Origin of the sequence: Mycobacterium gastri (genome assembly GCF_002102175.1) — a bacterium.
Taxonomy (GTDB): Bacteria; Actinomycetota; Actinomycetes; order Mycobacteriales; family Mycobacteriaceae; genus Mycobacterium; species Mycobacterium gastri.
On sequence record NZ_LQOX01000118.1, the window covers coordinates 55286 to 112956 of the forward strand.

General features: G+C 67.4%; 51 protein-coding genes and 5 pseudogenes (2 of these 56 running past the window's edge). 17 read left to right on the forward strand and 39 right to left on the reverse strand.

The window, feature by feature from the left end; all coding sequences use genetic code 11:
- Both AWC07_RS16720 and AWC07_RS16725 read left to right on the forward strand, forming a co-directional pair.
- A pseudogene (locus AWC07_RS16720) lies at positions 1-786 on the forward strand (enolase C-terminal domain-like protein) (it extends 218 nt beyond the left edge of the window).
- A 10-nt stretch (positions 787-796) separates the two neighbouring features.
- Positions 797-1732 (forward strand): ketopantoate reductase family protein, encoded by a 936-nt coding sequence (locus tag AWC07_RS16725; RefSeq protein ID WP_036417972.1) that lies wholly within the window; start codon positions 797-799, stop codon positions 1730-1732.
- 21 nt (positions 1733-1753) lie between these two features.
- Here AWC07_RS16725 and AWC07_RS16730 read toward each other — a convergent pair whose 3' ends face one another.
- From AWC07_RS16730 to AWC07_RS16750, 5 genes are read right to left on the reverse strand one after another with little or no spacing between them, the layout of a single operon-like run.
- The gene (locus AWC07_RS16730) at positions 1754-2749 is read right to left on the reverse strand and encodes an Rv1681 family radical SAM protein (RefSeq protein ID WP_139829744.1); all 996 of its coding nucleotides are present in this window, start codon (positions 2747-2749) and stop codon (positions 1754-1756) included.
- Positions 2746-3570 carry an Rv1680 family SBP-like protein gene (locus AWC07_RS16735; RefSeq protein ID WP_036417976.1) on the reverse strand — a complete coding sequence of 275 codons (825 nt, stop codon included), beginning with the start codon at positions 3568-3570 and terminating at the stop codon, positions 2746-2748. Before AWC07_RS16735 ends, AWC07_RS16730 begins: the two co-directional genes overlap by 4 nt.
- 18 nt (positions 3571-3588) lie before the next feature.
- Positions 3589-4710, reverse strand: coding sequence for an Rv1679 family acyl-CoA dehydrogenase (fadE16, locus tag AWC07_RS16740; RefSeq protein WP_036417978.1), 1122 nt, complete (start codon positions 4708-4710; stop codon positions 3589-3591).
- Complete coding sequence (locus tag AWC07_RS16745; protein ID WP_085105160.1) at positions 4710-5618, reverse strand: Rv1678 family membrane protein; 909 nt, start codon at positions 5616-5618, stop codon at positions 4710-4712. The genes fadE16 and AWC07_RS16745 overlap by 1 nt, the downstream gene beginning before the upstream one ends.
- 11 nt (positions 5619-5629) lie before the next feature.
- Positions 5630-7057: an amino acid permease gene (locus tag AWC07_RS16750; protein WP_084293709.1), complete on the reverse strand. Its 1428-nt coding sequence runs from the start codon at positions 7055-7057 to the stop codon at positions 5630-5632.
- A gap of 366 nt (positions 7058-7423) precedes the next feature.
- Between AWC07_RS16750 and AWC07_RS30025 the strand changes: the two are divergent.
- A pseudogene (locus AWC07_RS30025) lies at positions 7424-7651 on the forward strand (PPE family protein); the annotation flags it as partial.
- Between the two features lie 281 nt (positions 7652-7932).
- Here AWC07_RS30025 and AWC07_RS16760 read toward each other — a convergent pair.
- Positions 7933-8676: a class I SAM-dependent methyltransferase gene (locus tag AWC07_RS16760; protein WP_085105151.1), complete on the reverse strand. Its 744-nt coding sequence runs from the start codon at positions 8674-8676 to the stop codon at positions 7933-7935.
- Positions 8677-8887: 211 nt separating this feature from the next.
- Entirely contained in the window at positions 8888-10030 is a 1143-nt protein-coding gene (locus tag AWC07_RS16765; RefSeq protein WP_036419319.1) for an LLM class flavin-dependent oxidoreductase, read from the reverse strand.
- A gap of 359 nt (positions 10031-10389) precedes the next feature.
- Between AWC07_RS16765 and AWC07_RS16770 the strand changes: the two genes are divergently transcribed.
- Complete coding sequence (locus tag AWC07_RS16770; RefSeq protein ID WP_051508257.1) at positions 10390-11217, forward strand: alpha/beta hydrolase; 828 nt, start codon at positions 10390-10392, stop codon at positions 11215-11217.
- Between the two features lie 10 nt (positions 11218-11227).
- Positions 11228-13441, forward strand: coding sequence for an acyltransferase family protein (locus AWC07_RS16775; RefSeq protein ID WP_085105152.1), 2214 nt, complete (start codon positions 11228-11230; stop codon positions 13439-13441).
- A gap of 263 nt (positions 13442-13704) precedes the next feature.
- On the opposite strand, the gene AWC07_RS16780 is transcribed toward AWC07_RS16775, so the two are convergent.
- Together AWC07_RS16780 and AWC07_RS16785 are read right to left on the reverse strand one after the other, a co-directional pair.
- Entirely contained in the window at positions 13705-14364 is a 660-nt protein-coding gene (locus AWC07_RS16780) for an Rv0518 family GDSL lipase (protein WP_425271255.1), read from the reverse strand.
- 92 nt (positions 14365-14456) lie between these two features.
- Positions 14457-15686, reverse strand: coding sequence for an acyltransferase family protein (locus AWC07_RS16785; RefSeq protein ID WP_036415998.1), 1230 nt, complete (start codon positions 15684-15686; stop codon positions 14457-14459).
- A gap of 438 nt (positions 15687-16124) precedes the next feature.
- Here AWC07_RS16785 and AWC07_RS16790 point away from each other — a divergent pair, with 438 nt between their 5' ends.
- Positions 16125-16574 (forward strand): STAS domain-containing protein, encoded by a 450-nt coding sequence (locus AWC07_RS16790; protein WP_036415994.1) that lies wholly within the window; start codon positions 16125-16127, stop codon positions 16572-16574.
- Here the strand turns inward: AWC07_RS16790 and AWC07_RS16795 are convergent.
- From AWC07_RS16795 to AWC07_RS16850, 12 genes and pseudogenes are all read right to left on the reverse strand, one after another.
- Positions 16571-16864: a hypothetical protein gene (locus tag AWC07_RS16795; RefSeq protein ID WP_036415992.1), complete on the reverse strand. Its 294-nt coding sequence runs from the start codon at positions 16862-16864 to the stop codon at positions 16571-16573. The genes AWC07_RS16790 and AWC07_RS16795 overlap by 4 nt on opposite strands.
- Entirely contained in the window at positions 16861-17400 is a 540-nt protein-coding gene (locus tag AWC07_RS16800; protein ID WP_036415990.1) for a hypothetical protein, read from the reverse strand. The genes AWC07_RS16795 and AWC07_RS16800 overlap by 4 nt, the downstream gene beginning before the upstream one ends.
- Before the next feature lie 11 nt (positions 17401-17411).
- A complete protein-coding gene (gene hemB / locus AWC07_RS16805) occupies positions 17412-18392 on the reverse strand; it encodes a porphobilinogen synthase (RefSeq protein WP_036415988.1) in 981 nt (326 codons plus the stop codon).
- The gene (locus AWC07_RS16810; protein ID WP_139829746.1) at positions 18392-20059 is read right to left on the reverse strand and encodes a bifunctional uroporphyrinogen-III C-methyltransferase/uroporphyrinogen-III synthase; all 1668 of its coding nucleotides are present in this window, start codon (positions 20057-20059) and stop codon (positions 18392-18394) included. Before AWC07_RS16810 ends, hemB begins: the two co-directional genes overlap by 1 nt.
- A 20-nt stretch (positions 20060-20079) precedes the next feature.
- Positions 20080-21033: a hydroxymethylbilane synthase gene (hemC, locus tag AWC07_RS16815; protein WP_036411019.1), complete on the reverse strand. Its 954-nt coding sequence runs from the start codon at positions 21031-21033 to the stop codon at positions 20080-20082.
- Between the two features lie 13 nt (positions 21034-21046).
- Positions 21047-22444 (reverse strand): glutamyl-tRNA reductase, encoded by a 1398-nt coding sequence (locus tag AWC07_RS16820; RefSeq protein ID WP_036411021.1) that lies wholly within the window; start codon positions 22442-22444, stop codon positions 21047-21049.
- A 57-nt stretch (positions 22445-22501) separates the two neighbouring features.
- Positions 22502-22839, reverse strand: a pseudogene (locus AWC07_RS16825) (glutaredoxin family protein).
- Positions 22840-23097: 258 nt separating this feature from the next.
- Positions 23098-25983, reverse strand: a pseudogene (locus tag AWC07_RS16830) (MMPL/RND family transporter); the annotation flags it as partial.
- Positions 25980-26423 carry an MmpS family transport accessory protein gene (locus tag AWC07_RS16835; RefSeq protein ID WP_244187614.1) on the reverse strand — a complete coding sequence of 148 codons (444 nt, stop codon included), beginning with the start codon at positions 26421-26423 and terminating at the stop codon, positions 25980-25982. The pseudogene AWC07_RS16830 and the gene AWC07_RS16835, both read right to left, overlap by 4 nt.
- Positions 26424-26666: 243 nt before the next feature.
- Positions 26667-28844, reverse strand: a complete 2178-nt coding sequence (locus AWC07_RS16840) for a xanthine dehydrogenase family protein molybdopterin-binding subunit (RefSeq protein ID WP_036398691.1) — start codon at positions 28842-28844, stop codon at positions 26667-26669.
- Positions 28841-29818: an FAD binding domain-containing protein gene (locus tag AWC07_RS16845; RefSeq protein WP_036411023.1), complete on the reverse strand. Its 978-nt coding sequence runs from the start codon at positions 29816-29818 to the stop codon at positions 28841-28843. Before AWC07_RS16845 ends, AWC07_RS16840 begins: the two co-directional genes overlap by 4 nt.
- A 3-nt stretch (positions 29819-29821) precedes the next feature.
- The gene (locus AWC07_RS16850; protein WP_167380093.1) at positions 29822-30412 is read right to left on the reverse strand and encodes a (2Fe-2S)-binding protein; all 591 of its coding nucleotides are present in this window, start codon (positions 30410-30412) and stop codon (positions 29822-29824) included.
- 180 nt (positions 30413-30592) lie between these two features.
- Here AWC07_RS16850 and AWC07_RS16860 point away from each other — a divergent pair, with 180 nt between their 5' ends.
- Genes AWC07_RS16860 through cmaA2 form a run of 3 tightly spaced genes read left to right on the forward strand, consistent with a single transcriptional unit; the run spans position 30593 to position 33004 of the window.
- Entirely contained in the window at positions 30593-31516 is a 924-nt protein-coding gene (locus AWC07_RS16860) for an HAD family hydrolase (protein WP_036411025.1), read from the forward strand.
- A 45-nt stretch (positions 31517-31561) separates the two neighbouring features.
- Positions 31562-32062, forward strand: a complete 501-nt coding sequence (locus AWC07_RS16865; RefSeq protein WP_036411027.1) for an FAS1-like dehydratase domain-containing protein — start codon at positions 31562-31564, stop codon at positions 32060-32062.
- A 33-nt stretch (positions 32063-32095) separates the two neighbouring features.
- Positions 32096-33004 (forward strand): cyclopropane mycolic acid synthase CmaA2, encoded by a 909-nt coding sequence (gene cmaA2 / locus AWC07_RS16870; protein WP_036411029.1) that lies wholly within the window; start codon positions 32096-32098, stop codon positions 33002-33004.
- A 97-nt stretch (positions 33005-33101) separates the two neighbouring features.
- Here the strand turns inward: cmaA2 and AWC07_RS16875 are convergent, their stop codons facing one another.
- The 9 genes from AWC07_RS16875 to AWC07_RS16915 form a co-directional block, all read right to left on the reverse strand.
- Positions 33102-34178: a lysophospholipid acyltransferase family protein gene (locus AWC07_RS16875; RefSeq protein WP_036411031.1), complete on the reverse strand. Its 1077-nt coding sequence runs from the start codon at positions 34176-34178 to the stop codon at positions 33102-33104.
- A 15-nt stretch (positions 34179-34193) separates the two neighbouring features.
- On the reverse strand, positions 34194-35330 hold the full coding sequence (locus AWC07_RS16880; RefSeq protein WP_085105154.1) for an SDR family oxidoreductase: 1137 nt from the start codon (positions 35328-35330) through the stop codon (positions 34194-34196).
- A gap of 78 nt (positions 35331-35408) precedes the next feature.
- A complete protein-coding gene (locus AWC07_RS16885) occupies positions 35409-35510 on the reverse strand; it encodes a 30S ribosomal protein bS22 (RefSeq protein ID WP_003402602.1) in 102 nt (33 codons plus the stop codon).
- A 181-nt stretch (positions 35511-35691) separates the two neighbouring features.
- Positions 35692-35949 carry a helix-turn-helix domain-containing protein gene (locus tag AWC07_RS16890; protein ID WP_036419144.1) on the reverse strand — a complete coding sequence of 86 codons (258 nt, stop codon included), beginning with the start codon at positions 35947-35949 and terminating at the stop codon, positions 35692-35694.
- A 140-nt stretch (positions 35950-36089) separates the two neighbouring features.
- Positions 36090-36962, reverse strand: a complete 873-nt coding sequence (gene proC / locus AWC07_RS16895; protein ID WP_208622435.1) for a pyrroline-5-carboxylate reductase — start codon at positions 36960-36962, stop codon at positions 36090-36092.
- A gap of 28 nt (positions 36963-36990) precedes the next feature.
- Positions 36991-37836 carry a thioesterase family protein gene (locus AWC07_RS16900; RefSeq protein WP_036419148.1) on the reverse strand — a complete coding sequence of 282 codons (846 nt, stop codon included), beginning with the start codon at positions 37834-37836 and terminating at the stop codon, positions 36991-36993.
- Between the two features lies 1 nt (position 37837).
- Positions 37838-38680, reverse strand: a complete 843-nt coding sequence (locus AWC07_RS16905; protein WP_036419149.1) for a sugar phosphate isomerase/epimerase family protein — start codon at positions 38678-38680, stop codon at positions 37838-37840.
- Between the two features lie 15 nt (positions 38681-38695).
- Complete coding sequence (locus tag AWC07_RS16910) at positions 38696-39742, reverse strand: membrane protein (RefSeq protein WP_036419152.1); 1047 nt, start codon at positions 39740-39742, stop codon at positions 38696-38698.
- Entirely contained in the window at positions 39739-40773 is a 1035-nt protein-coding gene (locus AWC07_RS16915; protein WP_036419155.1) for a Ppx/GppA family phosphatase, read from the reverse strand. The genes AWC07_RS16910 and AWC07_RS16915 overlap by 4 nt, the downstream gene beginning before the upstream one ends.
- A gap of 141 nt (positions 40774-40914) precedes the next feature.
- On the opposite strand from AWC07_RS16915, the gene AWC07_RS16920 reads away from it, so the two are divergent.
- The gene (locus tag AWC07_RS16920) at positions 40915-41712 is read left to right on the forward strand and encodes a DUF3109 family protein (protein WP_036419158.1); all 798 of its coding nucleotides are present in this window, start codon (positions 40915-40917) and stop codon (positions 41710-41712) included.
- A 59-nt stretch (positions 41713-41771) separates the two neighbouring features.
- Here the strand turns inward: AWC07_RS16920 and AWC07_RS16925 are convergent, their stop codons facing one another.
- Complete coding sequence (locus AWC07_RS16925; protein WP_036419161.1) at positions 41772-42494, reverse strand: FadR/GntR family transcriptional regulator; 723 nt, start codon at positions 42492-42494, stop codon at positions 41772-41774.
- A gap of 44 nt (positions 42495-42538) precedes the next feature.
- Here AWC07_RS16925 and AWC07_RS16930 point away from each other — a divergent pair, with 44 nt between their 5' ends.
- Genes AWC07_RS16930 through AWC07_RS16940 form a run of 3 tightly spaced genes read left to right on the forward strand, consistent with a single transcriptional unit; the run spans position 42539 to position 45689 of the window.
- A complete protein-coding gene (locus AWC07_RS16930) occupies positions 42539-43498 on the forward strand; it encodes a hypothetical protein (protein ID WP_036416777.1) in 960 nt (319 codons plus the stop codon).
- On the forward strand, positions 43495-43824 hold the full coding sequence (locus tag AWC07_RS16935; RefSeq protein ID WP_036416770.1) for a hypothetical protein: 330 nt from the start codon (positions 43495-43497) through the stop codon (positions 43822-43824). Before AWC07_RS16930 ends, AWC07_RS16935 begins: the two co-directional genes overlap by 4 nt.
- A complete protein-coding gene (locus tag AWC07_RS16940; protein WP_036416771.1) occupies positions 43821-45689 on the forward strand; it encodes a GMC family oxidoreductase in 1869 nt (622 codons plus the stop codon). The genes AWC07_RS16935 and AWC07_RS16940 overlap by 4 nt, the downstream gene beginning before the upstream one ends.
- 223 nt (positions 45690-45912) lie before the next feature.
- On the opposite strand, the gene regX is transcribed toward AWC07_RS16940, so the two are convergent.
- From regX to AWC07_RS16975, 6 genes and pseudogenes are all read right to left on the reverse strand, one after another.
- Entirely contained in the window at positions 45913-46596 is a 684-nt protein-coding gene (gene regX / locus AWC07_RS16945; protein WP_036416774.1) for a two-component sensory transduction protein RegX, read from the reverse strand.
- 126 nt (positions 46597-46722) lie between these two features.
- Complete coding sequence (locus AWC07_RS16955) at positions 46723-47946, reverse strand: sensor histidine kinase (RefSeq protein ID WP_139829741.1); 1224 nt, start codon at positions 47944-47946, stop codon at positions 46723-46725.
- A gap of 136 nt (positions 47947-48082) precedes the next feature.
- Positions 48083-48838, reverse strand: a complete 756-nt coding sequence (locus tag AWC07_RS16960) for a phosphoglyceromutase (protein WP_036414020.1) — start codon at positions 48836-48838, stop codon at positions 48083-48085.
- Positions 48839-49400: pseudogene (locus AWC07_RS16965) on the reverse strand (type III secretion system chaperone family protein); the annotation flags it as partial. It lies immediately after the preceding gene.
- Positions 49397-50749, reverse strand: a complete 1353-nt coding sequence (mshA, locus tag AWC07_RS16970) for a D-inositol-3-phosphate glycosyltransferase (protein ID WP_084293494.1) — start codon at positions 50747-50749, stop codon at positions 49397-49399. The pseudogene AWC07_RS16965 and the gene mshA, both read right to left, overlap by 4 nt.
- Positions 50750-50807: 58 nt before the next feature.
- The gene (locus AWC07_RS16975) at positions 50808-52109 is read right to left on the reverse strand and encodes an ROK family transcriptional regulator (protein ID WP_051507959.1); all 1302 of its coding nucleotides are present in this window, start codon (positions 52107-52109) and stop codon (positions 50808-50810) included.
- Positions 52110-52295: 186 nt separating this feature from the next.
- Between AWC07_RS16975 and AWC07_RS16980 the strand changes: the two genes are divergently transcribed.
- Positions 52296-53054, forward strand: a complete 759-nt coding sequence (locus tag AWC07_RS16980) for an SDR family NAD(P)-dependent oxidoreductase (protein WP_036412669.1) — start codon at positions 52296-52298, stop codon at positions 53052-53054.
- Here the strand turns inward: AWC07_RS16980 and AWC07_RS16985 are convergent.
- The gene (locus AWC07_RS16985; RefSeq protein ID WP_208622437.1) at positions 53032-54354 is read right to left on the reverse strand and encodes a L,D-transpeptidase; all 1323 of its coding nucleotides are present in this window, start codon (positions 54352-54354) and stop codon (positions 53032-53034) included. The genes AWC07_RS16980 and AWC07_RS16985 overlap by 23 nt on opposite strands.
- 95 nt (positions 54355-54449) lie before the next feature.
- A complete protein-coding gene (locus AWC07_RS16990; protein ID WP_051507960.1) occupies positions 54450-55574 on the reverse strand; it encodes a UDP-N-acetylmuramate dehydrogenase in 1125 nt (374 codons plus the stop codon).
- 2 nt (positions 55575-55576) lie between these two features.
- On the opposite strand from AWC07_RS16990, the gene AWC07_RS16995 reads away from it, so the two are divergent.
- The 3 genes in view from AWC07_RS16995 to AWC07_RS17005 are tightly spaced (at most 39 nt apart) and all read left to right on the forward strand, a layout consistent with a single transcriptional unit that may run on beyond the window.
- Positions 55577-56101 carry a DUF2505 domain-containing protein gene (locus tag AWC07_RS16995; protein WP_036412673.1) on the forward strand — a complete coding sequence of 175 codons (525 nt, stop codon included), beginning with the start codon at positions 55577-55579 and terminating at the stop codon, positions 56099-56101.
- 39 nt (positions 56102-56140) lie between these two features.
- Positions 56141-56971, forward strand: a complete 831-nt coding sequence (locus AWC07_RS17000) for a carbon-nitrogen hydrolase family protein (protein ID WP_036412675.1) — start codon at positions 56141-56143, stop codon at positions 56969-56971.
- Positions 56968-57671 carry the 5' portion of an LmeA family phospholipid-binding protein gene (locus AWC07_RS17005; RefSeq protein WP_036412676.1) on the forward strand. It continues 364 nt past the right edge of the window, so only the first 704 of its 1068 coding nucleotides appear in the window; its start codon is at positions 56968-56970; its stop codon lies beyond the right edge, outside the window. Before AWC07_RS17000 ends, AWC07_RS17005 begins: the two co-directional genes overlap by 4 nt.

Genomic DNA, 57671 nt, shown 5'->3' on the forward strand with positions numbered 1-57671 from the left:
GACGACGAACCCGCCTACGCGACCATCGCACGTCACTTCGGGCGAACACCGGCGCGCGCGGTCGCGGTGTATGCGGCCGGCGGCTACTACTACCCGGGACGCGGCCCGGCCGAGCTGCGCGACGAGATGCGCGGCTATCTCGATCAGGGCTACGCCGCGGTCAAGATGAAGATCGGCGGCGCCGCGCTGGCCGACGACCTCGCCCGCATCGAGGCGGTGATCGACGTGGTCGGCGCCGAACGCGTCGCGGTCGACGCCAACGGCCGGTTCGACCGCACCACCGCGACACAGTGGGCCAGCGCGCTGGCACCTTACGGCCTGCGCTGGTACGAAGAGCCCAGTGATCCACTCGATTTCGAGCTGAACCGCGCGGTGACCTCCTGCTACGACGGCGCGGTAGCCACCGGGGAAAACCTGTTCTCGGTGCCCGATGTGACCAACCTGGTCCGCTACGGCGGCATGCGGCCGGGCCGTGACGTCTTCCAGATGGATGCCGGTCTGAGCTACGGGCTGGGCGAGTATGCGCGGATGCTCGAGGTGATCGAGGCGCACGGCTTCGATCGCCGGTCCGCCTTCCCGCACGGCGGTCACCTGATCAACCTGCACATCGCGGCGGCCCTGGGACTTGGCGGCTGCGAGTCCTACCCGGGAGTGTTCCAGCCCTTCGGCGGATATCCCGACGCCTGCCAGGTAACCGACGGCCGGATCTCCCCCACCGACGCGCCCGGCTTCGGGCTCGAACAGAAACCCGGTCTTGCCGAGTTGATCACCGAGCTGACAGCCTAGGAGCACCCGGATGAAAATCGCGATAATAGGTTGCGGCGCAATGGGCTCCATCTACGCCGCCAAGCTGGCTTTAGCGGGCAATGACGTGGGCAATGACGTCGTGGCCATCGATCGCCACCAGGCTGGGGTCGAGCAGATCGCCCGGCACGGGCTGCGGGTCACCGGGCCCGGCTATGAGCAGCTGGTGCCCCTGCGGGCCGGCACCACCGCCCCGGCCGAGCCGATGGACCTGATCGTGCTGGCGGTCAAGGCCGCCGACGTGAGAACCGCTGCGCAGCAGGCTCTTGCGATGCTGGGTGCCGATACCCCGGTACTGACCATCCAGAACGGTCTCGGGTCGGCGGAGACGGTCGCCGGCATCGTCGGGGACCGGCGGGTCGCTGTCGGGATCGCCAGCGGGTTCGGCGCGGCGCGGATCGCGCCCGCGCACGTGCACCACAACGCCATGCGGGCAATGCGTTTCGGCGCTTATTCGTCGCTGCCGTTTGCGATGGTCGAGGCGATCGCGCGGGTCTGGACCGATGCCGGCTTCGACGCCGCCGCGGTCACCGACATCTCCGCCATGCAATGGGAGAAGCTGATCTGCAATGTGGCCTACAGCGCGCCGTGCGCCCTGACCGGGATGACTGTCGGCCAAGTGATGGACGACCCCGAAATGGGCCCGGTCAGTCGCGCGGCCGCAACCGAGGCGTGGGAGGTGGCGCGGGCATCGGGTATCGCGATCACCGTCGGCGACCCCGTCGCCCATGTCCGGGCCTTCGGCGCCGCAATGCCCGACGCGAAGCCGTCGGCGCTGCTCGACCACGAAGCGCGCCGGGTCAGCGAGATCGACGTCATCAACGGCGCGGTCCCGCGGTACGGCGCCCGCGTCGGGGTGGCCGCGCCGGTGAATACGACCTTGACGGCGGTGGCCATGTCGGTGGAAAGGCAATGGGGCGGTGACTGATCCGCTGGGCAGCGTCGGGCGCTACGCGCACGGAAAGAGCGCGGCCGCCTCGGCGGCCTGCGCCCACTGCTCGGCGAACAGCCCGCTCACCGCGTCCAGCGCCGGGGTCAGCGGTTCGATGGTCCGCGACACCAGGGCCCGTTCGTCGGTGGCGGCCACCGGGTGCCAGTACACGCCGTCGGCGGTGACGGTCACCTCCGGAACCAGCGATTCGCGGCGCAGCGACAGCCCCTCGGACGCAACGCCTTCCAAGGCGATCGGCCGGACCAGCTGATCCTCGCCAGCGATGCCGAGCGCGTCGAGGAACTCGTGAAATGCGGCCAGTTCGCCGGGCGCGGGGGCGGCGACGGTCGCGGCCACGCGTACCCGGAAGCCCAGCGATAACGCGAAACGGATTCCGGCGACGGCCTTTTCCCACGAACCGGCGCCGCGGTGCGCGTCGTGCAGGTCCGGCGTGGCCGAGTCCAGGCTGATCTGCAGGGCGAGCCCGTCCCGGGGCAGGGATTCCAGCGCCCGGCGCGCCCGGCCTTTGAACACCATCGCGTTGGTGAGGACGGTGGTGGGCAGCGTCTGGACACAGGCCGAGATGATCGTGGCGATGTCGGGCAGCAGGAACGGCTCTCCGCCGGTGAGGAACAATTCCCGCACCCCCCAGCGCGCGGCCTCACCGACGATGCGGCCGATTCGCTCGGCCCCCAGTTCGCGGTGCGCAGCCTGCGGCGACGACGAGACACAGCAGTAGTCGCAGGACAGATTGCAGTGAAAGTTGGTATAAAGCCACAGCCTGACGCCGGGAAGCCGGTCGGCGCCCAGCACCACGGCGGGGTCCGGCGGATGACCGCGCCGCACCACCACGGTGCCGGCTCCGGTCTCGTCCAGGTCCGCACGCACCAGGGTGTTTCCGGTTCGGGCGCACCACTTTTCGGCGAGCTCTCGGTCGCGGGGACTGCTGACGGCAACCTCGACGGTGGCGCCCTGCGCAAGTCCGCCCACCTGGCGCATCAAGTCCAGGATCACCATCGCGGGTCGATACCCTGCTCCTCGACGGCCTCGAACAACGGCCGGTATCCGTCCAGGTGCGGCGGCACCCAGCGTCGTAACCCCTCGAGTTCCAATATCTTTCGGTGCTCGGGGTCATCCCAGTTCATCGCCAGCAACCGGTCCAGCCATGGTTGGTACCGCGCGGCGGGCAGGGTATCCAACGCGGTGAACATGCAGTGGCAGTAGCCGTCGGTGCGCCATACTTCGGCCAGCGATTCGCCCATCAGCTCCGCGGCACCCATGGCCGCCCACGTCGAGCTGCCGATGGCCGCCACGTCGGCCTCCCCGGCCAGCACGGCGTCCACCGCGTCCAGTTCGCTGCGCCCGGTGTCGCCGTGTTTGCCGATGTCGGTGTTGAATCGGATGACGTGCAAGTCCGTCTCGGCGATGCCGGCGCGCCGTAGGTAATACAGCGGCAGGATCGCCGCGTGCGCGGAGTCGGCAGAGCCGAGCGCAAGACGCTTTCCGGCAATATCGCCCGCGCCGCGCAGCCCACCGCCGGCGCGCGCCACGAACACCGTGGTGTAGTCCACGTCGGCGTCCCGCTGGGCCAGCGCGGTGCAGTGCCCGCCCGTTTGCAGCACGGTGCGCACATAGGCCAGGTTGGTGTTCCAGGCGATGTCGATGTGGCCGGCGATCAGCGAGTCGACCAGCCGACCGTAGTTGGAGTAGAGCACGAAATCCATTTGCCCATAAGGGTTTTCGGTGTCCTGGAAATAGCTTCGGATGCCCTCCCAGATCGGGACCACATTGGGCGTGTATGCCACTGCCCCGACAACCAGCGGTTCGGCTGACATATTCCTCCTAGAATCGCGCTAGAACAGCGGCAGCCCGGTGACGGCCCGGCCGTAGAAGTCGTACAGCGCGTCGGCGGTCGGTGCCATCACCGCCCCGGCCCGAGCGTCGCGGAACGCCCGTTCGATCGGCAGATGCTTGGAGAACGCGGCGCCGCCGCATACCCGCATCGCCGACTCGGTGATGGTCAGCGCGGCGTCGTTGACCGACGCTTTGACTCCCAGCACGTGTGTCAGTGTGGTGTCGTCGGGTGAACTCACCCGGTCGGCGACCTGCGCCAGATAGGCTTCTTGCGCCGCCAGCCCGGTGCCCATCCGGGCGATCTGGGCGCGGATCGTCGGCAGCTCGGCCAGGCTCCCACCGAGGTGTTCCAGCCGGGCGCTGGTGACGTGCTTGACCGCGGCGCTGGTGGCCGCGGTCGCCAAACCCAGTGACACGGCCGCATTTCCGAGGTTGAACCACGGCAGGACCGTTTCCATCATCATCCCGAACCCGCCGCCCAGCGCGCCAACGCGATACGAACTCGGGACGCGAATGTCGACCGACATCGGCGCCGAGGCATTGCCGCGCAGGCCCATCCCGGTGAAGGTGCCGGTCACTCGCAGGCCCGGTGTGTCCGCCGGAACAGCGTAGAGATCAACGTCTCCGGCGACGCCGCTGACCGAACCGGTGGAGACGACGTAGACGTCGGCGAACCCCGCCGACGTCACCCAGCTCTTGTCGGCCCGCACGACGATGTCGTCACCGTCGACCGTCGAGGTCGACACCGGCGCCCAGAAGTGCGAACGAGAGCCCTTCTCGCTGAACGCCAACGTGCCCAGTTTCTTCCCGGAAGCCATGTCCGCCAACAGATCCGGCAATCCGGGCGGGGGCGCTGCGGCGACGGCGACGGCCGCGGCCACATGCATCAGATAGATCATGGCGGTTGATCCGCAGGCAGCCGAAAGTTGCGCCACCACCTGGGTGAACTCCCTTGGGCTGGCGGCCATTCCACCCACCTCGGCGGGCAGCACCAGACCAAGGAGGCCACTGGCCCGCAGCGCATCCACCGACTCCACCGGAAAGGAACAGTCGGCGTCCACTCGCTCGGCATGCTCTGCGGCGACAGCAACGACTTCCTGCACAGCCCCCGGTGCGGTCATCACACCCCTTTCCTCCGTCCGAATTTCGGCCCGGTTGCCATACTCACTACCGCCGCGCAGACGAAAACCACTGCGGTGGTGTTGGTTCCACCGAGCCACACCGAATTCCCGGCTACCTGGGCATAAATGGAGGCCGCGGCCAGCGCTGCCACCGCGGCGGCCGCGATGGCGATGAGGCGCTGGCCGACCTTAGCCGCTGCCAGCATCGCCAGTGCGACCGCGATCAGCACCACGGCTCCGCGCAGGTTGTATTCGCCGAGTGAGAATTCCAGCGCCCGTATGCCGACGTAGGCAGGCCAACTGCCGGCAAGACCGCGCCACCCGGCGATCAGCCCGATCAGCAACAGCACGGTTGCCCAACCAGCCAGCAACCGCTGCGCTGCCGACCGGACCGCCGCTGGCGTGGTCGCGGCGCGGACGGCGTCGACGGCGGCGTACCGGGTCGACGCCACGAACAGCAAGACGACGTGGATGCCGAGCAGCATTGTGTAGGCCCACGGCCATTCCCCGGGCGACTCGGCGACCGAAAGCCCGATCGCCAGCGATTGCCCGACGCCGATCAGGGCGGCCAGCCGCACCGCAGTCCCGGTCAGCAGCAACACCGCCAGCGCGGACTCGGTGACCAGCACCGCCCAACCGAATGCGGTGAAGTACGGCAGCACCAGGTGCTCGACGGCCCAGCTGAACGGTGTGAACACCGGATGTTCGATCGCCAGATGGGTGAAGTGGTACAGCCCGCTGTTACTGCGCTGCCCGAAGTCCGGCGGCACCTTCCAGACCACGTTGTAGAGCCAGATCAACCCGGCAAGCAGCCGCAGACCGGCCAGAGCGACCAGGCCGCCGGTCGGCGGCGGCGCCGCGGGTGAAAACAAGAAATCGGTTCCGCGACGCACGCCGGCCGTCCTCATGCGATGCAGTATCACACGGGGCGCAAGGGGCTGCGCGTGGCCACCCTTGCGACGAAGTACACCGCAACCACCACGAACCAGGACAGCAGGCTGAGCCACAGCTGGGTTCGCGCCGTGCGGTCGAACGCCATTTGCACCAGCACGGCGATGATTCCGGCGGCCGTGAGAATCGACAGCGCCGGGAAGAACCACATCTTCACCCTCAGCTTCTCGGCGGGTGTGCGGCGACGCAACGCAATTTGCGACAGCGCAATGAGCAGGTAGACGAACAAGATCACCGCACCTGAGGAGTTGAGCAGGAAGAGGAACACCGTGCCGGGCGCGAGCCACGCCATAACTACGCAACCGAACCCCACTGCCGACGAGCACAGGATGGCAATGTGCGGTACCCCGCGCCGGCTGACCCTGACCAGCCGTGCCGGCGCCTCGCGCCGGTCGGCAAGTACGAACAGCATCCGCGACGCGGTGTACAGGCCGGAGTTGAGGCAGGACAGCACCGCGGTGAGCACCACAGCGTTCATGAGCTGGTCCGCGCCCGCAAGTCCCATGTGCTTGAGTGCGGCGACATACGGCGAGGCACCGAGTTCCACTGAATTCCAAGGCAATATCACGACCACCAGGAAAACCGAACCGACGAAGAAGATCGCGATCCGCGCGACCACCGAGTTGGTCGCTCGCTGCACCACGCGCTGCGGGTCTCGACTCTCGGCGGCGGCGATGGTGACCACCTCGGCGCCGACCATGGAGAAGATCACCACCACGATGGCCGCGAATACGGCGCCGACACCCTTAGGGAAAAACCCGCCATGCGCGCTGAGGTTGGCGAAATCCATGCGGTGGCCCGGCAGGAGGCCGAGCACGAACGCGGCACCGACCCCGAGGAAGATCACGATGGTCGCGACTTTGATTCCGGCGAACCAGAATTCGAACTCCCCGAAGGACGACACCGAGAACAGGTTGGTCGCGGTCATCAGCACCATCAGGCACAGCGACAACAGCCACAGCGGCGCAGGAAACCAGTAGTTGAGGACTTTGCCGCCGGCCACTGCCTCGAACCCGACCACGATCACCCAGAAGTACCAATACAGCCAGCCCACCGAAAACCCGGCCCAGCCGCCCAGGGCGGTGGCCGCATAGTCGGCGAACGACCCGGTGGACGGGTTCGCGGTGGCCATCTCCCCGAGCATCCGCATCACCAGCACGATCAGCACCCCGCACATCGCGTAGGTCAGAAACGCCGCGGGGCCGGTCGCCTGGATCACCACGCCGGAGCCGACGAACAAGCCGGCGCCGATCACTCCGCCGAGGGCGATCATGTTGAGCTGTCGCTGCGACAGTGCCTGGCGCAGTTGCGCTGTCGCCCTCGAAGCCGGACGCGCCGGCCCGCTCTCGATGTTCGTGCGCGCCGCGCGATGCGCTCGGTTCTGCGTGCGCCGCATTACCGGACGCTAGCAGTCCGCGCCGCGCTTGCGGATCGATTACGGATAGCGAGCGCACCGATGCAACCCTGCGATGCCCGGTGATTGCCTCGGCTCTCGTCGCAAACCCACCATTGCCGCCGAGGGCACCGCCCGTACCCTGGGTTGCCTTACACCACGTCCCTGGACGTAAATCGCATCTGGACGCGAAAAGGCCGTGCGCACGACGGAAATGTTCTAGCGTTTCTGCACGCCCGCCTATGGCGGTTCTGTCTAGCACTGCACGGGGCGCCTTGCCCCAGTGTGGGCAGCAAAGTCGCCCAGAAAGGACGGGGCGGTGGACTTTCCGGTATTGCCGCTTGAGCTCAACTCGGCACGGATGTATCTAGCAGCTACGAACAGATGTGGGCCGAGGACGTGGCGGCGATGGTGGGCTATCATGGCGGAGCTTCGGAGGCGGTGATCCTGGAGGCGCAGTTGACGCCGTGGGAGCTGCTGGCCGGTCTGCCCGGAATCAATGTGGGCATCGGCAACAGGGGAAACCTCAATGTCGGCAACGGCAATTACGGCGTTGCGAACTTCGGCGGCGGAAACCGCGGCAACACCAATTTCGGCGGCGGAAACCGCGGCGACAGCAACTTCGGCGGCGGGCTTTACCGTCTCGGGCTTGCGGAATGTGAGCCCAGCCTCGGGCTACCTCAATTCAAGCGGGTCCACTTCGGGCATCTTCAATTCGGGCTTCCTCTTCAATTCGGGTTTCGGAAATGCGGGTTTCGGAAACTCCGGCGGTTACAACAAGGGCACTTTCCTGTCCGGCTTCGGACACCGCTAGCTATGCCCGGCCCAAACCGACGTTCGCTGTCCGAAAGGCGGCGGCAAGCTGCCAACGCCTCCCATTAGTCCAGGCGGGTGGCGACCACGGCCCACACCGGAAGGTGTACCCGGTGGTCTTGCAGCAGCGGCTGCAGCACGTTCAGCTGCTGCACGAGCGGTCGCATGCGCTCGAGCATCTCGTCCTGACTCTCCGAGACCACTTTGGTCATCGCGTCGAAGGTCTGCGGGAGGAAGCGCGCCTGGTAGGTGGTGGCGCCCAGGTAATCCACCCGCCACCCCCCGGCGCCGAGCACCCGGTCGAAGTTGTCCGCCGGTATGCCGGCCCACTGGATGCCGTTGACGTTGTGCGGGCTGAACTCGAACATGTAGAGCCGTGCCCCGGGTTTGGTGGCCCGGTGCAGCGCCTGCGCGTAGCGCGCCTGGGTGGCTTCGTCGCCTAAGAAGACGTGATAGAAAGCGCTGTCCACCACGGTGTCAAACCGGCCCTCGTAGCCGTCCAGGCGGGTGGCGTCGGCCACCTGGAAGTCGACTTCGACGCCGGCGCGGTCCGCGTTGCGCCTGGCCCGCTCGATGGCCGAGGGTGACCCATCAATCCCGGTCACCGAAAACCCTTGCGACGCATAGTGAATCGCGTGGTATCCGGGACCCGTGCCCGGGTCGAGCACCTCGCCGCGGATGGCGCCAAAGGCGACCAGTTGCTCGACGACCGGCTGCGGGCCGCCGATGTCCCACGGGATCAGTCCGTCGGTCAATTCCGCGTCGCCGTACAACGGCTCGAAACCGGCAACGTTGGCCTCGGTTGTCATGGGATTCTCGCTTCCTTGTCGACGGGGGAACGCACGTTCACGTTGTATACGGTTGCGTTCACTAAATCCCACCATAGCCGACCTGCGTAATGAACGCAATCGTCTACAACAAGGTTGCCTGGGGATGCCACTGCCGGTCGCGGGTCAGCGCGCTGACCGCGTGCCGATCAGCCCGCCAAATATCCAGGCGGGCAAGGCAATCGGTGACGGGCTAATGCGCCGAGACAACCGCCAACGGCACCGGGGCCGGTGGCGACTGACCGTTGGGGCGCGCCCACAGACCCCTGCGCTCGAGCAGCGGCAGCACGCCTTCACCGAACCAGTAAGCCTCTTCCAGGTGCGGATATCCCGACAGCACGAAGTGGGTGATGCCCAACTTCGCATACTCGGCCAGCCGGTCGGCGACCTCGTCGTGGGACCCGACCAGCGCGGTGCCCGCCCCGCCCCGCACCAGGCCGACCCCGGCCCACAGGTTGGGCGCGATCACCAGTCGGTCGTTGCTGCCGCCGCGCAGCTCGACCATGCGGCGCTGTCCCTCCGACTCGCTGCGCGCCAAGTTGGCCTGCATCCGGGCGATGTCCGCCGGGTCGATACCTTCGAGCAGCCGATCGGCCTCAGCCCACGCCTGGGCGGAGGTGTCCCGGCTGATCACGTGAATCCGTAAGCCGTACTGCAGGGTTCGGCTGTGCTCGGCCGCCAGCCCGCGAATCCAGTCCACTTTTTCGCCGACCGCGCCAACCGGCTCGCCCCAGGTGAGGTAGACGTCGGAATACTTCGCCGCGACCGGCCCGGCGGGGCCCGACGATCCGCCGAAGAACACCGCGGGAACCGGGTCGGGCCGGTTGTTCAGCGCCGCGCCTTCGACACGGATGTGGTCGCCGGTGAAGGTCACCGGCTCACTCGAACTCCACAGTTGCCGCACCACGTGCAGGAACTCGGCGGTGCGGGCATACCGCGACTGTTTGTCCAAGAAGTCCCCGTAAGCGCGCTGCTCGTGCGGTTCACCGCCGGTGACGACATTGAGCAGCAGCCGCCCACCGGACTGGCGTTGGAAGGTGCCCGCCATCTGGGCGGCCAGCGTGGGGCTGGTCAGGCCGGGACGCAGGGCGACCAGAAACTTCAGCGTCTCGGTGCGCTCGACCAGCATCGCCGTCGTCAGCCAGGCGTCCTCGCACCACAACCCGGTGGGGGTGAGCACCGCCTCGAAACCGTTGGTTTCGGCGGCCGCACAGATCTGGTGCAGGTACTTCAGCGTCGCGGGCCGGTCGCCACGCATCGCGGTACCGTGCCCACCCGCAACCAGATTGCGTGAATCGCCGTACGTCGGCAGAAACCAATGGAAAGCCAGGCTCATCCGGGTCCTCTTTCTGCTACCAAGGTCAACGGTCGATCGTGCCCAACGACGCCGGGCCGGGCTGTCCTGACTTTGAGCTGACGTTGCAGCTGCCTTTCTGGGACATCGCCGCTGCCAGGCCGCGTGCTTTCCATGATTGAGGCCCCACCACCGTTGCCCAAGGGCGAAAACCTCCCCAATCCGACCGGCGGGTGGTGCAAGAGTGTGCAGCCGTCACCGAAGGTCACCGCCCCGCGGGTCAACCACCCCGGTGCAGCGTCACGATTGGGCCACCGACCCGGCGTGGCTCGCCGGGAAAAACCCTGTCGGGGCGGCATTATGGCCCCGTGGCTGACCTGACCCGTCGCGCGGTGTTGCGGATGGGCGCCGGGGCAAGCGCAGGAGCCGCTGGTGTGTGGGCTCTGAGCGCCCTGCTGGATCCGCTCAAACCCCAGGCGGCGCCACCGCAGGCGCCCGCCCCGTTCGAGCCCCCGGCGGCCGGCAGCAGCTTGCCGACCAAGCTGTCCGGCTCGTTCATCTCGGCAGCCCGCGGCGGTATCCAGACGAACTGGGTGATCGCCCTGCCACCGGGCCAGACCAGGTTGTTGCGGCCGGTCATCGCCCTGCACGGCAAGGACGGCAACGCCGGCATGATGCTCGACCTCGGTGTTGAAGAGGGGTTGGCCCAACTGGTCAAGGCGGGCAAGCCGGCGTTCGCGGTGGTCGGTGTCGACGGCGGCAACACCTACTGGCACCGCAGGGCATCCGGCACCGACTCCGGCGCGATGGTGCTCGACGAGCTGCTGCCGATGCTGGCCTCGATGGGTATGGATACCTCCCGGGTCGGCTTCCTGGGCTGGTCCATGGGTGGATACGGCGCACTGCTGCTGGGTGCTCGGCTGGGCCCGGCGCGGACGGCCGGAATCTGCGCGGTCAGCCCGGCCTTGTACACCTCGTTCACCGGCAGCGCACCGGGCGCGTTCGACAGCTACGACGACTGGGTGGCCCACAGTGTCATGGGTCTGCCGGCCCTGAACCAAATTCCGCTGCGGGTGGACTGCGGCATCGGCGACCGCTTCTACTTCGCCACGCGTCAGTTCGTCAGCCAACTGAAGACGGCCCCGGCGGGCAGCTTCTCCGCCGGCGGGCACGACACGGACTATTGGCGCGTACAACTGCCCGGCCAGCTGGCCTGGATGGCGTCCTGAAGCGAGCACGATGACACTCCCCCAGGCAAACCCAGCAAACCCAGCAAACCCAGCAAACCCAGCAAACCCGGCAGACCCCGCCGGCCCGCTGCGTCCAGCAGAGCGGCCCCGTCGGGGAATCGGTTTCCGTCCAGACATCGAGGGCTTGCGGGCGGTCGCGGTGGTCGCCGTCGTGCTGTACCACGCGGGCATCCCGGGCGTCGTCGGCGGCTACATCGGCGTGGACGTCTTCTTCGTCATCTCCGGCTTCCTCATCACCGGGTTGCTGTGGCGCGAGGTGACCACCACCCGTACGGTCCGGCTGGGCCGCTTCTACGGTGCGCGGGCCCGCCGGCTGCTGCCGGCCGCGGCCACCGTCGGCGTGGCCACCGCGATCGGCGCCGCCGCTCTGCTGCCACCCCTGCAAGCGCGGCGGGTCTTCGTCGACGGCATTGCCAGCTCGTTGTATGTCGGCAACTACCGATTCGCCGGACAAGGCACCGATTACCTGTCCGCCGACCAGCCGCCGTCGCCCTTCCAGCACTACTGGTCGCTGGGCGTCGAGGAACAGTTCTACCTGGTCTGGCCGGCGCTGATCATCGGCACCGGCTGGCTGGTCCGACGTGTCGGTCGCGGCACCGGGTCGCGGGTGATGCCGTATGCCGTCGCCCTGGGGCTGGTGGCGGCGGCGTCGCTAGCAGCGGCGGCGATCTGGACCCGCACGTCGCCGTCCTGGGCGTTCTTCTCGCTGCCCACCCGCGCCTGGGAGCTGGCCGTGGGCGGGTTGGTGGCCCTCTCGATCGGTCACTGGCGGCGGCTGCCCCTGGCGCCCGCGGCGATCGTCGGCTGGGGCGGTCTGGCGCTGATCCTGTTGACCTGCACCCAGCTGGGCCGAAGCACTCCCTATCCCGGCACCGCGGCGCTGCTGCCGGTGCTGGGCACCGCGCTGGTGATCGGCAGCGGTTGCGTCACCGGCGCGATGGGAGTCGGTCGCCTGCTGTGCCGCCCGGCCATGCGCGCGATCGGGCGGGTGTCGTACTCGTGGTACCTCTGGCACTGGCCGGTGCTGCTCCTGATGCCGCCGCTGCTCGGCGATTCCGCCGGACTGCCGGCCAGGCTGGCGGCCATCATCGTCTCGGCCGGGCTCGCGGTGATCACGCTGCATCTGGTCGAGAATCCCGGCCGGTTCGCCGCGGCGTTCCGCCGATCCGCCAGGGCGAGCCTGGCGCTGGCCGGTGCGGCCAGCGGCGTCGCGGCGTGCGCGTCCGCGGTACTGCTGACCGCGATACCGGCGCCGGCCGGCCACGGAGCGGCCGCGCCCGAGGCCAGGATCGCCGCGCTACCTTCGGCGGCCGCGAGCACCGAAGGCCCCAGGCCGCAGGAGGCGGCAATCCGGAGCCTCTTCGCCCAGGTGCGCGACGCCGTCGCAGCCGCCGCGGACCTGCGGGCAGTGCCGACGAATCTGAACCCGCCGCTGGCTGTGGCGCCCGGCGACAAGGCCCCCGTCTTCGTCAACGGCTGTTTGCGGTCCTGGCGTGACGCCGGTCAGCACGAGTGCGCTTCGGCCGACACCGCGTCGGCGACGACCATCGCGCTGGTCGGCGACTCGCATGCCGCCATGTGGGACCCGGCTCTGCAGCAGGCCGCCGAGCAGCGGCACTGGCGGCTGGAGACGTTGGCCAAAGTGACCTGCCCGCTGCTGGACCTGCCGATCGTCAGCCCGTACCTGGGCCGCAGGTACACCGAGTGCGAACAGTGGCGCGCCGAGATACTCGACCGGCTGCGGGCCGAGCGGCCGCGCCTGGTGGTGCTGGGCATGAGCCGCCGCTACCACGCGGACTTCAGCTTCGCGTCCTACGACCCGGCCTGGATCGATGCGCTGTTCCGGACGGTGGCCCAGCTGCGCAGCAACGGTTCGGCGGTGCTGGTGCTGGGCCCGGTCGCCGATCCGCAGTCTTCGGTGCCGACGTGCCTTTCCGCGCATCTGGACGACGCCCGCGGCTGCGCGCCCCTTCGGTCGGTGGCCGCCAACGGCGACGGCATCGCCGCCGAGCAGGCTGCCACCGCAGCCGGCGGCGGCCACTATGCGGATCTGACCGACCTGTTCTGCAGCACCGAGCGATGTCCGGTGATCGTGGGCAACACCCTGGTGTTCCGCGACGACAACCACGTGACAACCCAGTACTCGCAGCTGCTGACACCGGTTATCGGTGCGCTGGCCGATCGCGCCCTGGCCGAAGGGTGAAGTTGGATTACGACACGGATGAATTTCTTTGCGAATGAACCACATAACCGCACAGAACGTGTTATCAATGAAAGAGTCTTGGAGGTTTCGAGATGAGTCCGTTGATGGTGATATTTGTGACGGCCCTCACGCCAGTCGCCGGGCTCGGTCTCGTGCAATTGCAAGCGCGCCTTGAGCGTTGGGACTACGAAAGGCACGCAGAAGACTGAATGGCGACGCTGAACACCTTGTGCGGCTGACGGTTTGGACGAAAATCAGCTCGCTCATCGAAGCAATTGCGCGCGAATGAGCGGTGCGATCTTGTCCGCCAGATATTGATGCCCGGCGTCGGTGGGGTGCACGCCGTCAGCGCCGATCAACTCGGGCCTGTCCACAAACCAGCCGTCGCCGATCGGATCGACGAAGGCTGCTCCCGCGGCGTGAGCCGCGGCGTTCAGCACGTCGCGAATCTGCAGCACCGAATCGGGGACCGCGGCGGTGGGCCACGGTGGCCCGATCACCAGCAACCTCGCAGACGGTGCCAAGCGGCGTGCCAGATCAAAAGTCCCGCCGGCCTTTTCGGCCAGCAGTTGCGGCTCGACGCCCTCGTCGTTGCGCGAGCCGAAGAACACCACCAGCACATCGTCGGGCTTGACGGCCCTGGCGGTCAGATCCTCGAACACGCTGCCATGGTCACCGGGCACCGCGTAACCGGCTCTGCCCTCGGCTGCCACCTCGGCGGCAATCCGCTCTCCGCCCCGAGCCAGCGCCTGCCAGGCGCGAGCCGTCCACGACGTGGAGCCCAGGCCTCCCTCGTCGGTGCCGGCGGTATAGGAGTCACCGATCACCGCGAGGTGGGTGAGCCGGAAATCCATGGTCAACGGGCGGTAGCCGGGGGTTGCCGGGGTTGCGCCGGCCATCAGAGTCAGACCAACGATGAACATGGCCACCCGACTCACTACCAACCTCCGCTGGGATACGGCGTCGTCATCGTACGAGGAATCTAGGCGAACCCGCCGTCGACGCGCTGCAACCGTCACACCGCGCGGGCCGAAACCGCTTCCCGCGCACCGTCGATCGGGTGAAGCGTGGCGCTTGCCGACTCAGCGGATTCGCTTTTCCGGGGCACTGCTCTTACATCTACCATCCTGCGCATCCAGCAGCGCGCGGGCTCCTCGACGAAGTGATACAGCAAGATCGAGGCACCCACGGCGATCGCGAGCAGGCCGATGATGTTCCATTTCCACGGGTTGTCCTGCGGCGTCAGATCGAATTGAAGAACGGCCCAACCCCACCCGGTGTGCACCAGCTCATGCACCATGTACAGGCAAAATGAGATTTGCCCGCCGTAAACCATCAGTCGCGTCGACAGCAGTCTGGGCAAGCTGCCCAAGCCCACTGCCAGCGCGATCACCAGCGGAACGAACAGCACGTCGACCACGCCGCCGCTGTCCACGACTCCGGTGATGGGATGCGCGTCCAACCAGTACATGACGGCCACCATGACCGCGATCAGCAGCAGCGAAAGATATCCGGCCACGCGGCGAGCACTATCGGACAGCCGCAACCGGCGCACCGCGGCGCAGGCCAGCGCGCCTGCGATGAACTGTGTGACGATGCGCGGCAGCCAACTCCACGGCGTGTAGAACTGGCCGCTGGCCAGCAACAGCAGCACCGGCGGCAACGACGCGGCGAACGCCAGCAAGATCAGGCTCCGAGCGCGGGTAGCGCGCTCCATCCGCAAGATCACCAGGATGAGCAGACCGAACAGCAGGTAGGCCAGCCATTCGGCGCTGATCGACCAGGCCGGGCCGTCCCAACTGGACCCGTCGAAGAAAGGCTGAAACCACAACTGCACCAACAGGATCTGCCGCACATAGCTGATGGCGGTGAGATCTCTCACTTCCGGTAGCGGCACATGCCCGACGTGCAGGCTCAAGATCACCAGCAGTGCGGCCAGGTGCAAGGTGACCAGGTAGACCGGCCACACCCGGGCCAGCCGCAACCACAGGAAATGCACGGTGGCCCGGGTCGACCAGGACCGGCCCATGCGGTCGAGGTAGTTCCAGGTCAGCACAAAACCACTGAGAATGAAGAACAGGTCGACGCCCTGTGCACCGCAGTTGAGCACCGGCGCGAGGGCATCGCGGAATTCCGGGGATGCATCGCCCAGCATCGGCCGGAAGTGAAACAGCACGACCCACACCGCGGCGATGATGCGAAGTCCGGTCAGCGACTTGATCTCCCCGCGGATCTCACCCCTGATGTCTGCGGTGATGTCTCCGGTGCGCACGACGCTCTTTCCGTCTGAACTCTGCTGTTTCGTCAACTGATTGCCCGGCTCTGCCCCGCAAGCTCCCCGACGGGCGGGTGGTGTCGGTGCCCCAACCTCGCTAGGTGGCACGCGCATCGTCGTCGGGCGTTCGCCTGCTGCTTCGGCTGAGCGGGCGACCCGCCTGTTGTCCAGCCCGCCGACTGGCGAATGGGCAGCCATCGCAGCCTAACAGCGAGACGGTCCCGACGGCACCCGGCGCATCCTGGGAGGTTGCCGTGGGACACCACCGCCAGCCGCGAGCGACGTTGCTGGAGGCCCGGCAAGCGCCGTGAAAATCGCTCTTAGCGAAGAGTTAGACGCGGCTTTCGGTCTCCTTATGTTTGCGGGTTAGCGTTGGGGCCCAGACTGCCACGGGGAGTGAGGCTGCTCATGACAATCGCCAACGTCGCTGATCCGACGAGTCGACGGGGAAACTGGACCTACGACTGCGCCGGCGCTCAGATTCGGGCGCACCGTCGCCACCTGGCCACGGTGCTGACCATCCGGGGAGAAATCGACGCCGTCAACGTCGATGACGTCAGCGAGTATCTTCGCCGGTTCATCCTCGGGGATCACCCCGTGGTCGTCGACCTCAGCGACGTCGGTTACTTCTCTGGGGCCGGCCTCGCGTTATTGCAGATGCTCGACGAGAACTGCCGTGCCGCCGGTGTGCAATGGTCACTGGTCGCGAGCCCGGCCGTCCGCCAGCTGGTCGGCGACGACCGCGACGACGCACCGTTTCCGCTCACCGGCTCAGTCCACGAGGCGCTTCGCGACCTGGCCGACGCCATCGTCAGCCGCCGTCAGCTGGTCCTGCCGCTGATCAGGAAGACGGCTTAGTCGCCGGCGGGGGTGTCGCGGGTGTCGATGGGGCCCTTGATCGGACTCGGCCGGGCGCTGCGCCGCAACCTGACCGTCCCCACCACCGCGAGAATTCCGGCGACTGTCGCCAGCAACAACGTCAGCACCAACAGCTGCGGGTGATAGACCACCGACACGGTGACCGGCTGCCCGTCGGCAACCGGCCCGACGGCCACCGTCGAGCGGGTGTGCAGCCAGCTTGCCGCGGTGGCCACCACCGCGGCCACGGCCACGGCCAGCTCGGCCACCGCCCGGTGCCGGGCGGTCATCGCGCCGGCCCGGTGTCGTCGTCGTCGACGTCCACCTGAACGGGCTCCACACGCTCGGTGACCAGTGGAGTCAGCGCGGCCCGCAGGTGACGATGCCGACGCGCCCACGCCTGGGCGGTGCGGCCCCCGGTGAGCTTCAGACCGATGCCCACCCGGCCCCGCGGCACCCCGGCCAGTTCGCCGAGCGCCCGCGCCGACTGCCACTTGGCCAACGGCTTGCCCGATGCCGCCGAATTCTCCGGCTCGGGAAACACCTTCACGATCTCGGACACCAGGATGGTCTCGGTGCCCTGCCGCAACGCGTCTTCGGTGAGCTCCACGGAGGTGTGGACGCGCGCCGCCTTCACTTGCACGGCCACGAACGCCGACACCATCACCAGGAAGATCGCCGGCGTCACCAGCCCAACCCCGCCGCCGCCGGACATTTCGATCAAGATCATCGACACGGCCGCGAACGGGCCGGCCAGCAGCCAATACCAGCTGGCCCCGGGTTCGTAGAACAACGGCTTGGATTTGGTGTCCCCCGCTGATGTCATGGAAGCCTCCGTCACGAAAGCCAACCCGCCGCGTGGGCGGCCCAGTAGCTGAGCACGATATCGGCCCCGGCGCGCCGGATGCTGGTCAACGATTCCAGCGCGGCGGCCCGTTCGTCGATCCAGCCGTGAGCCGCGGCAGCGCAAATCATCGCGTACTCCCCCGAGACCTGGTAGGCGGCGACCGGCACCGGCGAATTGGCGGCCGCCGCAGCCACTATGTCCAGGTACCCCATCGCCGGTTTGACCATCACGATGTCGGCACCCTCGTCCAGATCCAGGTCGATTTCGCGCAGCGCCTCCCGCGCGTTGCCCGGCTCCTGCTGGTAGCTGCGCCGGTCGCCGGACAGGCTGCAGCTCACCGCCTCGCGGAAGGGGCCGTAGAACGCCGAGGCGAACTTCGCGGCGTAGGCCAGGATCACCACGTCGGTGTAGCCGGCGGCGTCCAGGCCGTCGCGGATAGCCCCCACCTGGCCGTCCATCATCCCACTCGGACCGACCACGTGAGCACCCGAGTCTGCTTGTGCCACAGCCAATTCCACGTAGCGGGCCACGGTGGCGTCGTTGTCGACCCGGCCACGCTCATCGAGGACACCGCAGTGCCCGTGGTCGGTGAACTCGTCCAGGCAGGTGTCGGCCATCAACACCGTCGCGTCGCCGAGGTCCTTGGCCAGGTCCCGAAGGGCGACGTTGAGGATGCCATCCGGGTCGGTGCCGGCCGAGCCGATCGCGTCCTTTGCCTGGTCCCGGGGCACCCCGAACAGCATCAGCCCGCCCACCCCGGCGGCGACGGCGTCGGCGGCGGCGCTGCGCAGTGAATCACGGGTGTGTTGCACCACGCCCGGCATAGAACGGATGGGTCGCGGTTCGTCGATACCGTCGGCAACGAACATCGGAAGCACCAAATGCCTTGGCTCCAACGAGGTTTGCGCCACCAAACGACGCATCGCGGGGGTCGAGCGGAGCCGGCGTGGCCGCTGCCGCGCGGAGCTCACTAGCGCCTGCGGCTCTTCTTGCGCGGCGGCGGCAGCGCGCCCTCGGCGCGCAATCGGGCGGCATGCTCGGCCAGGGCGTCGACCAGCGGACCCACCGCGGCGGTCTCCGGCTGGACATCCACCCGAAGCCCGAATTCGGCGGCGGTCTCGGCGGTCTTGGGGCCGATACAGGCGATGATGGTGCGCGCATGCGGCTTACCGGCAATGCCGACCAGGTTGCGCACCGTCGAACTCGAGGTGAAACACACCGCGTCGAAACCGCCCGTCTTGATCATTTCGCGGGTGGCCGCCGGCGGGGGCGCAGCCCGCACGGTCCGGTAGGCGGTGACGTCCTCGATTTCCCAGCCACGTTCCCGCAGACCCTCGGCCAGCGTTTCGGTGGCGATGTCGGCGCGCGGCAGCAGGACCCGGTTGACCGGGTCGAAAATGCTGTCATACGGCGGGAATTCGTCGAGCAGACCCATCGACGACTGCTCGCCGGACGGCACCAGCTCGGGGCTGATCCCGAAGGCACGAACCCGGTCGGCGGTCGACTCGCCGACGCAGGCGATCTTGACCCCGGAGAACGCCCGCGCATCCAGACCGAATTCGCCGAACTTCTCCCAGACGGCCCGTACCGCGTTGGTCGAGGTGAACACCACCCATTGGAACCGGCCATCGACCAGGCCCTTGACGGCGCGTTCCATTTGCGCGGGGCTGCGCGGCGGTTCGACGGCAATGGTCGGCACCTCGACCGGCAGCGCTCCGTAGGACGTCAACCGCTCGCTCATCTCGCCGGCCTGGTCCTTGGTGCGCGGCACCAGCACGGTCCAGCCGTACAGCGCCCGGCTCTCCCACCAGTTCAGCTTGCCCCGGTTACTCACGGTCTTGCCGATGGTCACCACCAGCGGCCCGGCGAACGGGCCAGCGGGGTCGGTGCCGCCCAGGATGGCCGGATCGGTCAGTCCCTGCAGCGTGGTTTCGACCGATCGCTGCTGGCAGGTGGTGCCTTGCGCGGTGACCACGCACGGCGTCGTGTCGGCCAGCTCGTGGTCGAGAAGGGTGCGTGCGGCGTCGGCCAGATGGGACGCGGTCGCCTGCAGGATCAGCGGTCCGGGGGCCGCGGCCAGTGCCTCCCAGTCGGTGTCATCGAGATCGCCGCGCACGTCGGCCACCGTGTGCGAGGAGCCCAGCGGCAGCCCGGCATACGTCGGGACCGCGCTGGTGGCGGCCAGCCCGGGCACGACCTCGAAGTGCAGGTGGGTGCGCGCCACGGCGTTCACCTCGGTGATCACCGCGTCCACCGACAACGGGTCGCCGGCCACCAGCCGCACCACGTCGGCACCCGAACGGGCCTCGGCGGTCAGCGTCTTGGCCACATCGGCGGGTTCGCCCAGCGCCGGGCGGATGTCGGGGCCGCTCGAGACCACCGCTGGAGCAGTCTGGGCGGGATCTCCCGGAGCCGGGCCGACGTTCTCCCCCGCATGGGCAGCCGGCGCAGGTCCGGATACCGGTGGCAGGTCCTTGCCGATCAGCGCCAGCACCGGCTCGGGTACGTCGGGGTCGGTGAACACCAGAGCGGCGTTGGCCAACACCGCGGCAGCCCGTGTGGTCAGCAGACCCGGGTCGCCGGGACCAGAACCCACAAAAGTGATGCGGCCCGGAGTCGGCTTACGCCCTCGCGTCATCATTGTCGCTCCCACGTCACTCACTCAAATTTTTCCTTGCGCGGATGGTGCCGCGCTCCCCACATCAGTTCTCGAGCACCCAGTTCGAACAGCTCCGCGGCGACCGAGAGCCCCAGCTCCCGTGCCCGGCCGGGGGTGCCGACGCCGGACGCGCGGATCACGTCGGATCCGTCCAGCGCCGCCACGCAGCCGCGCAGCGACAGCTCTTCGAAGACCCGCCCCTCCTCATCGATGGACTCGACCACCTCAGCGATCGCGCCCACCGGTGCCGAGCAACCGGCCTCCAGTTCGGCCAGCAGGGCTCGTTCCGCGGTGACCGCCGCCCGCGTGTCGGCATCGTCCAGCTCCGCCAGCACTGCCGCCAACCGGTGGTTACCGGCCCGGCATTCGACGGCGAGCGCGCCTTGCGCCGGCGCTGGCAACATCTGCACGGGCTCCAACGTCTCGGTGACATCATCGAGGCGGCCCAGCCGGGCCAGACCTGCCCGGGCCACCACGATGGCGTCAAGATCACCACTGCTTACCCTGTTCAACCTGGTATCTAGGTTGCCTCTTAGGGGGCGGATTTCCAAACCGAGACCCAATGCTCTAAGCTGTGCGGCCCGCCGCGGGGAGGAGGTGCCGACCAGCGATCCGGCCGGCAACTCCCCAAGCACCAGCCCGTCGCGGGCCACCACTGCATCGCGGGGATCGTTGCGCGGCGGTATCGCCGCGATGGTGAACCGCCGATCTTCGGCGGTGGGCAAATCCTTGTGCGAGTGCACGGCCGCGTCCACGCGACCGTCTTCGATGGCCTCACGCAACGCCGTGGTGAAGGCGCCCACCCCGAGCGTCTCGATCGGCGCTGACGACCGGTCGCCGGCGGTGCTGATGGTCACCAACTCGGCCGGGTGGCCGTTGGCGATGAGCGCGTCTCTGACCGTCGCGGCCTGAGTGGTGGCCAGCAGACTGCCCCGGGTGCCTATCCGGATCACGTGTGACAATCAGCTACTCGCCAAACGGGTTCCGGTCGCGCGGCAGCTCGCCCGGGTGCATACCCGCGTCGATTCCGCTGGACACCGCCGGCAGTTCGGCTGCGGTTGCGACGGCATCGACAGCGGTCTGGTCGAGTTCGAAAAGCTCGCGCAGCGCCTCGGCGTAGCTGTCGCCGCCGGGAGCGCTGGCCAGTTGCTTGATCCGCACCGTGGGCGCGTGCAGCAATTTGTCCACCACCCGCCGCACCGTGCGGGCCACCTCTTCACGCTCGACACGCTCCAACCCGGGTAGCCGGTTCTCCAGACGCAGCAACTCCGCCTCCACCACGTCGGCGGCCCGCTGGCGCAACGCCGTGACCGTCGGGGTTACCTCGGCCATCCGCTGCCCTACCAGGTAGGCGGCAACTTCGGCGGCGACGATGTGGCGGGCGGCGTCGACGTCGGCCGCCGTGGCATGTGCCGACGGCTCGTGTTGGACGCGGTCCACGTCGACGACCCAGACGCCGGGCAGGCCGGCTACCGCCGGGTCGACGTCGCGGGGCATCCCCAGATCGCAGATGACCAGCGGCTGCGTCTCTTCGTCTCGGCGGGCATGAGCCAGCGCGTGGTGCACGTCGGCCAGCGAGACCACCGGACTCACCGCGCCGGTGCAGCTGACCACCACGTCGGCATCGGCAAGCGCCTCGGCCAGGCGGTCGAGCCGCATCGCCTCGGCCGGCACGCCCGCTCCGCGGACCTTGCCCGCCAGCCGCTGCGCCCGCGGCAACGAGCGGTTGAGCACGCGGATCCGCCCGATGCCGGCCCGAGTCAGATGTGCCGTCGACAGCGCACCCATCGCTCCGGCGCCGACCACCACGGCGGTCTTGGCCTCCAGCCCGCCCAGGTGTCGTTCGGCGATGCCCAGGGCGACCGACACCACGGAAGCACCGGCAGCGTCGATCCCGGTTTCGGAGTGCACCCGCTTGCCCACCGACAGCGCCCGCTGGGCCAGTTCGTGCAAGACCCGGCCGACGGTGCGGTTGGCCTCGGCGGCGGCATACGAGCGGCGTACCTGGCCCAGCACCTGCTGCTCGCCGATCACGGCCGAATCCAAGCCGCTGGCCACCGCGAACAGGTGCTCGACCGCGGCCTCGCTGTAGCGGACGTAGGCGTATTTGGTCAGGGCGCCCATCGACATGCCGGAGTGCTCGGACAGCACCTGGCCGATCACCGACAGGCCGCCGTGAAACGCCTCCACCACCGCATACACCTCGACGCGGTTGCACGTTGACAGCACCATGGCCTCGGTGACCAGCGGTGATTGCAATACCTTGTCGACGATCTTCACTTGCTCGGATTCGTCGATGCTGAGTTGTTCCAAGACGGAAACCGGCGCGCTGCGGTGCGAAACTCCGAAGAGCAGGATGCTCACGGCAGCATCACCTGGCCCGCTCCCTTGCGCCTTGAGAAGTGAGAAGTGAACTGCCTTCTACGGTAGACGCTTGTCAGGTGGGCTACCAAATAATTGAGCGACCTGCCAGCGCCTTCTCAGCCGGCCAGATCAGCGCGCAGCCGGGCTTCGTCGACTTCCCAATAGCTATGTTCGCGACCATCGAGCAAGATCACCGGCAGCCGGTCGCCGAACTCGGCCCGCAGGCCGGTATTGCCGGCCGCGGCCACGGCGTCGACGTCGGTGCTGACCAACTCGAACCCCAGCTCCCGGGACAGCTCGGCCAGCTGCGCGTGTACTCGCAGGCAGATCGTGCAGCCGTCGCGGGTCAGCAGCTCCACCTGCCGGCGCCCGGACAGCGGTGCTGACGGCGTCATGGGCACCAGTGTGGCATTCCGGGTGCCGCGGGATGCGGACTCGTCGGGTTCTCGAGTGCACGGCGAAGCGCGCCTTACCGGGCGCGGGGTCCGTTAGGGCGCGGGTTCGGGGTCGGTGTCGCGGGCTTGCCAGTGGCGTTGGCCGGTGGCGCCCGAATCGTCGGCGTGGTCGAAATGCCGGGGTGCCGTCTCGTCGGGTGCCGACATCGATGATCGGGCCCCGCCGGGACCGACGACGCCCTCGCGCCGGTCCCCGGCTGCCGATGTGCCGTTGGGCGGCAGCAGCAGGGCGCGAACCAGCCGGCGAGGCCCGTAGGCCCGCAGCATCCGACTCGCCGGGCGCGGCCGCACTCGCTGCGGCCACCAGAACCAGCGTCCCAGCAACGCGGCAATGGACGGTGTCATGAACGAGCGCACGATCAACGTGTCGAACAACAAGCCCAGCCCGATGGTGGTGCCGATCTGACCGATAATCCGCAGATCGCTGAACACGAACAGGGACATGGTCACGGCGAACACCATGCCGGCGGCCGTCACCACTCCGCCGGTGCCGGCCATCGCGCGGATGATCCCGGTATTGAGCCCGGCTCCGATTTCTTCTTTGAGCCGTGAGATCAGCAACAGGTTGTAATCCGATCCCACGGCCAGCAGCAGGATCACCGACATCGCCAATACCAGCCAGTACAACTCGATGCCGAAGATGTCCTCCCATACCAGCACCGACAGGCCGAAAGAGGACCCCATGGACAGCAGCACCGTCCCGACGATGACGGCCGCGGCGACGACACTTCGGGTGATGAGCATCATGATGATCACGATCAGGCTGATCGCGGCCACTCCGGCGATCAGCAGGTCGTAGGTGGCGCCCTCTTGAATGTCGCGGAACGTCGCCGCAGTACCACCCAGATAGATCGCGGCACCCTGCAACGGAGTGCCTTTGATGGCCTCCCGCGCCTCATCCTTGATCTGCTCGACCCGGGCGATACCGGCCGATGTCGCGGGATCCCCCTCCAGGGCAATGATGAAGCGGGCCGCTTTGCCGTCCGGCGACAAGAACATCTTGAGGCCGCGCTGGAAGTCGGGATTCTTGAAGGCCGACTGCGGCAGATAGAAGGAGTCATCGATCTGCGCGGCGTCGAAGACCCGGCCCATCGCGCCGGGATCCTTGCTACCCGAATCGGACTCGTCATAGAACGACTGCAACGTCCCGTGCCAGACAACCAACATGTCCCGCATGATCGTCATCGTGTCTATCATCGGCGGCATCTGGGCGCGCATTTGCGGCAGGAGTTTCACCAGAATATCCATGTCGGTGACCAGATATTCCAGTTTCTCGCTCATCTGGTCGACGTTGTCGATCATGTCGAATATTGATCTGATCGACCAGCAGACCGGGATCTCGTAGCAATGTTTGTCCCAGTAAAAGTAGCTGCGAATCGGCCGGAAGAAGTCTTCGAAATCCGCGATGTGATCTCTCAATGTGTTGGTGATATTCGACAGATCGTGGGTGAGGTGATCCATGTCGACGGTATTATCGATGACTTCACCCATGAGTTCGTACATGGTCTGCATGGTCGCAATGGAGACATCCATCGCCTGTACCTGCACCAGCATGTCGTCCATGCGCGCCTTCATGAACTGCATGTTTTCGGTGTTCGACACACCCTGCATGCTGATGATGAACGGTATCGAGGTGTGCTTGATGGTTGTTCCCAACGGCCGGGTAATCGCTTTGACTTGTTCGATGCCGCGACTGTGATAAATGTTTTTGGCAATCTTGTCCAACACCAGCATGTCCACCGGATTACGCATATCGTGATCGGTCTCGACCATCAGCACCTCGGGGTTCAGCCGGGCCCGCGAGAAATGCCGGCCCGCCGCCGCATCCCCGACGTTGGACGGCATGCTGGCCGGCATGAACTTGCGCAGATCGTATGTCGTCTTGTAGCTGGGCAACGCCAGCAGCCCGATAAATGCGATCACGCAGGTCGCGGCAAGAACCGGCCCCGGCCAGCGGACGATTGCCGTTCCCACGCGCCGCCATCGCCGGGTGTTCATTCTCCGTTTGGGGTCGAAAAGCTTGAAGAAACTGCCGATGGCCAGCACGGCGGGCCCAAGCGTAAGGGCCGCGAAGACCGCGACAAGCATGCCTATCGCGCAGGGCGGGCCGAGTGTATTGAAATACGGGAGCCGGGCGAAGCTCAGGCAATACATGGCGCCGGCAATGGTCAATCCGGAGCCCAAGATCACGTGGGCGGTCCCATGGAACATCGTGTAGAAAGCGGTCTCGCGATCCTCGCCGGCGTTGCGCGCTTCGTGGTAACGACCGAGCATGAATATCGAGTAGTCCGTGGTGGCCGCAATGGCCAGCAGGACCAGCAGATTGGTTGCGAAGGTGGACAGACTGAATACGTTGTGGTCGGCGAGAAATGCAATGGTCCCCCGGATTGCCCCCAGGTCAATCCCGACCATGATCAAGACCAGAAACGCAGTGACCACTGAGCGGTAAATGAAAAGCAGCATCACCGCGATCACCAGGCTGGTGATCGCGGTAACCTTGGCGATACTTTTGTCCCCGGCCTCGGCCTGGTCCGCATTCAATGCCGACGGACCGGTGACATAGGCTTTGACCCCCCGCGGCGGCGGTGTGCTGTCCACGATACGCCGCACGGCGTGCACCGATGCGTACGCTTGGGTCTCATTGCTACCGACGAGGTACACGACGACATACGCGGCTTTGTCGTCCGCGCTCTGCGATCCCCCGGCGGTTAACGGATCACCCCAGAAGTCCTGAATGTGCGCGACGTGCCTGGTATCAGCCGAAAGCCTTTTCATCAACTCGCCGTAAAATTGGTGCGCCTCATCGCCGAGTGGCTCATCGCTTTCCAGCACAATGGTCACGGCATTATCGGAGTCGAACTCCTTGAATACTTGGCCGACGCGCCTTATCGCCTCGATCGACGGCGCGTCGCTGGGGCTCATCGATACCGAGTGGGCCTTTCCCACCGCTTCCAGCTGCGGAACGGCGAGATTGACGATCGCGGTAAATCCCAGCCATAACAACAGGATCAGCACCGCAAAACGGTGGATCAATCGCGGCAGAAGCGGGCGCTTCGGCGCCGCTGCGCCATCCCGTTCGCTCATGCCGATGTCACCTGGCAAAAGGTCAGGGCTTTGGGTCTGGTGACCGACCTTTCGTCCTTGACGGTGCCGTTCACGATGATCCGGCAGCCGATGGTGTCGGCAGCGCTCTGCGCCATCAGGTTCACACTGACCGCGGGCAGCGTCGTGGTGACCGTCTGCGACCACGGCAGCGGCACGTCCGGCAGCTGCAGCACGTGGGCGTCGGGGTCCAGGTAGGCGATCCTCGCGGTCGGGGCGGGGCCGAAAACTTCGTAGATCACTTGCTTCGGGTTGAACAGCGGGACATCGATAACGGCCTTGGCCATCACGGCGGGATGCTCATGCGCGCCGAAGACCCGGTGCAGCCGATAAATACCGAGCGCCGCGACAATCGCCACGGCTGAGACGGCCAACAGCAACCACATTCGTTTCACAACGCTGGTAACCGGACTCATCCTCACCCTCGTGCTCCGCCACCGGGTCCACACCATAGACTGCGGCATCGGGTGCGTCGCCCCCGGCTCGCCCCAATCAAGGAGTGTGCTCGAGAGCGCCCATTGCGCGAATCTGAACCTCCCGAAATCTCCACGTGCGTGCTAATCCTGCGTTCGCAGCGTAGACGCTACCGCCGACTTGCTAAATGCATTTCGGATTTCAGACAAACCTCGTTACCGGTGCCCCGGGCGGCGGCCGGATCCGACGGGTCACAGCAGCTTCTCCAGGGTGATGGGCAAATCGGTGACGCGTCTGCCGGTGGCGTTGAACACGGCATTGGCGATCGCTGCGGGTACCGCGACGATCACCAACTCGCCGAGCCCCTTGACCCCGATCGGGTCGGCAATCGTATCCTCGGCCGGCAAAAAGGTCGCGTCCAGCGCGGGAACGTCGGCGTTGACCGGAACCAGGTAATCCGACATATTCGCATTGACTATCCGGCCGTCGCGGTAATCCAGCTCCGTCCGCTCCAGCAACGCCATCCCGATCCCGCCGACCATGCCCCCAATCGCCTGACTGTGTGCGAGTTTGGGATTGATCACCCGGCCGGCGTCGTAGCACGCAAACATGCGGCGGATCCGTACCGTCGGCAGTAAACGGTCGACGACGACCTCGGCGAATACGGCTCCGTAACTGTAAGTGGAGTATCGGCGGTCGGCGTCGTCCGGCGTCCAGGTCTGTTGTGAATCCAAACCGGACCAGCCGCGGCGAAGCAACAGGTCCTGATACGACTCGCCGCGCGCGGCCCCGGCCCCGAAAGCCGTGGCGAACATGCGGCCGTCGACAACCACCACGTCCTCCGGACGCAGGCCGCTCAGCGGGGATCGCGGGTCGGTGACCGCCGTGCGAATGAACTTGTCGCGCAGTATGTTCGCGGCGGTATACACCGCAGAACCCACACTGGCCATGGTTCGGGAGGCCGAGTGCGGGGGTGCCGGCGGAAAACTGCTATCACCCAACGCGAACCGCACCCGGCTCAGCGGCATTCCGAGGGCATCCGCGGCGACCTGCGTCATCGACGTATAGGTCCCGGGCCCCATGTCGCTGGTTCCGCATTGCACCTCGGCGGTGCCATCGGCGAAAACCCTTGCGATCGCAGCGCATTGGCTGCGATACGTGTAATAGGCCGCGGCCGCCACCCCGATCCCGACGAAGTGATCGCCCTCGCGGGTGGCGCCGGGCGCCGGATTGCGCCGATCCCATCCGAACCTCGCCGCGCCCCGGGTCAGGCATTCGGTAAGCCGCCGGGTGGAAAACGGCATTCCGTTGGTCTGGTCGACATCGGGTTCGTTGCGCATCCGCAATTCGATCGGGTCCATGCGCAGGCGGTGCGCCAGATCGTCCATGGCGCACTCGAGCGCAAATGCTCCGGTGACGGCGCCGGGGCCCCTCATGAACCAGGGCAGGCCGACGTCCAACGGCACCACGCGATACGTCGAACGCATGTTGGGGACGCGGTAGAGCAGTCGCGGACTGCGGACCAGTCCGTCCTCATAGTCTGCGTACCTGGCCGTCTCCGTGTGCCCTTCGTGGATCATCGCCCTGAGACGCCCGGATTCGTCTGCCCCGATCGCCAAGCGCTGCCGACTGGTAGGCCGGTATCCGATTGCGCTGTACATCTGCCTGCGAGTCAAAACCAGCTTGACGGGTCGTCGCATCCGGCGAGCCGCGAAAGCGGTCAGCACTTGATGCGGCCAGGTCCGGCTGGCGCTACCGAACGCACCGCCCACGAACGGCGAGATCAGCCGGACGTGATCTGTGGGTAGGCCGAAGGCGTCGGCATAGAACTGTTGGGCTGCGCTGATGTCTTGCACCTTGTCCCATACCGTGAGCCGGTCGCGCTCCCAGGTGGCAATCGTCGCCGGCATCTCCATGGGGTTGTGATCGTTGCGCGCGATGCTGAACCGCAGGTCCGTCATCACCGAGGTGCGAGCAATCGCCTGATCGGCAAACCCGCGCGAATAGTCGCGGATGAACCGGCCGGGTCGCTTGACCGCTTGTGCCGCATCAATATCGGTCAACGGCGGCCGACTCGAATACCGGATGTCGACCAGTTCCGTCCCGTGGAGCGCCGACTCGACCGCTGTCGCGATCACCACGGCGACCGGCTGTCCGAAGAAGGACACCAGCCCGGTGTCGAAGGGCAGCTTCACCCCGGTGAAGTCGGTCAGCACGGCGAGCACGTCGGGCTGCCGCAACGCGGCACCGGCGTCCATGCGCTTGATCCCGCCGCATGCCACCGTGCTGCAGACCAGTGCGGCGTAGAGCAATCCGGGAATCTGGTTGTCGGCGGCGTAGCTGGCCTTGCCGGTCACCTTCAGCGGGCCGTCCACCCGGCTGACCGGCTGGCCGGCGACGATCTGCGCGGCGGTGAATGCGTGGGTCATGGCAGTGCCGCCACCGTGGCCAACTGCTTTTCGACGGTGCGCTGGAGAAGTTCGACCTTGAAACCGTTCTCCCGCAACGGTTGGGCGCCGGCAACCGAAAGTTCGGCGGCGCGGCGGAACAGGCCCGCGTCGATCGGGCGGCCCCGCAGCTCCCTTTCGACGGCCGGTAACCGCCACGGGACGGTGGCGACGCCGCCAACAGCGACCCGCGCGCTGCGGATCGTGCCGGCGACGATGTCGAGTGCCACGGCCGCCGAGGCCAGCGCAAATTGGTATGACTGGCGATCGCGCACCTTGAGATATCCGGACCGGCGGGCCTCCGGCCCGAGAGGTACCTCGATCCCGACGATCAGCTCGCCCGGATCGAGGTTGTGCTCGCAGTGCGGTGAGTCACCTGGCTGGCGGAAGAGCTCCGCCAACGCAAATCGCCGCTGCCCGGCGGCCCCCCGACTGACGACGACGGCGTCCAATGCAATCAGCGCAACCGCGAGGTCTGAAGGGTGGGTAGCGCTGCAGTGCCGGCTGGTACCGAGGATTGCGTGGGTGCGGTTACGTCCGTCGATCGCCGAGCAGCCGGTGCCCGGGGCGCGTCGGTTGCATGCGGCCGACACGTCGCGGAAATACAGACACCGCGGGCGTTGCAGCAGATTGCCGCCGATCGATGCCATGTTGCGCAGCTGAGGGGAGGCGCTGAGCTCCAGGGCCTGACTGATCACCGGGACTTGGTGCCGGACGACAGGGTGCGCGGCAAGGTCGGACATCCGCACCAGAGATCCGACGCGAATCATTTCCGGCTGCACGTCGATCCAGCGGTACGGAAGCGCGTTGATGTCGACCAGCGAATCGGGGCGTTCGACCGATTCCCTCATCAAGTCCACCAGCGTGGTGCCCCCGGCGATATAACGGGCACCGGCAGCCGCTGCCCGCAACGCCGCCTGTTCGTCGGCGGCCTTGAGGTAGTGGAACGGGAACACGTGCTACCGGTCTCGTGCCACGGTTGCGACCGCGTTCACGATGTTGGTGTAGGCACCGCAACGACAGATGTTGCCGCTCATCCACTCTCGTATTTCCGCGGGCGAGCCCGCGTGCCCTTCGGCGATACAACCCACGCCGGACATGATTTGCCCGGGAGTGCAGTAGCCGCACTGGAAGGCGTCCTCGTCGATGAACGCTTGTTGCAGCGGATGGAGTCCGCCGCCCGAACCGGCCAAGCCCTCGATGGTGGTGATCTGCGCACCCTCGTGCATGACTGCCAGAGTCAGGCAGGAGTTGATCCGCCGACCGTCGACCAGCACCGTGCAGGCACCGCATGCGCCGTGGTCGCAGGCCTTCTTGGTGCCGGGCAGTCCCGCCCGCTCGCGCAGCATGTCCAGCAGCGACGTGCGGTTGTCGACGGCGATTTCTCGAGGTTCGCCGTTGATCTCGGCCCGCACCACAGCGGTGTGAACTTCGTCCTGGACGGTTCGCTCGGATCCGGCAACGGTAGTGACGGCGACGACACCGCCCACGGCGACGGAGGCACTCACGAACGTCCGGCGATTGACTCGAAACCCAAGTCGGTCGTCCACGGATCCACTGTAGAAGTGCAGCTCGCAACATCGTTGATAAACTCGGATCCCGGCCCGTGTTCGTCTCGTGCCAGCCTGGAAAACCTCCCCAACACATTTGCCGGATAGGGTTTATGTTGGCCGCAGTGTTGGCCACGGTGTCGCCCACCGGCCGGGTACCGCGATTGTGAGAGGTTTCTGATGGCTTCCTCTGATCTGGGTGATCTGGGCGCCTCGAATCGCATCCCTGGCGCCGACCTGGAGTCGGTGGCCGCAAACGCCAGCGCCGAACGCGCCCTCGACGGCCTGCGCGCCACCGCCGCTGCCGCCGCCGAGGATCGTCCGCAGCCGCCGATCGATCTGACCGCCGCGGCGTTCTTCGATGTGGACAACACCCTGGTCCAGGGCTCATCGGCGGTGCACTTCGGCCGAGGGCTGGCCGCCCGTCGTTACTTCACCTACCGCGATGTCCTGGGCTTCGTTTATGCGCAGGCCAAGTTCCAGCTGCTCGGCGTGGAGAACAGCGATGACGTCGCAGCCGGGCGGCGCAAGGCACTGGCCTTCATCGAGGGCCGTTCGGTGGCCGAGCTGGTGAACCTGGGCGAGCAGATTTACGACGAATTCATCGCCGACAAGATCTGGCCGGGCACCCGCGAGCTCACCCAGATGCATCTCGACGCCGGTCAGCAGGTTTGGCTGATCACCGCCACGCCGTACGAGCTCGCGGCCACGATCGCCCGCCGGCTCGGCCTGACCGGCGCTTTAGGCACTGTCGCGGAGTCCGTCGACGGGGTGTTCACCGGCCGGCTGGTCGGCGATATCCTGCACGGCACCGGCAAGGCTCACGCGGTTCGGTCGCTGGCCATCCGGGAAGGCCTCAACCTCAAACGCTGCACCGCTTACTCCGACAGCTACAACGACGTGCCGATGCTGTCGCTGGTGGGCACCGCCGTAGCCATCAACCCGGATTCACGCCTGCGCAGTCTGGCCCGCGAACGGGGATGGGAAATTCGGGATTTCCGAACCGCGCGCAAGGCCGCCCGGATCGGGGTGCCGTCGGCCCTGGCGCTGGGCGCGGCCGGTGGCGCATTGGCCGCTCTAGCGTCCCGACGCCAATCACGCTGATAAGCTGCGCCGCTGAGCACACATTCGAGCAGAGAGCGCAGCGGCATGACACTCCCCCAGGAAGCCGAAGGACTCATCGGCAAGAATTACCGCGCCCCGGACTACTTCGAAGTCGGACGGGAGAAGATCCGCGAATTCGCGGCCGCGGTCAACGACGAGCACCCGGCGCACTACGACGAGGCGGCCGCGGCCGAGGCGGGCTATCCCGCATTGGTGGCCCCGCTGACCTTCCTGGCGGTGGCCGGGCGGCGCGTGCAGATGGAGATTTTCACCAAATTCAGCATTCCGATCAACATCGCCCGGGTCTTCCACCGCGACCAGAAATTCCGGTTCCACCGCCCGATCCTGGCCGGCGACAAGCTGTTCTTCCATACTTACCTAGACTCTGTGATCGAGTCACACGGCACGGTGCTAGCCGAGATTCGAAGTGAAGTCACAGATGCCGACGGAAAGCCGGTCGCCACCGGCGTCGTCACCATGTTGGGGGAAGCAGCGCACCACGAGGCCGAGGCCGATGCCACCGTGGCGGCAATTGCAGCTATTTGAAACAAGTTGAAACAAGAAGGTAGGGTCCGTTCAATGACGTCCCACGGTGAAACTGGTGGCACGCAGCTCAAGCCACCGGTCGAAGCAGTCCGTTCCCACTACGACAAATCCAACGAGTTCTTCAAGCTTTGGCTTGACCCGTCGATGACGTACAGCTGCGCGTACTTCGAAGAGCGCCCCAACATGACGTTGGAAGAGGCGCAGTACGCCAAACGCAAACTTGCCCTGGACAAGCTGAACCTCGAGCCGGGCATGACGCTGCTCGACATCGGCTGCGGCTGGGGCGCCACCATGCGCCACGCGGTGCAGGAGTACGACGTCAACGTGATCGGCCTGACGCTCAGCGAGAACCAGTACGCCCACGACGTGGCCAAGTTCGAAGAGATCGACAGCCCCCGCCGCAAAGAGGTGCGGATCCAGGGCTGGGAGGAATTCGACGAGCCGGTCGACCGGATCGTGTCACTCGGCGCGTTCGAGCACTTCGCCGACGGCGCCGGCGACGCCGGGTTCGAGCGCTACGACACCTTCTTCAAGAAGTACTACAGCTTGACACCCGACGACGGCCGGATGCTGCTGCACACGATCACCATCCCCGATGCCGACGAGGCCAAGGAGCTCGGCTTGACGTCGCCGATGAGCCTGCTGCGCTTCATCAAGTTCATCCTGACCGAGATCTTCCCGGGCGGTCGGCTGCCCAAGATCTCGCAGGTCGACCACTACTCGTCCAACGCCGGCTGGAAGGTCGAGCGCTACCACCGCATCGGCGCCAACTACGTTCCGACGCTGAACGCGTGGGCCGATGCGCTCGAGGCGCACAAGGATGCGGCGATCGCCCTCAAGGGGCAGGAGACCTACGACATCTACATGCACTACCTGCGGGGCTGCTCGGACCTGTTCCGCGACCACTACACCGATGTTTGCCAGTTCACACTGGTGAAGTAGCGCTCCGCATTGTGCTTTCAGTCGCGAACGTGACGCCACGACGAATTCCGGCCCGGATTTTCGCCGTGGCGTCACTCTCGCGCGGACTAACGAAGCCTCAGCCTAAGAAGATGTTGCGGCGCCCGGCCAACAGCCGATACAGCGTCTGCTGAATGGTTTCACGCACCTGATCGGTCAACTCGAAGGTGACCATCGGGTCCTCGGCGTCGGTGGTCGCGTAGTCGGCCGTGTGGATCGGCTCCCCGAATGCGATGCGCCATTTCGACGGCAGCGGCACCAGCCCGGCGGGGCCGGCCAACGGGAACAGCGGAGTGACCGGGAAATAGGGCAAACCGAACAGCCGCGCCAACAATTTGACGTCGGTGAGCATCGGGTAGATCTCCTCGGACCCGATGATCGAGCACGGCACAATCGGCGCCCGGGTACGCAGCGCCGCCGATACGAAGCCGCCGCGTCCGAATCTCTGCAGCCGGTAACGGTCTTCGAAGCGCTTACCCAGGCCCTTGTAACCTTCGGGGAACACGGCCGTGAGCTCGCCGGAGGCCAGCAGCCGGTGCGCGTCGGTGGTACAGGCCATGGTGTGCCCCGCCTTGCGGGCGGCCTCGCCCACCACGGGCAGGTCGAACACCATGTCGGCGGCAAGCAGCCGCAGATCCCGGTGGGCGGGATGTTCGTCGTGAACCGCCACCGAAAGCATTAACCCGTCGAACGGCAACACTCCGGCATGGTTTGCCACCAACAGCGCGGCGCCATCGCTGGGAAGGTTCTCGATTCCGCTGACTTCCACGCGGAACCATGACCTGAAGAAAAACCTCAGCAAAGGCCGAACGATCGCGTTATTGAAATGCGGGTCGAATCCGAATTCGTCGACGCTGTAATCACCGGTCAGTCGTTGCCGCAGGAATCCGGCGACCGCGGCGACACGCTGCGCAAGATCGCTGAGGGGCGCTTCGCCCGACCCGGGAACCCCGGTCGCACCCGCGGCACGACGATGCTCGTCGATTTCACGGACCACTGCGGCGATCTGTTCGGCCGATGCCCGGCCGTTCGGATCGGACAGCAACGACGGGTGCTCATGGGACGCGTCGGCGCGTTGACCGGCACGGCGACGCGCTGCTACCCGACCCCGATTACTGTGCAGTGGAATGACATTCGCTCTGGTCTCACCCGCCACGATAGCTACCCAAATCTACCTGACCCCCACCCATGGAATTGGCTTCCGGGTTCCCCACCGTTGCGCTAACGCGATCGCGCGACCCTCCCAGGAGCGTACCCGATGCGGATCGATAATGGGAGTTAGGCCGCGGCCCCGAACGTAGTCGTCGAAAGCCTCGGCCGTCGTCCACTTGGGCTGATAGCCGAGTTCCGAACGCATTCTGGTGGTGTCCATCACTCTGCCGTAACTCAAATAATCGAATTGTTCACGATTGAGTTCGGTGTAGCGATTAGCTCGCCTCAGCGAATCAAGTGCCCAGACGCCAAGCCCCGGTACCGGCAGCGGGATTCGGCCCGCCCGGCGGATCGCCTGCGACAGCATGATGATGCCGTCTGCGCCAATGTTGAACGTGCCGGCCTTGCCGGCCATCGCCGCGCGCTCCAGGGCACCCAGCGCATCCTGCTCGTGGAGCAGCTGCAATCGTGCATCGCGGCCCAAGATCGTCGGGACCAGCGGCCCCGCCAGATATCGCGACAGTGTCGTGTCCATCGCCGGGCCGATCATGTTGGCCAGCCGCAAAATGGTCACCGCGATATCGGGCCGGCGCCGGCCCAGCCCGCGCACGTAGCCCTCGATATCGAGGCTGTCCTTGGGGAAACCCTCGCGGAAGGGCCGACGGCTGGTGCTGTCCTCGGTAAACACCACCGGGTCGTGTGGGCTCGAGCCGTAAACCTCGGACGTGGACTTCAGCACGACGCGGCGAACCGACGGCGCCTTCTGGCAAGCCGCGAACAGTTGCATGGCGCCCATCACGTTGATTTCCTTCAACGCCGCACTTCCCCCGGACCGTGGCGCGTAGGAAGCCGCCGCGGCATGGACCACCGTGTCGACATCGCCGTTTCGAATCACCTTGGCAATGAAGGGATTTCGAATGTCGGCGCGCACGAACTCGGCTCGGCCCATGCGACGCAGCATGTCCTTGCTGGGTGCGATCGCATCCACCGCGATCACCGAGTTGATCAACGGGTTCTGCGCCAGCCGGGCGGTGAGGTAACCGCCCAGAAACCGGCACGCACCGGTAACCAGCACCACCTTGGGGTACTGCACGGTGTCGTCATTGCGGCCGCCGATTCCTCCGGCGCCGCCCCCCTGGCCGCTCGATGAGTTCACCCCGACAGCCTAGCGGCGACGAGAGACAGCAGCGTTACAAGCCGGTGACGGTACGCGTCAACTGGGGCCGGTCGAGCCTTACTTGCCGAGTTTTCTGCGCTGTACCCGGGTGCGGCGCAGCAGCTTGCGGTGCTTTTTCTTCGACATTCGCTTGCGCCGCTTCTTGATTACTGAACCCATGGACTCCGCTACCTGACCGTGACCGCTTGTCAATGATTTACAAGGGACTACCAATGACTACCTAGGACCCAGTCACTTTACCCAGCCCGCCGCACCCAACACCAAACCGGCGCCGATTGGTGACCGCCGGGCCTGCCGAGGCAGGCCCGTGGCGGCCCGCTCGGACCCGCGGCGCTGTCGGCTAGCCGGCGAAGTACGAGGTCTGCAGCATGTCGTGGACGGCCTTGGCATGCACCCGGAAAGACCGCCCGACCCGGACCGCGGGCAGCTCGCCGTTGTGCACCAGCCGGTACACGGTCATCTTCGAGACCCGCATCAGCGAAGCCACCTCGGCCACCGTGAGGAATTGAGTGCCGGCCTGCTGGCCTCCCCCCGTGCCGCTGTCCTGCACCGATTTACCTGCGGAATCCCGTGCTGATGGCCCGTTCGTTGACGTCATCGCAACCCAATCATGTCAGGCACGCGCAATGCCAGCGGCTTCCCCTCCGCTGGCACCCACACGTGCATACAAAGAGGAGAATAGCGGGACTAGTGGGGTTATTGGTACTGGTGAGAGGAAATCAGTTCAAAATTCCCGAATTATTCCGATGTAATTCTGAGCTGCTCAGAGCGGCTTTTGGCGGCCTGGACGGCCGCGTCGACGATCCCCCGAAACCCGCCTTTTTCCAGCTCGCGCAGCGCGGCGGCGGTGGTCCCGCCGGGGGAGGTGACCGACGCCCGCAGTTGCAGCGCCGTGGTGTCCACCCGCAACCCCGCCGGCTCGCCGGCGGCCGGACGCTCTTGCTCCATCCGCTCCAGCAGCATCGCCGTCGACCCGGCCAGGGTCTGGGCGGTCAGCTCGGTGGCCACCTGACGGCTCAAGCCCACCGCGACGCCGGCGTCGACCAGGGCCTCGACCAGCAGGAAGAAATACGCCGGCCCGGAGCCCGACAACGCGGTCACCGCGTCCAACTGCTGCTCCGGAACGTTCAGCACGACGCCGACGGCATCGAAGAGCGACGAGACTTCATCCAGTTGTTGCGGGGTGACGAACCGCCCCTTGGCCAGCGCGGTGACCCCGGCTCCTACCAGCGCGGCAGCGTTCGGCATCGCCCGGACCACCGGCGTGCCCGCCGGCAGTTTGGATTCGAAGTAGGACGTGCTGACACCGGCGGCGACCGTGACGAACACCTGCTCGACACTGTCGCTGCCGGCAGCCGCGGCCGCTGCCGCCAAGTCCCCCACCACCGTCTCGACGTCGGCCGGTTTCACCGCGACGACCACAAACGTCGCGTTCTCGATCGCATCGCTGACCGAGGTCACCAGCACCGCGTAGGTGCTGGCCAGGTACTTGGCGCGCTCGGGGATCCGTTCGGCCACGACCAAGTCCTTGACCCGCCGGCCCGCGCGCAGCAAACCCGACAGCAACGCTTCGCCGATACTGCCCCCACCGATGATCGCGATTCTTGCCATGCCGCACAGCATCGCAGACCCCGGACCGCTAGCGAGCGGCCGGGACCATTGCCAATTGACGTGCTTGCACCACCAGGCGGCCCATACTGTCGACGACGACGTGGTCCTCGTCGAACCAGTCGTGTCCGATCTCCGTGCAGGTAGCGATGATCCGCAGCCAGCCATCGGCGGGCAGTGCCCGAAGGAAGGCGGTGAGCTGGACGGTCGGCGCCCAGCCGGTGCGGTCCACGGCAAAGGTGACCGGCGCCGACAAATCCCCGCACATGAGCGCGAACAGCGGATCAGGAGCCACCCCGCGCGGGCGCGCCCACATCTGGATAACCGGCGGCCGGCCGTCGGTATTGGGCTGCAGCGTCGACAGCAGCGGCCGAACGTCGCAGCCTTCTCCCAGGTGCACCAGTCCGGCCAGCCGGTGGCCCGGTCCGATCGGCGCGACGTCGTCGGGAGGTTCGGGTGCCATCAGATCCACGACCGGGTTCGCCGACAGCAGCGGGGTCGCCACGCCACGCCCCTGGTGCTCGGGTTCGCCCAGCGTGACGACGGCGTGCACCGCGGTGCGCTCACCCTGGGTCAGCTCGACGTCGACCACGCCGATCCGGCGGCCCCGCTTGCGGATCGACGTCACCAGTCGCATCGCTCCCGGATCCGGCGCCCACAGGAAGTTTGCCGACACGACCACCGGTTGCAGCGCCGGCTGTGGTGCCGCCCCTGCATAAGCGATGTGGGCGGCATTGGCACACAGCGCCATCATCGCGCCGCCATGCACCTTGGGACCGATCGTCCAGTGCCGGTTCAGCTCGCCATGAAACACCGCGTGAGCGGCGGCAGCGTCGACCTGCCGCAGCGCCATCGCGGTGGTGAACATCGCGCTCATATCACCGCAGCAGATGGGTCCGGGCGAACTGCAAGGACTCCACCAGCATGGATTCCCGCTCACTCGCCGAACGCGCCGAGGAGGTGGACACCTCCAGCACCACATGGCCGGTAAAGCCGCCACCCGCCAGCAACTGGCACACCTCAGCGGTGGGCTGCGTGCCGTGGCCGGGCACCAGGTGTTCGTCGGCGGGCAGCCCGCTGCCGTCGCACAGGTGCAGATGGACCAGTCCCGGGCCCATCCGGCGGGCCATATCCAGCGCATCGGTGCCGGCGGTCGAGGTATGCGAGAGGTCCAGCGTGTAATGGGCGTGATTGCCGTCCAGCGGGTCGTAGGACGGCGCGAACGCCGAAATCGCCGGACCCGGACCACCGCCGCGCCGGCGCATCCGTTCCCGTGACTGGCCGGCCCCGAAAAGCCGGTCCGCCCGGAACGGAAACATGTTTTCGACGGCGACCATCACGTCGCTGGACGCTTCCAACGCGGCGACCTGCTCGCCGAACCCCTCGGCGTAGCGCCGTTGCCACCGGAACGGCGGGTGTACCACGACCGTCTGGGCACCCAGTCGTTCGGCGGCCCGCACACTGCGCTCCAGCTTGGGAATCGGGTTGGCACCCCATACCCGCTGCGAGATCAGCAGGCACGGCGCGTGCACGGACAGCACCGGCACGCGGTAGCGTCGCGTCAGCCTCTTGACCGCGTCGACGTCCTGGCTGACCGACTCGCCCCACACCATCAGCTCGACTCCGTCGTAGCCGAGTCGGGCCGCGTACTCGAATGCGGCTTCGGCCCGCAGCGGGTACACCGAAGCCGTCGACAAGCCGACTTTGATTGCTGGACGCACTGTGTCTCGGTGCGCCTAGCCTGTTTGCAGGGATAGCACCAACGGTCCCCAGGTAATCAGCGCGCCGACCGCAACCGCGATCAACGTACTGGCGATGTCCTCGGTCTTACGGACTACTCGCACCGCGACCACCAGCCCGAGGATCACTAAGACCGAGAGCACCAATGCCACGATGCTGTTCCATCGCCACAGCTGGTCGAAGGCGATGAACAGGCCGGCGCCGAACACGACGGCCAGAATTGACTGCAGCACCACCACCGTGCCGCGCCACAGGGCCACCAGCGCGCCCGGGGCACGGCCGGAACCTGTTTTGTCGGCACGGTCGCTGTCGAGCCGCTCGGCGTCGAACACCGCCGGGGCCGCCTCGCCCCGCCGCCGGGCAACCTCGTCGGCCAGCGACTGTCCGCCGAACAGGGTCCGCTCCGCGGCGCCGTCCACATCGTGTAGGTAGGAACGCACGTAGGCCGTCTCGTCGGCGACCGGTTCGGCCTCGTCTACCGCAACGTCTATCGCGTCCACCGAGGTGTCGACGTAGTGGCCGACCGGGTCGGGACTCATGTGCTCGGCACCGGACTGCTCCTCGGAGATGTCGCTTTCTTCGGTGTGACGCAGGGGTCGCGGATATTCGCTGCGCTCGGGGCCCGACGCGCGTCGGGCGATCGGCTCGGATCTGGGCCAGCGTGGTTCGGGCTCGGACCAGTACCTGGCCTTGGCCGGCTCCTCAGTTGCCGGTTCTGCGGCGACCGGCTGCGGTTGTGGAGGCGACGGCGGGACCGGCTCGGCAACCTCGACGCGCCGTTTGCCGGGCTTTGGCTGACTCGGCGGTTCGACCGGGACAGTAGGCGCGGGGGTCTCGGTCTTGTCGCGCCGGTCCTCGTGACGATCCTCGCGAATGATCGGGATTTCGCCGGTCAGCTCGGCAACCGTGACCGAATCGCTATCGCCGCGGCGACGGCGCCGCCGCCGGGTCACGGCAGGGGCGCCGATGGTGCCGTTTCTGGCCAGTAGTTCGGCGACCGAGATCTGCTTAGTGTCCTCCGTGTCGGAATGTGGTCCAGTCATGGTTTGTTACCTCTCGATCGGGGAGCAGCATTCCGATCTACTACCTGACCTCCAGCATCGCGCACCGATGTCGCCACCGGCGAAGTTTCCATGAAGGCGGTACCGTCGGCCTCGCTGTCGAGTCGGCGCAAGATCACACCTTCCCGCAGCGCCCACGGGCAGATGTCCACCGCTTCTATCGACAGCGCTCGCATGCTTGCCTCCGCGACCAGAGCCCCCGCGACGATCTGCGGCGCGCGCTCGGCGCTGACTCCTTCCAGTTCCGCACGGTCAGCGGTCGTCATCCTAGAGATGAAAGATATGAGTTGCCTGAGGCCGTTGGCCGTCAGCATCCGTTTCACCCGCGGTCCGGCGGCCGACGGCGCCGCTCCGGTGAGCCGCGCCAGCGAACGAAACGTCTTCGAGGTGGCGACCGCGAGGTCAGGACTGCCTGCATCCAGAACGGCCACACTGGCGTCCGACAGCTCGGCGTCGAGCCAGTCACGCAGCATCGCCACCCGCCGCCGGCCGGGCGGATCGTCGGGCAGCCATTCGCGGGTCAATCGGCCAGCACCCAGCGGCAGCGACAGCGCTACCTCGGGTTCCTCATCCACGCCGCTGGACAACTCCAGCGAGCCGCCGCCGATGTCGAGGTTGACGATGCGGCCGGCACTCCACCCGTACCATCGTCGCACCGCCAGGAAGGTCAGCCGGGACTCGTCGACTCCGCCCAGCACCTGCAACTCGACACCGGTTTCCTTGTCCACCCGGGCCAGCACGTCTTCGGAGTTCTCGGCTTCCCGCACTGCGGAGGTGGCGAAGGCCATCAGCTCGGCACAGCCGGAACTCACCGCGATCTTGGCGAACTCGTCGATGGTCGACACCAGCTTGTCGGCACCGCGCTTGGTGATCTTGCCCGAGCTGTCGGTGGCTTCGGCCAGACGCAGGGTGGACTTGGTCGAACTCATCGGCGTCGGATGCCCACCACGGTGAGCATCTACCACCAGTAGATGGACCGTGTTGCTGCCCACGTCCAGCACGCCCAATCGCACGAAATCAAACTAGCGGGCGACGACGCGGGTCGCTCAGCGACCCGGAGCGGAAGCACCATCCCGCTTGCGGGGAGAGCCCGCGCAGGATGCGGCTGCCGTTGTCCGCCCGGACAACCGGAACCGTGGACTAACGTTGCAACCGTGGCAAACTCGCGCCTGAGGCCGGTGCATCCGGGGCAAGAGGTCGAACTGGATTTCCCCCGTGAATGGGTGGAGTTCTACGATCCGGACAATCCCGAGCACCTCATCGCGGCCGATCTCACCTGGCTGCTCTCGCGCTGGACGTGTGTGTTCGGCACGCCGGCCTGCCGGGGCACGGTGGCGGGCCGGCCAGACGACGGGTGTTGCTCGCACGGAGCCTTCCTATCCGATGACGACGACCGTGCCCGGCTCGACGACGCGGTGCAGAACTTGACCGACGAGGACTGGCAGTTCCGCGAAAAGGGCCTGGGCCGCAAGGGGTATCTGGAACTCGACGAGCACGACGGCCAACCGCAGTACCGCACCCGCAAACACAAGGACGCCTGCATCTTCTTGAACCGGCCGGGCTTCAAGGGCGGCGCCGGCTGCGCGCTGCACACCAAGGCACTCAAGATGGGCGTGGCGCCGCTGACGATGAAGCCTGACGTCTGCTGGCAGTTGCCGATCCGGCGCAGTCAGGAGTGGGTGACCCGGCCCGACGGCACCGAGATCCTGAAAACCACCGTCACCGAATACGATCGTCGCGGCTGGGGTTCCGGCGGGGCCGACCTGCATTGGTACTGCACCGGCGATCCGGCCGCCCATATCGGAACCAGACAGGTGTGGGAGAGCCTGGCCGACGAGCTGACCGAACTGCTCGGCGTCAAGGCGTATGCGGAGCTCGCCGAAATGTGTAAACGCCGCAGCCGGTTAGGGCTGGTGGCCGTCCACCCTGCGACGCGCGCGGCGCCGAGGTAGCCGTCAGGCCGGGCAGTTTGCCGCAACGGCGCTATCCGGCTCCGCAGCACAGCGAACAGTCAGCGCACGGATCCCTCGGTGTAGGCGACGATCATCCGCAGCGCGCTGGCGCGCAGATACGCCTCGACGGCCGCGCCGGCGGCAACTGGGTCGCGCGCGAGCACCGCCTCGGTGATCGCTGCCAGATCGGCCAGGACCGGTTCGGCATTGTCGTAGGCCCCGGTCAGCTCGTGTTCGCGACCCCCGAAGGCGTGTTCGACCCAGCGATAGAGCAACCCCAACGCGCGGTTGCGGGTGCTGTGGATGAGCACCCGGAAGTAGCCGAGATCGGCCGCCTGCCGGCCGGCCGCGCCATCGGCGTCGCGCAGGGCTGCCAGCGCGTCGCGCAATGCGTGGACGTCGTCGGGGGTGTGCCGCTGCGCGGCCAGGCGGCCGATCAACGGACCTAACGCCGCGCGGATGTCCAGCAGTTCGGCGAGGAAATCCGGACCCAGTTTGCGTACCAGCGCCTCGACAACGGCGGGATGGGTCAGCCCCTCGGGATCGCGTACCACGCTGCCGCTGCCGTGTCTGACCTCGATCAGGCCCATCTGCTGCAGCCGGGCCAGCCCCTGCCGGAGCGACGTGCGGTTGACCCCGAACCGCGCCGCCAGGTCACGCTCTGGCGGCAGCGTCGAGCCCGGCGGAAAGACCCCGTCCAGGATGGCGTCCGCGATCGACGCGGCGATCTGTTCGTCGACGCGCTGACGGTCCGGCGGCTGAAAGACACTTGACTGGTTCATTGGCTCAACCAATATAGTGGACGGATCAACCGGAGGTGACGCAAGTGGATGATGAATTGCTGTCGGCGGCAACCCCGCGCTGGCAAGGTAAGGCGGGACGGCTGGAAGTCTGGTACGCCACCCTGTCCGATCCGTCGACGCGTGCGGGTCTGTGGATCCATTGCGAGACGGTGGCGCCGATAACCGGATCGCCCTACGCCCACGGTTGGGTCACCTGGTTTCCGCCGCAGGACCCCCCGCGCACCGAACGTTTCGGGCCGACACCGGTCCAGCCCGCCGCCGGCTCGGCATGGTTCGACGCCGCCGGCGCCCGGGTGGCGCCCGGAAAGCTGACCGGGCGGGCCGGATCGCTGGCCTGGGACCTGGCCTGGAAGGACGCCGGCGCGCCGCTGTGGACGTTTCCCCGGGCGGCGTGGGAGCGCGAGTTGTTGCCGGGCGCGCAGGTGGTGCTCGCCCCCACCGCCGACTTCACCGGCTCGCTGAGCCTGGGTTCTGAAGGCAATACCACCCATCCCGTCACCGGCTGGCGCGGCGGCGTCGCACACATCTACGGGCATGGCAATGCCAAACGCTGGGGGTGGATCCACGCCGACCTCGGCGGCGGCGACGTCGTGGAGGCCGTCACCGCGGTGTCGCACAAGCCGGGACTGCGCAAGCTTGCGCCACTGGCGTTCGTCCGGTTCCGCATCGACGGAAAAGACTGGCCGGCAAGCCCTTTCCCGTCCCTGCGGATGCGCACCACGCTCGGCGTGGCGCACTGGCAGCTGGAGGGACGCATCAGCGGCCGCAAGGTACTGATCCGTGTCGATCAACCCCCGGACAGGTGCGTGAGCCTGGAATACACCGACCCGGACGGGGGCAAGGCGGTGTGCACCAACACCGAACAGGCCGACATCTACATCGAGGTCGACGACCGGCGCTGGTCGGTGGTGGGCATCGGGCATGCCGAAGTCGGGTTGCGCGGAGCCGACGCACCCGCCGTCAACGAAAGGAACCCGTCATGAGTTTTCTCCTGGACCCGCCGCTGCTGTTCGCCAGCGGAGCGCTCATCGAGCGCCGGGTGCCCGAAGACCGTCGTGATCTCGCCGAAGCCGCCGTGCTCGGTGTCTTCTTCGCCGGCTCGTTCGGGCTCTACAACAACGTGCCCGGGCTGGGGTTCTTGTGGCGCCCGTTCCGCTCGCAGAACGGCCGCGACTTCATGTGGAACAGCGGCGTTTTCGACGTGGATACCGAGGAAGCAGGGTGGCCGCTGCACGCCGCCGCCGGCGGCATCTTCGGGACCTATCCCTTCTTCATCAAACTCGGTCGACGGTTCGGGCGCCGACGATGAGCCGGCTGGCCGACCGGGCCGTGGCCGCGTTCGGCACGGCGTTGCTACCGCCCGAGCACGGGGGTCCGGCGCCGGCTCAGTTCGTCGAGCGCGTCGGGCGCTACGTCGAACAGCTGCCGGCGACGCAACGGTTGGCGGTGCGCGCCGGTGTGCTGTCGCTGGCGGCCGCGAGCTACCTGACAACGGGCCGGTCGTTGCCGCGATTGAACCCGGCGGACCGGGCCCGGGTGCTGGGCCGGGTCGCTGCCGTCGGTCCGGACATGGGTGCGGCAGTGGAGGGCCTGAAAGCGATCGTGCTGCTGGCCAATGGCGCCGACGCCTACGCCGACGAGCTGCTGGCCCGCGCGCAGGGGCATGACCCGGCGCGCCCGGATGCGGCGCTGACCGTCACCTCGTCGACCGATAGCCCTTCGGTCGTGACCACCGATGCGGTGATCGTCGGCTCCGGGGCCGGCGGGGCCATGGCCGCGCGCACGCTGGCGCAGGCCGGCGTCGGCGTCGTCGTGCTCGAGGAGGGGCGGCGCTGGACGGTCGAGGAGTTCCGCACCACGCACCCGATCGACCGCTATGCCGGCCTTTACCGCGGCGCCGGGGCCACCATCGCGCTGGGCCGCCCGTCGGTGGTGCTGCCGATGGGCCGGGCGGTCGGCGGCACCACCGTGGTCAACTCCGGCACCTGCTTTAGGCCGCCCGATGCCGTGCAACGGCGCTGGCGCGACGAGTTCGGGCTTGACCTGGCGGACCCGGACCGGCTGGCCCGCCACCTCGACGAGGTGGAGCGCACGCTGCAGGTCGCGCCGGTTCCGCTGGACATCATGGGCCGCAACGGCAACCTGTTGCTCGAGGCCGCCACCGCGCTGGGCTGGCGGGCAGCGCCCATCCCGCGCAACGCGCCCGGCTGTGGCGGCTGCTGCCAGTGCGCGATCGGCTGCCCCCGCAACGCCAAGTTCGGGGTACACCTCAACGCGCTGCCGCAGGCCTGCGCGGCCGGGGCGCGGATCGTCTCCCGGGCGCGCGTGGAACGGGTGTTGCACGAGCACGGGCGCGCCCGCGGCGTGCGCGCCCGCCGGCCCGACGGCACCGCAATCGACGTGCTGGCGGACACCATCGTCGTCGCCGCCGGCGCCATCGAGACGCCGATGTTGTTGTGGCGCAGCGGTCTTGGCGGCCATCCCCGGCTCGGCCGGAACCTCGCGCTGCATCCGGCGACGATGCTCGCCGGCCGCTTCGACGACGACGTGTACGCCTGGCGCGGCGTGTTGCAAAGCGCGGCGGTCCACGAGTTCCACGAATCCGACGGGGTGCTGATCGAGGCGACGGCCACGCCGCCGGGCATGGGCTCGATGGTCTTCCCCGGCTACGGCGCCGAACTGCTCGGCTGGCTGGATCGGGCGCCTCGGGTCGCCACCTTCGGTGCGATGGTGGCCGACCAGGGCGTGGGGTCGGTCCGATCGGTGCGGGGGCAGGCGCTGGTGCGCTACGACATCGCCCGCGCCGACATCGCCAAGCTGCGAGTCGCCATGGAGGCCATCGGCCGGCTGCTTTTCGAGGCCGGGGCGGCCGAGGTACTCACCGGCCTTCCCGGCGCCACCGCGGTGACGTCGCTGCCCGAGCTGCGGGAGGCGGTGCGGCGCAGTGACCCCGCAAGCCTGCACCTGGCGGCATTCCATCCGACCGGGACCGCGGCCGCCGGCGCCGACCCGCAGATCTGTCCCGTCGATCCGAGCGGCCGGCTGCGCGGAGTCGACGGTGTGTGGGTTGCCGACGCATCGATCCTGCCCAGCTGCGCGGAGGTGAACCCGCAGGTGTCGATCATGGCGCTGGCGTTAGCCGTCGCCGACAACATCGCCGGCGCCCACCGCTGAGCGCGAGCCAGCGCATTTCGTCTTCTCCGAACAGGGCAATCGCAGGTCTCGACGCGGCGTAACCGCTATCAGACTTGTTCGCACCAACCTGATTTCGTCCGTTGATCTTGCCGATCCCGCGTAAGCGCCGCCTCGTGATTTCGGTGCAAGTGCGTGGCCGGCAGATCTGGTTGGTCGTGTCCGTCGGCTCCTAACTCACACCTCAAGCCGGAATCAACCTCGATTAGCCCTCGAGCTTGTAACCGAGTCCCCGCACCGTCACCAGGTGCACCGGGTTGGCGGGGTCGGCCTCGATTTTGGACCGCAGGCGCTTGACATGGACATCGAGCGTCTTGGTGTCGCCGACGTAGTCCGCACCCCAGACCCGGTCGATCAGCTGGCCGCGGGTCAACACCCGCCCGCTGTTGCGCATCAGGTATTCCAGCAGGTCGAACTCCTTGAGCGGCAAGGTGATGACGTCGCCGTTCACCGAGACGACGTGGCGCTCGACGTCCATGCGCACCGGCCCGGACTCCAGGATGCCGTCGCTGGATTCGGCGTCGTCGTCGCCGCCGCGGCGAAGCACCGCGCGGATTCGGGCGATCAACTCGCGTGCCGAATAGGGCTTGGTCACATAGTCGTCGGCGCCCAGCTCGAGTCCGACCACCTTGTCGATCTCGCTGTCCCGAGCCGTCACCATGATCACCGGAACGCTGGACCGGGCACGCAACTGCTTGCACACGTCGGTGCCCGACATCCCCGGCAGCATCAGATCGAGCAGCACGATGTCGGCGCCGGACCGGTCGAACTCGGCCAGCGCCGAGGGACCATCGGTCACCACCGTCGCCTCAAAGCCCTCCTTGCGCAACAGAAACGCCAGCGGATCGGCCAACGACTCCTCGTCCTCCACGATCAACACATTGGTCATCAGCGCCGCTCCTCCTCATTGCTTCGCACTGCATCGTCGTCGACGCGGGTCATCAGCGCCGCTCTCCCCCGCAAGCGGGCGGTACCCCCACCTCATTGCTTCGCACTGCATCGTCGTCGACGCGGGTCATCGACTCAGCTCTTCCTCTCGTTGTGACCTGTTGGGTCGCGCCTCGCGCGCCCGCAGTTGGTCAGATAGCTCGCTGTCATCGCACTCCGCTGCCGGAATCGACAACGTGAACGTGGACCCGGTTCCCGGCTTGCTCCACACGCCGATGCTGCCGTTGTGGTTGGCGGCGACGTGCTTGACGATGGCCAGTCCCAGCCCGCTGCCACCGGTGGCCCGCGAGCGCGCCTTGTCGCCCCGGAAGAACCGCTCGAAGACCCGCTCCTGGTCCTCGAGGGCGATCCCGATTCCGCGGTCGGTGACGGCGATCTCGACGTTGTCACCGCGGCGGCGCCGGCTGATCGAGACCAGCGACCCGCGTGGTGAATAGGCGATCGCATTGGAGACCAGGTTGGCCAGCGCGGTAACCAGCAGGGTTTGGTCACCGAGCACCCGTAGCCCGCTGGGCGCATCGGTGCGAACCTCGATGTCGGCAGTGTCCGCGGCTACTTTGTGACGTGAAATCGCTTCGGACACAATGGTATCGACGTCAACGTCGGTCACATTGTGCAGCCCCTCGGCGCCCTGCAGCCGGGACAGCTCGATCAGCTCCGCGACCATGTCGCCCAGTCGATTGGCCTCGATGAGCACTTTCTCAGCGAACCGCCGAACGGTGTCGGGGTCGTCCGGCGACGCGAGCAGAGCTTCGGCAAGCAGGGCCATGGCGCCAACCGGGGTCTTGAGCTCGTGACTGACGTTGGCGACGAAGTCGCGCCTGGTCGCCTCCATCCGGGCATAGTCGGACTGGTCATGGACGAAGACCACGACGAACCTGCGGTCTTCCTCGCTCAGCAACCGGGCATGCCCGTGCACCAACAGCCCGGAGCGGCCGGCCGCACGCTTGGCGGGTGACAGGTCGAACTCGACATCGTCACCGCCCAGCGCCTGCTGCGCGGCCCGCCAGGCTTGGTCGTCGAGCTGCCGGTCGCGCACCAGGCCCAGCTCCCTGGCCCGATGGTTGAGATAGACGACATCGCGATGGGCATCCACCACCGCCGCACCCATCGGCATCAGGGCGACGATGCGCTGCAGCATCTGCGCGACGGTGATCCCGGCCCGCTCGGTGGCCGCTTGCTGGCGGCGCCGCGCGACCCGCTGCGACAGGCGGTTTCCCGCCGCAACACCTACGGCCAGCGCTAGCGCGGACAACACCCCGGCCAGCAACAGTGCCGAGAACACAGTCACAACCAAAATCCTACAAACTCCGGTGAACGCGGCCCTAGCCGAGCGAGGCCGAAATCGGACAAGTCACACCAATCGCCACAGGTGTTCGGCTACCGTTCACGCGTTGTTCAGCAAACAGGCCTACCGGCGCTGACGATCAGACTTTGGCCGTGCCCTGGCTGGCCACCGCGGCAGCACCGGCGGCTGCAGCCTCCGGATCCAGATAGCGACCGCCGGGCTGCACCGGGCGCATTTGGCGGTCCAGGTCGTAGCGCAACGGAACGCCTGTCGGGATGTTCAGTCCGACGACGTCGTCGTCGGACATCCCGTCCAAGTGCTTGACCAGCGCGCGCAACGAGTTACCGTGCGCCACGATCAACACCGTCTTGCCCGATCGCAGGTCGCCGACGATGACGTCGGTGAAGTAGGGCAGAAACCGGGCCACCACGTCGGCCAGGCACTCGGTCAGCGGGCCACCGCCGATATCGGCGTACCGGGGGTCGGCGTCCTGGCTGAACTCGCTGCCCTTCTCGATCGGCGGCGGCGGCGTGTCGTAGCTGCGCCGCCAGGCCATGAACTGCTCTTCGCCGTAGCGCGCCTTCGTCTCCGCCTTGTCGAGACCCTGGAGTGCGCCGTAGTGGCGTTCGTTCAGCCGCCAGCTGCGCCGCACCGGAATCCACAGTCGGTCAGCGCGGTCCAGCGCCAGATGCGCGGTGGTGATGGCGCGCCGCAACAACGACGTGTAGAGCACGTCGGGCAGCAAGTCGTGTTCAGCCAGCAGCTCGCCGCTTCGGATCGCCTCGGCCTCGCCCTTTTCGGTCAGGCCGACGTCCACCCAGCCGGTGAACAGGTTGAGGGCATTCCAGTCGCTCTCGCCGTGGCGCAGCAGCACCAACGTGCCAGTGTCTCCCATGCCGGCAAGTTTCTCACGCGCCGTCGCCGGCGTCATCGTCGTCGATCAGATGCGCAAAGGCCTGCAGGTTCTTCAGCGATTCGCCGCGCGAAACCCGCCATTCCCACTCTTTTTGAATCGATGAACGAAAACCTAACTCCAGCAACGTATTAAAGTCCGAATCCGCCGCCTCGAGCACCTGCCCGAGCACCCGGTCGATCTCCTCGGCGTCGACCGAGGCCAGCGACATCCGGCCCACCAGGTAGATGTCGCCGACGTTGTCCAGCGTGTAGGCGACCCCATAGAGCCGCCGGTTGCGGTTGAGCAGGAACCGGTAGACACCCTCGTGGTTCTCGTCCGGTTTGCGACACACGAATGCCTCGACGCGCACCGAATGCTCCCCGATGCTCAAGATGGTGTTGGTCTTGAGCTTGCGTTCACCCGGCAACTCCACGATGATTCCCGCCGGCCCGCCATGCGCGCCGGGATGTCGCGAGTAGTTCAGCCGACTGGCCTGCAGCGCCTGCTCGATCACCTGCGCCACGGTCTCGGCGGCATCGGGGCCCTGCGGGGAAGATGTCACGCGCCCACCCCGCGACGAGCCGTCCAGCGGCGCGGTTTGCGCGCCGCAACCAGGTCGCGCACCCGGCGCCGGCGCCCCGCGGTGAAGTCGCCGATCGCCCGCCGGTAACTGGCCAGCAGTGCGTCGGTGGTGTGATCCCACGAGAACCCGGCCGCGTGCTGGGCAGCTGCGCGACTCATCGCCCAGCCCGGCGGGCCGGCATTGCGACGCAGCAGCTGCTCGATCGCGTCGGCCCACCGGTCCACGTCGTGTCCGGATACCAGCGTCCCGGTAATCCCGTCGCGCACCGCGACCGGCAGCCCCCCAACCGCCGCCGCGACCACCGGCGTACCGCAGGCCTGCGCTTCGATGGCCACCAGACCGAACGACTCCGAATAGCTCGGCACCGCGACCAGGTCGGCGGCGTGGAACACGGTCGCCAGATCCGTGCGGGACTGTGGCGGCAGGAACGTCACTCGCTGCGCGATACCGAGTTCGCCGGCCAGTTGCGCCAGTCCCTCCGGCGCGGCCAGTCCACTGCCCGAGGGCCCGCCGGCGACGACGACGCACACTCCCGGGAGCTTGGCGACGGCGCGCAGCACGATGTCGGGTGCCTTCAGCGGCTGGATCCGTCCGACGAAGGCCACCACCTGCCCGTCCAGCGGCAACCCCAGCGCGGCCCGCGCCGCCCGCGCCGCCCGCCGGTCGCCGGGTGAGAACACGTCCAGGTCGACACCGGGATGAACGACGTCGACGCGCGCCGGATCCGCATGATGGATCGAAATCAGTTGTCGGGCTTCGTCTTCGGTGTTGACGATGAGCCGGTCCGCCTCGTCGACAACCTGCTGTTCACCGACGATGCGCAGCGGCGGCTCGGGTGCGTCACCGTCGGCCAGCGCCGCATTCTTCACCGCGGCCAGCGTGTGGGCGGTGTGCACCAACGGCACCGCCCAGCGATCGCGGGCCAACCAGCCGACCTGGCCGGACAGCCAGTAGTGCGAGTGCACGATGCCGTAGTAGCCCGGTTCGTGGGCGGCTTCGGCGCGCAGCACCCCGGCCGCGAACGCGCATAACTGGGTGGGCAGGTCGTATTTGTCCAGACCCTCGAAGGGCCCGGCTACCACGTTGCGCACCAGCACGCCCGGCGCCACCTGCACCACCGGCGGATCCGTCGAAGCGGTGGCCCGGGTGAAGATCTCCACCTCGATACCGCGCCGCGCCAGGTGCAGCGCACTTTGCAGCACGTAGACGTTCATTCCGCCGGCATCGCCGGTGCCGGGCTGGGCCAGCGGCGAGGTGTGCACCGCCAGCAGGGCGACCCGGCGTGGGTCTGCGTCTCCGGCCAGCCGGGGCCCGTCGCTGTGGCGCACACTGTCATCTTTACAGGACGCGTTCCGCGGCCAGGCCCACGTACGGGCATAAGCGGCACTAAGCGAGCGCTCCCGGCTCGGTATCCGGCAGCCGGGTGCCCAGTGCCCCGGCACGACGCATCGCGCCCAACGGGTCGGCGTAGAGCCCACCCAGCGACACGATGCCGGCCCCGGCTTCTTGCACCCGGTTGCCGAATGCCGTGACCCGGATGTCCCGCGGCGGCAGCACCGAGCATGCGGCGAAGGCCTTCTCCACCTGCTCCATCCCTTCCGGGTACTCGGTGAACGCCTGGCCACCCACCACCAGTTCGTCGGGGTTGAGCAAGTCACGCAGCAGCGCGACCGACTCGCCGAGCACCCGGGCCCGCTCCCCCAGCAAATCGGTGGCCTGTTGGTTACCGGCTCGTGCCGCGCGGAGCAGGTCGGTGACGGCGCCGGCCGAGCCGTTGACGCGCGTGGCCGGGGCGGACGGAAGGATCCGCAGCCGGCGCGCGGCCGCCAACACCGCCTCGTCGCTGACGGTGGACTCGAGCTGTCCGGTGCCGCCCAGCAGCTCGGAGCGGGCCGGCAGGCCCGCAATGGTGCCGGGCCCGCTGGCCGGGCAGTGCACCCGCCCGTCGATCACCAGCGCGTATCCCACGGTCTCGCGGGCATAGACGTACAGGCTGGTCGACGAGCCCGGTGCGAACCGTCGCATCCCGAGCAGCAGCTCGGCACCGGCCATGGCATCGACGTGGGATGCCACCGAGACGGGAAGGCCCAGCGCGTCGGCCAGCACTGGCCCGACCGGTGCCCGCTGCCAGCCCAGCCGGGGGTGATCGACGTGGCCGGTCGCGCCGTCGACGGTGCCGCCGATCGCCACTCCGACCCACAGCGCCCGCCGCCGATGCCAGCGCCTCAAGTAGCGGCAGGCACTGTCGGCCAGCGACCCGAGCGCCGCCCCCGCGGGACTGAGCGGTGTCGGCGTCTCGACCGCGTCGAGCGTGCGACCGAAGAGGTCGGCGGCCACGATGCTGGTCGTGCGCGCACCGATGTGGATGCCCAGTGTCACGAACGGCTCGTGGTTGACCTCCACGGGGACCCGGGGCCGCCCGATCGCCCCGGAGACCGCCAAGTCGGCGCGTTCACGCAGCAGACCGGCCTCGAGCAGGGCAATGACCTGGCGGTTCACTGTCGCGATGCTCAGCGAGGTGACACTGGCGATCACGTCGCGGCCAACGGGGCCGCGTAACCGCACCGCCCGGAAGACGGACGCGGCCGCGGAGTCGGCCAGGTGCAGCGACGGCGGCACGACCTGTCGGTACGGCCGCGGCCGGCCACCACGGGCGGGGCGATGGGTGGTGAGAGTAGTCGAGTGCACTGGCGTCCTTATTCCGAGTTCAACTGGCCTAGTCCTTGGCGTCCTTGGCCACGCTTGCTGACGTGAGTCAGGCGCGACAAAGTACGCAGCAACAACAGGCGCCCGCGCAAAGGCACGCGGTCGTCGTGTTGAACCAGGCGCTGCAGTACACACCGAGAATTTAGCACGTTTATTAGAGTGGTCCCGATGACGACTCCTGACGCGCCGAACCGGGTTGCGGTGGTTACCGGCGCCAGCTCCGGTATCGGCGAAGCAACCGCGAAAACCCTTGCCGCCCAAGGTTTTCATGTAGTCGCGGTGGCCCGTCGTGCGGACCGGATCACCGACCTGGCACAGCAGATCGGCGGGACCCCGGTTGTGGCCGACGTCACTGACGACGCGGCCGTGGCGGCGCTGGCCGCGGGACTGAACCGGGTCGACGTACTGGTCAACAACGCCGGTGGCGCAAAGGGCCTAGAGCTCGTCGCCGATGCCGACCTGCAGCACTGGCGCTGGATGTGGGAGACGAATGTGCTCGGCACGCTGCGAGTGACCCGCGCGCTGCTGCCCAAGTTGATCGAATCGGGCGACGGGCTGATCGTCACCGTCACTTCCATTGCGGCACTTGAGGTTTACGACGGCGGCGCCGGCTACACGGCCGCCAAGCACGCCCAAGGCGCGTTGCACCGCACGTTACGGGGCGAGCTGCTGGGAAAGCCGGTCCGGCTGACCGAGATCGCCCCCGGCGCGGTGGAGACGGAGTTCTCGCTGGTCCGCTTCGACGGTGACCGGCAACGCGCGGACGCGGTCTACTCCGGCATGACGCCGCTGGTGGCCGCCGACATCGCCGAGGTGATCGGGTTCGTGGCCTCGCGGCCGTCGCACGTGAATCTGGACCAGATCATCATCCGGCCGCGCGATCAGGCCTCGGCGACGCGCCGGGCTAACCACCCGGACCCGCGCTAGGTTCCGGCGTGCCGGACAAGCTGGGCGCGGTCGAGGGTGTGGCCGGCGCGGTTACCGGGATCTGGGTGCCCGGGGGGCGGGAGGTCGGGCGTGGCAGTGCCGACATCGATACCCAGGTGTCCCAGTCCACGGCCCAATCCCAGATGTCCCCGTCAGCGTAAGACAGCTGGATCGAGCTGCCGGTCACCTCGACCGGGTCACCGTAGATGGCGGTGTGGAAGTACTGTTCGGCGTCACCGGTCGACAGGTTGATGCAGCCGTTGGTGACGTTGCTGTTGCCCTGCGCGCCCGCGCTGGCCGGGTTGGCGTGGATGAATTCGCCGTTGTTGGAGATGCGCACGGCCCAGCGTTCGTGCACATTGCTGTAGCCGGCCGCGGGGTTGGACATGTAGAAGTCCGCGTATTTCTCGGTGACCACGTGGATCCCGTTGCGGGTGACGTTGCGCGCCTTGTCGGCTTCACCGTAGCTGCACGGGAAGTCCATGATGACGCCCTCGTCGGTGAGGACCTGGATGCGGTGGGAGGTGACTTCGGCCTTGACGACCTGCCGTCGCCCGATCTGGATGCTCAACGAGAAATCCTGGGCACCGTAGGCCCCGTTGCCGAACGGCAGCCCGTAGAGCTTGGCGTCGACGTTGACGGTGGCGCCCGCCGGGTAGTACTCGCGGGGACGCCAGTGCACCCGAGCACCCTTCGCCTCGTCCGGCAGCCAGGCCCAGCTGCCCTCGACGGGCGGGTTGGTGGTCACCGTGAGCGCCCGCTCGACGGAAGCCTTGTCGCTGATCGGCGCGTCGAACTGAATGATGATCGGCGCCGCGATCCCGACGGTCTGGCCGTCGGCCAACTGGAAGCCGCCGTCGATCTTCTTCTTGGGCGTCACGGTGGTGAATTTGCCGGCGACCGGAACCGCCTTGCCGTCATGGCCGACGGCCGCGCCGCTCCAGCTGTAGGTGGTGTCGTAGCCCAGCGGCTCGGTGATCGTGTACACCGTGCGGTCCTGGTTGTAGGTGCCGGCAACCAGCTTGCCGGCCGGGTTGGTCAGCGCCACCCGCTGGAACCAGCCGTCACCGACCTCGACGCTGATCGGGGCGATCGGCAATACGTCGTCGGCGGCATCGGCCGGCCGAAATGTCAGATGGGGCGCAGCCGGCGGCTTCTTCTCGGATTGCCTGGTTATCCCACCCGCGCAGGCGGCCAGCACATTGGGCGCCAGCACCCCGGCCCCCAGAGCCATCAAAGCCATGCGCCGGTTGATCGGCCCCTGACCTTGGGGGGTGCTGGAGGTGCTCACAGGAATCAAAGATACCGGGCCAAACCGTCCATAACCGGCTGCAAGCGCCGGCGAACCGGCCACGGCAACGGCAACGGCGCGCGTATCGGACACGAAAGTAGCAGCTACAAGCGGCAACCGATCAGGATCGGTTCGGGTTGCAATGTGATACCAAACACATCACACACCCCGTCGCGCACCGTGCGGGCCAGTAGCATCACGTCGGCCGCCGTCGCGGTGCCCCGGTTGGTCAACGCCAGCGCGTGCTTGGTGGACAGCCGGCACGGGGCGGCCTCCCCGGTGAGCGCCGGATCGGGATACCCCTTGCCGAACCCGGCGTGCTCGACCAGCCAGCCCGCGGCCAGCTTGACACCGCCCGGCGCCGGATAGTGCGGCACCGGACCGTTCACCGCCGCCGCCAGCCGTTCGTAGACGTCCGGTGAGACCACCGGGTTGGTGAAGAACGACCCCACGCTCCAGGTGTCATGGTCGGTCGGGTCGAGCACCATGCCCTTGCGTGCCCGCAGTGCCAGGACGGCCGCGCGGACAGCTCGCGGGTCGGCACGCTCGCCGCTGGCCGAACCCAGCGCCGCCGTCAATTCGCCGTAGCGCAACGGCGCGCTGCGGCCCGAGGCATCCAGCGCGAACTCCACCTCCAGCACCACGGCCGGCAACCGCAGCCCGCCAGCCTGCTTGAGCACGCTGGTGCGGTAGCCGAAGCCCAGGGCGGCGCCCGGCACCCAGTGCACCTGGCCACTGCTGCGGTCCAACAGCCGTACCCGGCTGATGACGTCAGAGACTTCCACGCCGTACGCTCCCACGTTCTGCACCGGTGTCGCTCCGGCCGATCCGGGGATCCCCGACAGGCATTCCAGCCCGCCCAGACCGTGGTCGATGGCCATGAGCACCACGTCGTCCCACACCGCGCCCGCCTCGGCGCGCACCAGGTTGCCGTCGACGGCGATGCCGGCATTGGCCAGCCGCACCGCGGTCAGGTCGGCCACGGCATCGCCGATCACCACATTGGATCCGCCAGCAAACACCAGCACCGGTCCACTGTGTTCGGCGTGGGCATCGGCGTCCAGCTGCCGCAACACCGCGACCACCTGATCGCTGGTGGCGCAGGTGATTACGCGCTGCGCCACGGGTCCCACCCGCAACGTCGTCAGGGGCGCCAGCGGCACCGACTCCTCGACGCATGCGCCGGCAAAGCGTGAACCAATCACGGCCCGTAACGGTAGCCTGACCAGCTATGCCGCGTTCATTCGACATGTCGGCCGACTACGAAGGCAGCGTCGAAGAAGTTCACCGGGTTTTTCACGATGAGCAGTACTGGCGGGCCAGGCTGGCGGAAACCCCGGTCGACATTGCGACCCTGCACTCGATGCGTGTAGGTGGTCAGTCGGGAAGCGAGGGCACCATCGAGGTGGTCACGCTGCAGACCGTGCACCGGCACAACCTTCCGGGTTTGGTCACCCAGTTGCATCGGGGCGATCTGTGCGTGCGGCGCGAGGAAATGTGGAGCCCGGTGACCGACGGCATCGCCACGGCATCCATCGCCGGATCGATCGTGGACGCTCCGGCCAACCTGTGGGGCACCGCCGTGCTGGCTCCCAACGCCGACTCGGGCGGCGCCCGGCTGTCGCTGCAGGTAACCATCCAGGTACGCATTCCGCTGATCGGCGGCAAGCTGGAGAGCATCATCGGCACCGAACTGCGCCAGCTGGTGACGTTGGAGCAACGCTTCACCACGCAGTGGATCGCCAACAGCGCCTAGCCACCGGCGGGGGTGTCGGCGGCTCCTAAGCTGGCGGGTATGCGGATCGCGTTGGCGCAAATCCTCAGCGGCACCGACCCTGCGGCGAACCTGCTCCTGGTGCGTGAGTACACCGAACGGGCTGTCGACGCCGGCGCTGAGCTGGTGGTATTTCCCGAGGCGACGATGTGCCGGTTCGGGGTGCCGCTGGCACCGATCGCCGAGCCCCTCGACGGCCCCTGGGCCAGCAGTGTGCGGCGGATCGCGACCGAGGCCGGCATCACCGTGGTCGCGGGCATGTTCACCCCCGCCGATGACGGGCGGGTGATGAACACACTGGTCGCGGCTGGTCCGGGGACACCGAATCAGCCCGACGCGCACTACCACAAGATTCATCTCTACGACGCCTTCGGCTTTACCGAGTCGCGTACCGTCGCCCCGGGACACGAGCCGGTGGTGATCACGGTCAACGACGTGCGGGTAGGTTTGACCGTTTGCTATGACATCCGCTTCCCGGCGCTCTACACCGAGCTGGCGCGGCGCGGCGCTTCGCTGATCGCTGTGTGCGCGTCCTGGGGCTCGGGTCCCGGCAAACTCGACCAGTGGACAGTGCTGGCCCGGGCCAGGGCGCTGGACTCGACGAGCTATGTCGCCGCCGCGGGTCAGGCCGATCCGGGCGGCACGCTCACCAGCTCGGGTGCGCCTACCGGCGTGGGCGGCAGTCTGGTGGCTTCGCCGTTAGGCCAGGTGGTGGCGTCGGCCGGCGCAGAGCCGCAACTCGTGGTCGCCGATATCGATGTCGAAAACGTGACTGCGGCCCGCGACAGCATCGCCGTGCTGCGCAACCACTCAGATTTCATTCACCTTGATAGGGCACAATCGGGTAGGTGACGAACCCGCAAGGGCCACCCAGCGAGGGCCCGTCGACATGGTCGCGTCCCGGCAATCCAGGTCCCCTTGGCCGGCCTCCAGCGCCTACCGATCCCTCCGGCGGACAATTGCGTCCCGGCGGGCCTGGCGGCACCCATGCCCAGGATCCGGCTACTCAGGCCGGACCGGGGGCCGGCCAGGCAACCCAGCCGACCGAGCACTTGGCTGCAGCCAGCGCCGGTGCACAGCGACCGGCGCCACCGCCGGCAGCCGCGGCCGCGACCAGGACGACTCCGCTGGCCAAGCCGCAAGAAGACGCCGAATCGGGAAAACCCCAACGGAAACGCCGCTGGCGTCGCGACCCGTTGTCCATCTTCCTGATCCTGATCATCGTGTTTTCGCTGGTCGTCGCGGGGCTGATCGGAGCCGAGCTGTACGTCCGTCATGAAGCCAACAGCAAGATCGCCGAAGCGGTGGCATGTGAGGTCAAGGACAAGGCCAGCGCTTCCTTCGGTGTGGCCCCGTTGGTCCTGTGGCAGCTCGCGACCAAGCATTTCACCAACATCTCGGCAGAGACGGCGGGTAACCAGGTTCGTGATGCCAAGGGAATGAAGCTGCAAATCAACATTCGGGACGTCCAGCTCAGAGACACCCCCAACTCCCAGGGCACGGTGGGTGCGCTCGATGCCACCGTCACGTGGACGTCTGAGGGCATCAAGGA

What these genes read in the sequence shown, in the direction of transcription:
- AWC07_RS16725 (WP_036417972.1), top strand. Translation starts at nt 797, where the DNA reads ATGAAAATCGCGATAATAGGTTGCGGCGCAATGGGCTCCATCTACGCC.
- AWC07_RS16735 (WP_036417976.1), bottom strand. Translation starts at nt 3,570, where the DNA reads ATGTCAGCCGAACCGCTGGTTGTCGGGGCAGTGGCATACACGCCCAAT.
- fadE16 (WP_036417978.1), bottom strand. Translation starts at nt 4,710, where the DNA reads ATGACCGCACCGGGGGCTGTGCAGGAAGTCGTTGCTGTCGCCGCAGAG.
- AWC07_RS16745 (WP_085105160.1), bottom strand. Translation starts at nt 5,618, where the DNA reads ATGAGGACGGCCGGCGTGCGTCGCGGAACCGATTTCTTGTTTTCACCC.
- AWC07_RS16750 (WP_084293709.1), bottom strand. Translation starts at nt 7,057, where the DNA reads ATGCGGCGCACGCAGAACCGAGCGCATCGCGCGGCGCGCACGAACATC.
- AWC07_RS16760 (WP_085105151.1), bottom strand. Translation starts at nt 8,676, where the DNA reads ATGACAACCGAGGCCAACGTTGCCGGTTTCGAGCCGTTGTACGGCGAC.
- AWC07_RS16765 (WP_036419319.1), bottom strand. Translation starts at nt 10,030, where the DNA reads ATGAGCCTGGCTTTCCATTGGTTTCTGCCGACGTACGGCGATTCACGC.
- AWC07_RS16770 (WP_051508257.1), top strand. Translation starts at nt 10,390, where the DNA reads ATGGGCGCCGGGGCAAGCGCAGGAGCCGCTGGTGTGTGGGCTCTGAGC.
- AWC07_RS16775 (WP_085105152.1), top strand. Translation starts at nt 11,228, where the DNA reads ATGACACTCCCCCAGGCAAACCCAGCAAACCCAGCAAACCCAGCAAAC.
- AWC07_RS16780 (WP_425271255.1), bottom strand. Translation starts at nt 14,364, where the DNA reads ATGTTCATCGTTGGTCTGACTCTGATGGCCGGCGCAACCCCGGCAACC.
- AWC07_RS16790 (WP_036415994.1), top strand. Translation starts at nt 16,125, where the DNA reads ATGACAATCGCCAACGTCGCTGATCCGACGAGTCGACGGGGAAACTGG.
- AWC07_RS16795 (WP_036415992.1), bottom strand. Translation starts at nt 16,864, where the DNA reads ATGACCGCCCGGCACCGGGCGGTGGCCGAGCTGGCCGTGGCCGTGGCC.
- AWC07_RS16800 (WP_036415990.1), bottom strand. Translation starts at nt 17,400, where the DNA reads ATGACATCAGCGGGGGACACCAAATCCAAGCCGTTGTTCTACGAACCC.
- AWC07_RS16810 (WP_139829746.1), bottom strand. Translation starts at nt 20,059, where the DNA reads ATGACGCGAGGGCGTAAGCCGACTCCGGGCCGCATCACTTTTGTGGGT.
- AWC07_RS16840 (WP_036398691.1), bottom strand. Translation starts at nt 28,844, where the DNA reads ATGACCCACGCATTCACCGCCGCGCAGATCGTCGCCGGCCAGCCGGTC.
- AWC07_RS16860 (WP_036411025.1), top strand. Translation starts at nt 30,593, where the DNA reads ATGGCTTCCTCTGATCTGGGTGATCTGGGCGCCTCGAATCGCATCCCT.
- AWC07_RS16865 (WP_036411027.1), top strand. Translation starts at nt 31,562, where the DNA reads ATGACACTCCCCCAGGAAGCCGAAGGACTCATCGGCAAGAATTACCGC.
- cmaA2 (WP_036411029.1), top strand. Translation starts at nt 32,096, where the DNA reads ATGACGTCCCACGGTGAAACTGGTGGCACGCAGCTCAAGCCACCGGTC.
- AWC07_RS16885 (WP_003402602.1), bottom strand. Translation starts at nt 35,510, where the DNA reads ATGGGTTCAGTAATCAAGAAGCGGCGCAAGCGAATGTCGAAGAAAAAG.
- AWC07_RS16890 (WP_036419144.1), bottom strand. Translation starts at nt 35,949, where the DNA reads ATGACGTCAACGAACGGGCCATCAGCACGGGATTCCGCAGGTAAATCG.
- proC (WP_208622435.1), bottom strand. Translation starts at nt 36,962, where the DNA reads ATGGCAAGAATCGCGATCATCGGTGGGGGCAGTATCGGCGAAGCGTTG.
- AWC07_RS16900 (WP_036419148.1), bottom strand. Translation starts at nt 37,836, where the DNA reads ATGAGCGCGATGTTCACCACCGCGATGGCGCTGCGGCAGGTCGACGCT.
- AWC07_RS16910 (WP_036419152.1), bottom strand. Translation starts at nt 39,742, where the DNA reads ATGACTGGACCACATTCCGACACGGAGGACACTAAGCAGATCTCGGTC.
- AWC07_RS16925 (WP_036419161.1), bottom strand. Translation starts at nt 42,494, where the DNA reads ATGAACCAGTCAAGTGTCTTTCAGCCGCCGGACCGTCAGCGCGTCGAC.
- AWC07_RS16935 (WP_036416770.1), top strand. Translation starts at nt 43,495, where the DNA reads ATGAGTTTTCTCCTGGACCCGCCGCTGCTGTTCGCCAGCGGAGCGCTC.
- AWC07_RS16940 (WP_036416771.1), top strand. Translation starts at nt 43,821, where the DNA reads ATGAGCCGGCTGGCCGACCGGGCCGTGGCCGCGTTCGGCACGGCGTTG.
- regX (WP_036416774.1), bottom strand. Translation starts at nt 46,596, where the DNA reads ATGACCAATGTGTTGATCGTGGAGGACGAGGAGTCGTTGGCCGATCCG.
- AWC07_RS16960 (WP_036414020.1), bottom strand. Translation starts at nt 48,838, where the DNA reads ATGGGAGACACTGGCACGTTGGTGCTGCTGCGCCACGGCGAGAGCGAC.
- AWC07_RS16980 (WP_036412669.1), top strand. Translation starts at nt 52,296, where the DNA reads ATGACGACTCCTGACGCGCCGAACCGGGTTGCGGTGGTTACCGGCGCC.
- AWC07_RS16995 (WP_036412673.1), top strand. Translation starts at nt 55,577, where the DNA reads ATGCCGCGTTCATTCGACATGTCGGCCGACTACGAAGGCAGCGTCGAA.
- AWC07_RS17000 (WP_036412675.1), top strand. Translation starts at nt 56,141, where the DNA reads ATGCGGATCGCGTTGGCGCAAATCCTCAGCGGCACCGACCCTGCGGCG.